This window comes from Streptomyces sp. F001, from assembly GCF_004187715.1.
Lineage (GTDB): Bacteria > Actinomycetota > Actinomycetes > Streptomycetales > Streptomycetaceae > Streptomyces > Streptomyces flavusporus.
In genome coordinates, this window is sequence record NZ_QZWF01000010.1 from 57,093 (window position 1) to 114,313 (window position 57,221).

Below are 57,221 nucleotides of genomic sequence, written 5' to 3' on the forward strand. Positions count from 1 at the left end.
CCGGTTCGCCGACGGCGCCCGCCGGGTCACCGAGATCGCGCTGCTCGACAGCCACGGCAGCGAGCCCTACCGGCTGGCCACCGTCGCCCGCTTCAACGCCCAGCCCATGGCCGCCGACGGCCGTATCTACGGATCCTTCGAGTACTTCCCCCTCACCCGCCGCACCGCCGACCGCCTCTACATGGCGAGCCAGCCCATACCCCAGGCCTTCGGCGTGGCCCAGTCCGCAGACCAGCTAGCCACCCGAGAAGCCAGGTAGGCAGGAACCGTCCCCATGGAACTCCAGACCGTCGTCACGCTCACCACCGGCATCACCCTGCTGACCTGCGTCCTCGCCGTGGCCGGACTGCACGCCTACGCCATGGGCAAGGCCCAGCGCCAGGCACTGGTCGACCGCCTGTCGTCCACCGGCCAGATCCCGGTGGCCGGCCGCCGGCGCCACTTCCCGACCCTGGACCGCCGGCTGCGCCGCACCAAGCTGGGCAGGAAGCTGGAGCTGCGGCTGGCGGCAACGGGCCTGGACATCACACCGGGCGAGTTCTTCGCGGCCATGCTCGCCACGGTCGCGGGTCTGTGGCTGATCGGCCAGGCCACCCTGGCCCCCTTCTTCGGCCCCATCGCCGGACTGCTGGGCGTCTGGGTGGCGCTGCAGTTCCTCAACTGGCAGCGTCAGAAACGCATCGAGAAGTTCATCAACCAACTCCCCGAACTGGCCCGCATCCTGGCCAACGCCACCCAGGCCGGCCTCGCCCTGCGCACCGCGATCGGTATGGCGGCGGAGGAGCTGGAGGCTCCCGCGGGCGAGGAACTGGCCAAGGTGGCCAACCAGTTGGCGGTGGGCGCGTCGATGGACGACGCGCTGGGGGAGCTGGCTGACCGGCTCCCCTCGCGTGAGCTGGTGGTGCTGGTCACCACGCTGGTGCTGTCCAACCGGGCGGGCGGTCAGGTGGTCAGCGCGCTCAGAAACCTGACCGAGACGCTGGAGGAGCGCAAGGAGACCCGACGGGAGATCCGCACCCAGCTCTCGCAGGTGAGCATGACGTCGTATGCGGTCCCGGTGATGGGCGTCGGCTCCCTCTTCCTGATGAACGGCGTCAAGGACGGAGCCCTGGACCGTATGACGGCCTCCCCGGTCGGCCAGGCATGCGTGATCATCGCGTTCGCGCTGTACGCCGTCGGCTTCGTCCTGATCCGCCGTATGTCCCGCATCGACGTCTGAGACGGAGGGGTACCTCATGGCACTTCTGCTCGCACTGCTTATGGGCCTCGGCGTCTGGGGCGTCTTCGCCGGCATCCGGATGTACCGGGCGGAGGCGAAACTGCCCGGCGACCTCGCGCTCGCCCTGGAGGTCGGCTCGACCCGCACGGGCGCGGTGGACTCGCTGGTCGACCGCCTGGGCATGCGGTACGCGCCCGCCGTACTGCGCATGATGGGCACCAAGCAGGTCGCCAAGTACCGCCGCAAGATCGACCTGGCGGGCAACCCCGGCGGCCTGACGATCGACCGTTATGCGGCGAGGCGGGCGGTCTACGGCTTCCTGGGCGGCCTCGGCGGCCTGGTGTTCCTGCTCCAGGGCAACGTGTTCATGGCGCTGCTCCTGTTCGCCTTCGGCGCGTTCTGGACCGAGGTCGGCATCTGGTCGGCGATCCGGCTCCGCAAGGACGTGATCGAACGAACGCTGCCCGACTTCCTCGACGTCCTCGCCGTCGTGGTGAGCGCCGGCCTCGGCTTCCGCCAGGCCCTCGACCGGGTCTCCTCCCGCTACGAGGGCCCCTGGGCCGACGAGATCCGCATCACCCTCCGCCAGATGGACCTCGGCATGAGCCGCCGCCAGGCCTTCGCCGAGCTCCGGCGCAGGAACGACTCCGAGCAGGTCGCGATGTTCGTCACGGCGTTGCAGCAGGGGGAGGAGCTGGGCGCGCCGATCGTCGACACGCTGGTGTCGTTGGCCAAGGACATGCGGCGTACGGACGCCCAGAACGCCCGTCGCAAGGCTGCCCGCGCCGTCCCCAAGGCCACGATGATGATCACGACGTTCATGGTGCCGGCGACGATGCTGCTGCTCGGCGCGGGCCTGTTGCTGGGCTCCGGTACGGACTTCGGCTCGATCACAGGTGAGTGACGACCATGACGACACCGCCGACGATGAAGGAGGGCGCGGGCCTTCTGCGCCGTCGCCCCAAACTCCCTGAGATCACGACGCCGCCCGCGGGGACGGTGTTGCCGGCGCATGTGCGGTCGGGGGCGCCGGACATCCCGGTGACTTCGGTTACGCCGGCGTTGCCGGTGGGGTGGGTGCGGGCGGACGGCGAGAGGGCGCCGGAGACGCCGGCGGAGCCGCCGGCGGTTGCCGGGCGCGGCGGGAAAGCCGCCGCTGGCGCTCAGCCCTCACAGGGGCCACCCGCACCTGACCACGATGGCCGCACGGGTGATGCGGGTGGGAACCCAAACCCGGCCGAAGGCCGGGTGCCCCCCAACGCACCCGCACCCGCAATGCCCATCCAGATCAACGCCCTGCAAGCAATGTGCCGGCAGGTCTTCGGCTTCCGCCTGGCCATGATCGCCCTGGCCGCCCCCGCCGCCCTCCTGAACGCCAACCCGGGCGTAGGCGCGTACCTGGTGGGCGCAGCCGTAGTGGTCACCTTCATGGTGTCCTACGTCCTCTTCAGAGACTGGGAACGCTTCGGCCCCTCCTCCTGCGCCACCCTCCCTCCTCGCCGTGGACACCCTCCTCGGCTCCCTCCCCCTGATCTCCGCCGGCCCCGACACCACCCTCGCCTACGTCAGCGTCTGCACCCCCTCCTCGCCGGCCTCGTCTACAGCTGGCGGGGCGCCGCAGTCTTCGCCTCCCTCCAGTCCCTGATCCTCGTCCTCGTCCACGCCACCCTCACGGACACCCCGAACGCCGGCCCCGCCGAAACCCTCCTCCTCCCCGGCCTCTGCGTCATCGCAGGCGCGGTCGGCTCGACCCTGCGCAACCTGATGCTCCGCTTCGGCGAGGCCACCCACGCCCTGACGACGGTCCAGGCCCGCCTCGCCGTCACGGAGGCGGTGGCCGCAGAACGCGCCCGCCTGGCCCGCGAACTCCACGACTCCGTCGCCAAGACCCTGCACGGCGTGGCCCTGGCGGCCGACGGCCTGGCAGGCTCGGCCGACAAGATGGACCCACGCCTGGTCAAACAACAGGCGGAACTGGTCGCCCGCTCCGCCCGCCGAGCCGCCGCCGAATCCCGCGAACTCCTCACCGATCTGCGCCGCGAGTCGGACCCCGACCACGGCACGGACGTACTCGTCGAACTCGCCGCACGTACCCGCGACTTCAGCACCCGCACCGGCCTCCCGGCCGCCTACCTCCCCACCGGCGAACACGCGGTACCCCCCGTCCCCCGGCCGTGGCCCGCCAGCTCCTCACGATCGCGTCGGAGGCGATGGAGAACGCCCACCGCCACGCGGCGCCCACCCGGGTCGACGTCACGGCAGGCGTACACGGCGACCTGCTCCGCATCACCGTCTACGACGACGGCCGTGGCCTGCCCCCCGGCACCACCCTCGAACAACTCCGCCGCGCAGGCCACTTCGGCCTGGTCGGCATGGTCGAACGCGCCGCCTCGGTGGGCGCCCGCATCCGCATCGGCCGCGGCACCCACCCCCGCGGCACGGAGGTCCGCCTGGACCTCCCGCTGGCAGCCCTGAACACACCCCCAGCCTGACCACCGCTCGTCCCCACGACCCGAGAGGAGGCCGAACGATGCCGGACACCCAGCCCCACCTGCCCCACCCGGCTCGCCGCCCCCGCCCCGCCTGCGCCGACGTCTTCGCCTCAGAACCCGTTCGCCGACTTTCCACCGCCCCCGCAAACGGCCCCCCTCCGCGTGGTCGTCGCCGACGACAACCCGGTGGTCCGCGCCGGCCTGACCGCCCTCCTCTCCGGCCGCGAGGACATCACGGTCGTGGCGGAGGCCGCCGACGGCCGCGAGGCCTACGACGCGGCCCAGGCCCACCACCCCGACGTGGTCCTCCTCGACGTCCGCATGCCCGGCGTGGACGGCATCTCGGCCCTCCCGTACCTCGTACGCCTGGCCCCGGTCGTCATGCTCACCTACAGCCGCGAGTCGGAAATCGTCCAGGAGGCCCTGCGCCGAGGAGCGGGCGGCTACCTGGTCCACGGCGAGTTCACGGCAGACCAACTGGTCGCGGCAGTACGGGACATCAAGCAGGGCAGGGCCCACTTCACCCCGACGGCGGCAGGCGCGCTCCTGGCACAACTCCGGCAGGGACAAGGCGCCCCCGGCGAACCGCCACCACTCCCCGACGGCCTGGGCGCGACGAATGCGACTGCAAACCCTGACGTCGCGGCGAGAACGAGAAGTTCCCCTCTCAGTCACGTACCTGCACCGCCTATTTCTCCAGAAAACCTTTCGCAGGTGCAACCGGATGTGGCACAGTCGACGTCGTACCGGGCAAGGTTCCAACTCAGCACGAGGGAGGCGGAGATCATGGACCTCATCGCATCCGGCATGAACAACCAGCAGATCGCCGCCACCTGCTTCATCAGCGAGAAGACGGTCAAGAACCACATCAACCGCATCTTCGCCAAGCTCCACAGCACAAGCCGCTCCGAAGCCGCCGCCAAGTGGCTGGGCACGGCCCCCGGTTCACAGCGGGGACTGGGGTGACCTGCGGTGACCAGTGGGGGGACGAACAGGCGCGGATGGGCCTTCGGTTGGGCCCGGGATTGGGTCCTGGGGCCCTCTGGCGGGAGGGGCGTTCCGCCGTACGTTTCCGGTATCGCAAGCGGCACCGAAGCCGATATCGGAGGGGAACACCATGAGCAACTGGATCAACACCACCGTCTCGTACTTCCAGGCTCGCGCCGCCCGCAACGACAAGGGGCAGACGGCGGTGGAGTACCTGGGGATTATTGCGGTGGTTGTGGCGATTGTGCTGGCGATCACGGGTACGGACATCGGTCAGTCCATCTTCGACGCGATCACCACGAAGATCGGCGAGGTCACCGGCGGGTGATGCATCCCCGTAGGTACGGCGACGCAGGGCAGGCCTTCCCCATCTACATCACGGTGGTGGCGGGCCTGCTCTTTCTCGCGTTCGCTTACCTTGCGGTCGGCCAGGCCGCGGCAACGAGGAACGAGGCCCAGACGGCGGCGGACGCGGCAGCGCTTGCAGCAGCCCAGGAAGCCCGGGACCAGCTCACGGGTCAGTGGCTGGAGAACGTGCTGGACCCGACCTCGTGGCAGGACATCTTCGACGGCAACGTGGGACTTGACGACCCGTGCTGGCGTGCAGAGCAACTGGCGGCACAGAACGATGCCCATCTGGTAGGAGAGGGTTGCGCTCCGACGGGACTCCTGAGCTACACGGTCGATGTCGAGACCGACGAGCCCGTGGGGGACACCATCGTTCCTGGCACGGAAAACAAGAGAGCAACAGCAGATGCGACTGCCGTCATTGAGCCGCGCTGCTCGTTCAAGCTCCCCAGCGAGGATGCGGGGGACGATGTGCTGCCGAGTCTCATCTGTAAGGACGACAGGAACTGGGACCTGAACCCGGAAGATCTCATTGAACTCCCGGGACCCGAGGACCTCTTCGACGTCCATCTGGCCGACTGACAAGCGAACGACGAGTGATGAAGGAAGCAGAGGCATGAGCATTCGGTTCACTACGAAGGCCCGTAGGGGGATGGTCGCGTTGGCCGCTGCGGCCGGACTGGCCCTCGGCGTGGCCGGCTGTAGCGGTGGTGGCGGCGAGGACGAGAAGCCGGACAGTTCGGCTTCTGCTTCCCAGGACAACGGATCCCAGCCGAGTGCTCAGGAGGGGCAGGAGGAAGAGCCTCTGGCCGAGTTGAAGGGCTCGAACGGACTGCTCCTCCAAGTCACCTCCGCCGAACGTGATTCCGGCGGCTTCGTCACAGTGAACGGCAATCTGAAGAACGACGGTGGCAACAGCGTCGCGGTCCCGGCCGCACTGAGCGGCAACGAGACCGAGATCATCAGGAACGGCAGGTCGCTGGGCGGCGCAACACTCGTGGACTCCAAGGGCAAGAAGCGCTACTACGTGCTGCGTGACACGGACGGTCGGCCATTGACGACCACTGGCCTGTCGACGATCAAGTCCGGCGAGAGCGTGGCTGTTTTCATGCAGTTCCCGTCGCCGCCGACTAGCACGACCGAGGTCAGCTTCCAACTGCCGACGTTCGCCAGCGGCACCATCACGATCTCCGGGTGAGGCCCACCATGACCCACACCCGCCTCACCCTGGCCCTGACCGCCGCCACCGTAATGTTCGCGACGAACCTCTACGGCGCCGCGACGGCCCACGCCGACGAGAGCCCCAGCGTCCCCCCGGGCACAGAGGCCACCGCCTCCGCACCCGTCGAGGTGGACGGGAACGACCCGGACCTGAAGATCCCGGAGGGCGCGACGCTCGCCGAGCCGAAAGTTCTGGACATCAAGCAGGTCGTCGAGGACCAGAGCGGAGACGAACGCCGCGAGGACACCAACGCGGACGTGAAGTTCGCCCTGCAGGCGGAGGTGCTGTTCGGCAAGGACAGCGCGAAGCTCAGCGGCGAGGCGAAGTCCCGTATCGCGGCGATCGCGGAGGAGATCAAGACGCAGAACGCGACGAAGGTCCGCGTCTTCGGCTTCACCGACAACCTCGGCTCGTCGGCCCACGGCGATGTCCTGTCCAGGCAGCGCGCCAACGCCGTACACGACGTCCTGGACGGGGAACTGAACGACCCGAACATCACGTTCGAGGTACGCGGCTACGGCGAGCAGTACCCGATCGCGGACAACTCCACGGAGGCCGGCCGCAAGAAGAACCGCCGGGTCGAGGTCTCCTTCCCACGCACGGAGAGCTGAGCGAGGCCCCGCCGGGGAGTGCCTCGGCGGGACCGATGCTTTCAAGTTGCCGTCGGGGCCGCCCGCTTCTTGGCCAGTGTCGTGCTTCCACGAGCCGAGTAAAGGGCGCTCCACTCCGCTGCGCTGCGTTCCGCGTCGGCTGCGCCGATCGGCCTGCGGCCGACCCTTGACTCGGCTCGCTCCAGCACGGGGGAGAAGCGAGCGGGCGGCCCGGAAAGGCGGGTGCCCCAGGTCGGCCGGCCATGCGGTGGGGTGGGGGGTTGGCCGGGGTGGGGGCGCGTCAGCGTCTCGCAGGCACGCCGGGTGGGGTTGGCGGCTTGCGGATGGTGGGTGGCTGGGGCGCGTCGGCAGGGGTGGGGGCACGCCGGGTGGGCTTGGCGGCAAGCGGCCCGGTGGGGGGGGCTGGGGCGACGCGGCAGTCCGTCCGGGCATGCCGGGTCGGCTCAGCGGCATCGGGCCGGTGGGTGGTGGGCGGGTGGCAGCGTCCGGGATCTGTGACTGGTAAGCCGCCTCGGGTTCCGACGCCAGGCGCTAACACTGACGCTGGCGCTGGACCAGCAATTGGCCGCTTTCGGCCACCCAGCAGGGGAGAAAGCCCAGGTGGGGCTGCCTGTCCGTGGCCCAAATCGGCCAATTACCTGCCGGGGTGCGATCTGTGAGGCTGGTGTGACAGCAGTGACCTGGCAGGGCGCCACCGGCGAGTCGCGTCCCGCCCGCGTCCCTGCCCCCGCCCGCGGGGCCTCCCGCCGGGCGGAGGCCGCAAGCCGACCCGGCCTGCCCACTCCTGCTGGCGCACCCAACCACCACCACCCGCAAGCCGCTGAACCGAGCCGGCGTCCCCCACCCCGCCGCCGCGACCCCACCACAAGCCCACCGCTCGCCGCCAAGCCCACCCGGCGTGCATGCGAGGCGCGACCGCGCCCGCCAACCCCGGCCCGCTCCGCAGCCGACGGCGGTGGCCGCCCGCCTCGGCCACCGCCTTTCCGGGCCGCTCGCTCGCTTCTCCCCCGTGCTGGAGCGAGCCGAGTCAAGGGTCGGCCGCAGGCCGATCGGCGCAGCCGACGCGCAGCGCCCTTTACTCGGCTCGTGGAAGCACGACACTGGCCAAGAAGCGGGCGGCCCCGACGGTCACGTTTACAGCAGGTGGTCGGCCTTGCCGGCCTTGATGTCCCGGATGAGGGTACGGAGGGCGTCGCGACTGTCGGTGAGGTAGTGGTCCTCCTGACCGGCGACGGCGATGTAGGCGTTGCCTTCGGCGTCGGTGCCTATGCGGAAGCAGTTGTTGCCCTCGCCGCAGTATGGGTCTTCCCAGTTGATGTCGGTCACGGTGGGCTCCTCAGAGTTCACGGGCGATGTTGTGGATGAGGTCGAGAGAGGCCGCCGAGGGCAGCGCCGCGTGGTCCATCCAGTCCAAGTGGGCACGGTACTTGGTGAGCTGGGCCTCGGCGCCGGTGAATTCCGGCCCGTGTGCGGAATCGAGCTGCACGGTGTCGAGTGCGGGTACGACCCCGTCCGCGTAGAGCAGTGCGTGGCCCGCGCCGGGGAAGCCACCCACGCTCGTGGGGATCACCCGTACGTCGATCGTGTCACGCTCGGACTGCCCGGCCAGGTGCTTCAGTTGCTGCCGGGTCACTTCGTCTCCGCCGTACGGCATGCGCAGCGCGGCCTCGTGGACGTAGGCGACGTACGGCAGCGGCTCGGGCCGGTCGAAGACCTGTCGGCGCTCCATGCGGTGGGCCACTCGCAGTTCGACCTCGAGTCGGCTGAGGGCAGGGAGTACGGCGGCGAATACGGCGCGGGCGTACTCCTCCGTCTGGAGCAGCCCGGGGACGTGCATGACCTGCGCGGTCCGCACGCGTGCGGCATGCCACTCCAACTCTGCGATGTCCAGCAGCCCGGCGGGCAGGGTGCCCCGGTACTGCTCCCACCACCCCCGTTCCTTGGTCGCGGTCATGGCGACCAGTGCCTCGACGTAACCCTCCTCGGAACAGGCGTAGTTGCAGGCAAGGGTGCGGACGCGCTCGCCGGAGAAGGGGCGGATGCCCGACTCCATGTTGGACAGCCGGGTCCGGTCGATGCCGAGCAGGCCGGCGGCGTACTCCGTCGTGGCCCCAGCCGCGAGCCGCATCTTGCGCAACTCCGCACCCAGCCGCTTCTGCCGCTCAGTTGGTGTACTCCGCGTGGCCATGCCGCCCCTTCTCGCGCTGTGGTGACCTCAGTCTGCCGGTGAGCGCCCGTCAGGTCCACCAGGGATAGGGGTAATTATCTCCGATTTGATGGGCACAGTGACCCGCGCGCCCCTACAGTCAGTGACAGGTTGACTACGGCCGCTCCGCCGAACCGGAAGCGCATCACGCGTGCCGCCCGCCGTCTCCTCCCCTGGGAGGGGTGGGCCCGCGTCAGGGAGACAGGCCACCGGGTGGAGATCAATCCGCATGCCACGTAAGGGAGTTGCCGTGCCCCTGATGACGTCCTGCCTGCCCCTGACCCCCGTCGAAGAACGCCACACCCACCCCCGAAACGCTCTCCTACAGCCTCACCCTCCCCGCCGCCGCGAGCCCTGCAATCGCGCGCACCGCGACCCGGGCCATCCTGCGAGCCCACGGCCTGGCGGACGTGACGGACGCGGCGGTGCAGGTCGTGGGTGAACTCGCGGCGTGTGCCTGCCGTTTCGCGCCGGCCGCCGAGGTGTACGTATCGCTGCGCTACCGGGACGGCGCCCTGCGCGTGGTCCTCTACGACGGCCATCCCCGCCACACCCATCCCCGCCTTGCCGCAGCCTGCGAGACCCGCCGCCGCGCAGCCCTGCGGGTCCTGGCCTGCGTGGTCCGCGCCTGCGAGGGCGACTGGGGCTTCGGTGACGCGCGTGAACCGGGCGGCGGGACACGGATGTGGGCGGTGCTGCCACGTGCGGGGGCGGGTGCCTACCCAGGTCGACCTGGTGGTTGGGCAAGTTCTGACCCGTATTTCCTTCCCCGTTCTTCTCGGTCGTCCCGGTCTTTGGGCGTCGATTTGGGTCCACGGACCCATCTCGGGTCGGTGCCCGGTTCCTACCTTCGGGCTATGAGGTGAGGGCGGTGCCCGAACGGGCCTTCCTCAGCTGTGAGTTGGAACGGGGGAGGCATGGCAGCTTGGACTTCGGAGAGTGGCAGTCGGCGCGGCATGCCCGGTCCGCTGTCGACCGCGCTGGTCCTTATCCACGTACTGTTCGCGTTCACGGTCGTAGGCGGCGTCGGTTTGCTGCTCACCGCCGCGTCGTACGACGTTCTCGACGGTGGCGTCCTGGCCCTGGCCGCCTACGCGGCAGCACCCGGCACCCTCGGCTGGTGGCTGGCCCGCCGCACTTGGGACGGCGGTACGTGGATCTGGCGCGGACTGGTCGCTGTGCAGGCCTGGCTGATCATCGGCGCCGCCCTCAACTTGGCCGCAGGGTCGCCTCGCGGTGTCCTCCAGCTCCTGCTCCCCACCCTCACTCTCTTCTTCCTCCTCCGCTCGGAAAGCAGGCAGTGGTACGACCTTCCCGATGTCGGACGTGCTGAACGCCGGCCCTTCTCCCTCGCCCGGATGCTTCGCTGGCGCCGGGACGAGGGTCAGACCTCCGTCGAGTACGCCGGCCTGGTCGCCCTCGTCGCCGCCCTCATCACCGCACTGCTGGTGAGCGGCCTCGGCACCCAGATCTACGGAGGCATCCGCGCGGCGGTGTGCGAGGTCACCGGCACGGCGTGCCCGGCTCCCGCCGGGGACGGCACGAACGCCAGGGACGTTACGGCCGGGGACGACAGCAGCCAGGAGAACAACGACGACGACGGCAACACAGCCACGGAGGCAGACAGCGGAGACAACACCGAAGGCAGTGGTGAAGACGGCACCGAAAACAACGCCGAAGACAGCGACGAGAACGATCGCGAGGATACCGACGGCGGCGAGGACGATGGCTGTCTCTCCGGCATCGGGGCCTTCCTCAGCTGCGCCGGAGACGGACTTGCGGACGCCGGTGAAGGCCTGATCGTCGACGGCGTCTGGGGCGACGTCACGGACATGTACAACATGGTCCGCCACCCGCAGGACACCCTGAACGGCATCGTCGACTACGGCGGACAACTCATCGACGACTGGCAGGAGAACGCCGAGGGCGCCTCCGAAATGTGGTCCAACGGCGATTACTGGGGTGCCCTCAGGGACTGGGGCGGCGCGACGCTGAACACCGGCGGCACCATCGCCTTCGACATGCTCATCGGGGACGAGGCGGCCGAACAGTGGAACAACGGCGACCGGACCCGTGCCGTGACAGGCATCCTCTGGAACGTCGGATCGAACTTCATCCCCTACTACAACGCCGCCAGAGTCGTCGAGAAGATCGGCGATCTCGGCAGCCTGGGTCGACTAGCGGACGAGGCGGCGGAGGCCGCGGACGACGCCAGGAGGGCGGCCGAGGCCGGGGACACGGAGGCTGCGAGGAGGGCCGCGCAGGAGGCCGACGAGGCGGCGGACGAGGCCGAAGAGAGGGCCCGCGAGTCGGGCTGCACGATAGCCGCCCCGAGCCGCCGCATCCCGTACGCGGGCGGCGACACCCCGTACGGCCTGACCGGCTCCGCCGGTACCGGCACCACGGTGCTGGCCGCCGACGCCTCCTCCCCGTACGTCGTCCTGGCCGAAGGCGGCGGGGGCGGCTGTGACGAGGAGGCCAGGGAGCAGGCAGAGGAGGCACGCGAGCAGGCCGACGCGGCCGACAGGGCCGCCGACGAGGCGGAGCAAGGGGAGTCGGGCAACGGGCGACCGGTCAACCAGTGGCAGGCAGGAGACGACGTACCCGGCCCCGCCAGTGGCTTGCTGCTGAGGTTTCCCCACAGTCGCCACACCGTGAGCGGGGCGGCCAGGGGCAATGTCAAGGAACACAACACCGTCATCCTCAGGGGAAACGAGGGCCTCGTCCGCGCCGACATCGAGGCGATAGCCGAAAACCGCGCCACCCTTTTGCCGGACGGAAACACCTACGAGATCAACGGGCGCACTTACGGGGTCGAGGCGAACGGAACCGTCTTCCCCAAGGGAGGCCCCGGCCTTGTCGAGATGGACCGTATCGAATACGCCGCGCTCCAGGAGATCGCCCGGCACCACGGTGACGCGAGTGCGTCACAGCAATTGCAACGAAACCCCAAATTCGTCAACAATCCCGAGAAGGTCGAGCTGGCCCAGCAGGTGTACGACGGGACATACAGGTGATCGGAAATCTCTTCACTGTCGCGGAGCTGGAGCCCGCTGCCCTGAGGGCGGCACTGGCGGACCTGCTGACGGTGCCGAACGACGCGGTCGACGTCGCCAACGCAGAGGAAGACCAGGACGGACGACGATGGGATGCGCCCGTGCTCTGCACCTGTCGCCGCCTGCCGCCGGGTGACCTCGCATGGGAACTCGACATCACGGTCGACGACGCGACGGTCGGCGGCGACTTCACGGAGGCCGGGATCGCACAGGGTCTCGCCGCGCGAACGAAGACGCCCGTCTTGTGGCCGTCAGCCCTGGAATTGCCGAGTGATTACTGGATCGCGGTACCGGACGGGCGCGTTGTGCGCTGCCGCCTGGACACCATCGAGAACGACCAGGACACGGCGTATCGAGTCGATGTGACAGAGGAGCCGGTTCCGGGACTTCCTCGCGCGAGGGTAGAAATCCTCCCGGAAATCCTCGACCGGGACCCCATCGAAACCCCCCTCTCCGACACCGCGCTGGCCGACTATCCCACGGGCCCGACAGCAACCGTGGAAGGCCGCATCCACTACGCCCTGCGCACCTGGGAACGCCTGGTCCACCGCCTGCAAACCGACTGGTCCCCTTCGGGCCACTACCGCGAGGACCTCTACCACCGCGACCTGGAGGCCCGCGACCTCCTGCACGACCTCCTCCCTGAAGTCCCTGAGGACCACGTGACACCTCTATGGCGTGCCGTAACCCAACTGGACCAAGTCTTCCGCGCCCACACCGAGCCAGCCACGGCCAAAGCGACGGAACACTGGTGGCGGTACCGCATCCCCCACCACATCCCGTGGTGACGGCCCGCATGCACCCCGGCCGCCAGCGCCACGCAGCCACGTCACGTTCGGGACGGGTCCCCGGGAGTCCCGTGGATGATGGGATGACAGTCACCGAGGTGGCACACGGAGATCCGCCGCGCGCACGCAACCGCAGCACACCGGGACGGGAGCACCATGGCATCGACGACTTCGGCTCGCACGGCACCCACGGCCCTTACCGCAGGCAGGGGCCGTACACCTCGACCGGGAGCCGGCATCGTTCTGGCGGCGCTGACCGCGCTGACTGTTCTGACCGCAGCCGGATGCGGCAGCTCGGGCGAGGACGAGCCGGACGGTGGGCGCAGAGAGCCGGCGGCGGAGTCCCACTCCCCGCAGCCGATGGGGAGCCCCTCCGCCGACCGCACTCCATCGGCGAAGCCCTCGGTGACGGCGGCGGACGGGGATGACGTCGGCGCCTGCGCGGACGGCAACTGCGAGATCGCCGTGTCCAAACCGGTGACGTTCCGCTTCGAGGGGCCGGCCGGCGCCGGTACGGCGACGCTGTCCGTGACAAAGGTCGGACCCAACGAGGTCGAGTACACCGTGAAGTCCGACAACGGCCAGGCCAAGAACGAGGCGAGCGGCCAGGGGCAGGTCTGCATCACCGTTCTCCGCAGCAACGGCAGCAGCAACTCGTGCGGCGGACTGGGGGACGCCGGCCGGCCGAGCGCCCAGCCCGACGCCGTGGTGATCCAGGTGGCGACGGGGGAGGACGGTACGGCAATCCTCCACGTCGTGTCGCAGTGAAAACGCCCTTCGGGGCCGCCGTGGCGCTCGGCGCCCGCCGCGTGCGTCCTGCTGCTGGCCCGCCGCAGGAACAGGCGAGCGTGGTGAGCGGACCGATCAGGAATCGAGAAGCGCCGGTCACCGTGCCGCACCTAGCGTGACTTTCATGTGCATCACCACCTATCACCAAGGGAGACAAGGCATGAAAGCGCATGCGAGCTCGATCCTCCTCGGCGTCCAGGACATGGACCGGTCGAAGCGGTTCTACACGGAGGGTCTTGGCTGGAAGGTTGAGCGGGACTACGGCGTCTCGGTGTTCTTCGGGTCGGACGGCGGCTCGCTCGTCGGGTTCTACGGCCGCGACGGCCTGGCCGCCAACGTGGGCACGAGCCCGGAGGGCAGCGGCTTCAGCGGGCTGGTGCTCACCTACGTGGTCCGCAGCGAGGCGCGGGTCGATGAGATCATGGCGGAAGCCGAGAACGCTGGCGCCACCATCCTCAAGCCCGCCGCCACCCTGGAGTGGGGCGGGTACGGCGGTTCGTTCGCGGACCCGGACGGCTACATCTGGAGCATTGGCTACAGCGCCCAGGGCGAGGACCAGCCCTACGCGGAGTAGCCGCGGCCGAGGAGAGCTTCAGTTTCGCCGGATCCCGGAGGAGCAGCGCCTGCGCATCCCACGGTGAGAGGAATGTCCGGTTCTGCTACAGCAGGTGGTCGGCCTTGCCGGCCTTGATGTCCCGAATGAGGGTGCGGAGGGCGTCGCGGGTGTCGGTGAGGTAGTGGTCCTCCTGACCGGCGACGGCGATGGGGGAACGGGGGGTGTGCACGGAACGGCCGTGGCCCTGCTGGAACTCGCGTACACGCGGGCGATCGCCGCCGGTACCGGCCGTTCACCGGATCTTCCGAGGATGCCCCGGCCTTCAGGCCGGGGATGCGCCGACGCTCGACGTGTGCCCGGAAACCGGCCTGGCCCGGCTTCACTGGCCAACGCTGTACCGGGTGACGCTGTCCTTCGGGGGCGGACCAGACGGTCCGCCCCCGGGCACTGTGCTACGGGCCTCAGCTCGCCCGCTGCTCCTTCACCAGCCGCTTCGCACGGTCACGACGGGACGGGGCCAGCACGTCCACCGTGACGCCGGCGCCCTCGCCGGGCGTGGCCTCGGCCCGACGCAGCCGGTCGGCGAGCCTTCGGACAGAGGTGTCGTCCGGGCCGCGATCGATGTAGAACAGCGACTCGTCGGCCGGGTCGTCGTCGCCGCCCCAGCGCACCACGCCCTCGCAGTCGGCGAGGATGTCGCGCACCGTCAGCACCTGGAGCGGGAAGAGGCTGCCGCTCGCGCCCGCGCCCGGGCGGATCCGCACCGCGGTGCCCGAGGCGAGGTTGGACTCCGGCTTGTCCTTCTTCAGGCCGTCGATCCGCTGCCAGCCCGCGAGGTCCACGCGGGGCAGCTGCTCGACCTCGTAGTGGAAGCGCCGGACGACATGAAGCAGGATCGCCTCCACATCGCCGATCCGGATGTCGATCTCCAGGCCGGTGCCCGGGACGGAGCGCGTCCAGACGGTGGAGACGTGGTTGGCCTCCTTCTCCAGGGGCCAGCCGTTGGCTGAGGTGGGTGCCTTCTTCGGTGCGTTCACGGGGGCGTTCGCGGGGGCGGCCGTCGCGGTGACGGGGGCGAGGGAGCCGGCCGCCGCGGCGGCCGTGATCACGCCGGCGGCCTTCACCAGGGTTCGTCTCGATATCCCGTTCACGCTGCCGCGCCTGTCGGTGTGCACGTCTTGGTTCCCTTCCTAGGGTGAGTAGATGATCAGCGCCGTGGTCGGCAGGAAAGTGGCCAGTGCGCTGAGCCACCAGTAGGTGCGAGGGGTGAGCGAACTCCGGCGGGCGAGGGAACGGTTCACGGACAGCCAGAGCATGGCGTAAGGGACGACGACGATGGCCGCGATGGGCAGCCAGAGCACCATGGGGTCGTTGTCCGTCGGCTCGGGGCCGCTCGCCCAGCTCGCTGCGAGGAACCACAGGATCCAGATCGGTACCACGCCAGGGATGCCGAGAAGGACATTCGCACCCAGGGCCGCCTGCCACCGTCTGGTCATCAGTCCAGCCTTCCTTCGTTCGCCGGTGTCACTAGGCGCGCGACAACGCGTTGTACTGCTCCAGGACGTGGTAAAGGCCCATCAGCTCCCGTCCGTACTGCTCGGCGTCCGGGCCGGTGCCGTTGTACTGGCCGAGGACCGCCTCCGTGACGTGGACGTCGCCGCTCAGGTCCGGCCGGTCGATACCGAGCAGCTCCGAGTTCCAGAGCAACACGTACGCGACGGTGCGGACGTTGTATTCCTCGTCGTTGTGGAGCTTGTCCCAGACGTTCCGGAGGTCGGTCTTGGAGTTGTAGTCCAGTCCCTCGCCGTTGATGATGCCCTCGCCGATGCAGTAGTTGCGGGCCTTGATGGCGGTCGCGGCGAAGATCTGTCCCCACCCGGTGCTGCAGTCGTCCATCTGACCTGCCTGGACCGCTGCGTCGGAGGCGAAGTCGAGAGGGTTGAGCTTACGCAGCTCCCACAGGACCGGAGCCTGGATGAGAGCCTTGCGCATCCGCAGCGTCCGAGCCAGTGAGGTGAAGAGCCAGTCCGCGTCCACCACCGCGTTGAACGCCTCCGTGTTGGAGATGCCCCCGAGGCTGGCCCAGTCCTTGTCGGTCCAGCCGTCGCCGCCGGTTTCGGGGACGCCGATCGACTCCAGGTAGGTCTTCACGTCCTGGAGCATCAGGCTGCGGTACGCGGCCTCGTCCAGTCGCTCGTCCAGTCCACCGAGGTCGGCGCCGGCGTCGAAGTCGCTCTGGCCGTAGTCGCGGCCGGAGACGATGTTGTTGTCGATCTCGATCAGGCCGGCGCCGGAGCCGACCTTGATGGTCGAGATCTGGTCGAACGCCCAGTTGGTCGGCAGCGGGTAGCCGAGGTTGCCGGAGAAGCCGCTGGACATGTCGGACACGAAGCTCGCCGCGGCGTACCCGGCGTCCGCGACGCGCTGGCAGACGTTGCGGGGGCCGTAGACGCCCACGCCGTAGCCGGAGTTCTCGCCGATCGTGCGCATGACACCCCGGAAGTGCGGGATGACGTAGTCCGTGACCTCGCCGTCCATGGCGTCGTAGTCGACGGCGAAGTAGATGATGGTGCCGGGCTTGAAGCCGTGGTACTTGGCCCACTCGATCGCGCGGAACGCGTCGGCGGCGCCCTGGCTCGGGCTGAAGTAGTCGGCGGACCGGCTCCACGTCTGGAAGATCGGGAAGCAGCTCAGCCCGTACTCCTTGATGGTGGCCAGCTCGCCGGGCTGGATCTGCTTCTCCGGCAGATCCGTGGAGGAGGGGTTGAACAGGTAGCGGCCGATGTACTTGTAGCCGGCGTCCTTCAGGGCCTGCGCCCGCGCGGGCGTGATCATGGTGACGCCGTCGCAGGCCGTGCCCTTGCGGGACTGGTCGCCGTAGGAGACGAGCAGCGAGGCCCAGGTCTGGAAGTCGCCCTTGCCGGTGACCGGGAGCTTGCTGAAGGACTGGAAGGTCTCCACGCCGGACTGCACCGTGGCGGTGAAGTCGCCGAAGGGGACGTTGCGCTTGTTGAGGATCATGGCCGCGGTGAAGAGCTGCGCCCAGACCCCGGTGCTGCCGGTCGAGACGGTGTGGCTCTTCAGGCCGGACTGGGTGCCCGGTCCGAACACGCCGTTGGCGACGCCGTCCGCCATGCCCAGCTCGTACTGGATCGCGAACAGCATCGACTTGGCGACGTCACGGGAGTGGTGGCCGTCGCAGGGAATGATGTAGAAGTCCTTGCGCAGGATGTACCTGCCGTTCAGCCACTGCTGGATGGAACGAATGGTGTCCGAGCCGTTGTTGACGGTGACATAGGCGTCCATGTTGAACAGGCCCTTGACCACCTTCGGCCACAGGGAGCTGCCCGGGTAGGTGCCGGAGACGCCCATGTTCTGGTTGAGCTTCACGACCGCGGCCTTGACCCGGTCGTTGTACTGGCCGTCGATCTCGCCGCCGTCGTAGCCCTTGCAGTACAGGGCGGACTGGATGATGCGGCAGAAGTTGGCCGACGGGATGGTCGTCTCGTCGAGCTTGCCGTACAGCTCGCCCAGCTTCCCGAGGGTGGTCGGGCCGAAGGAGTTGGAAAGGGCGGTGATGCCCATCTCGTACTGGAGCGCACGGGTCAGCGCGTACATCACGGGCCAGCCGGTCTGGCCGTTCTCGTCCAGCTTGGATATGCCCAGCGTGGCGCCGTTGTTGTAGGTCGTGTTGATGAATCTCTGGGCGCGCTGCACCATCTCGTCTGCCATGGGCTTCCTCCTGTCGTCCGGAAAGTGAGGCGGGGAGGAAAACGCTGTCATCGCGGCGCGTTTCATGGTCACGCCGACGTCTCCGCGCACGGAACGGCACCCCCTGGGGCCATGCCGAAGAAACCCCCCTCGTCGCTTACTGCGGGCGCATGGGTCACGGTGCGCGGAGCGACTTGATGTGATCTTCTGTCGTGCCGTAAGGGGGGTCAAGTCCTTTATGTGGAGAGGGTGTTGAACTGGTGGATCATCTACTCCGCTTTGTCGCGCATCCGTGATGCACACGGTATGGAAATCGTGCACAACCTTCGGATGGGTCCGGTAGTCGGAGCATCCGCTCTCGGGCCAGGCAGCACCGGCTACGGCGCCTCTCAGAGCACCTGCACGCCAAGGCCTACCAGCACCAACGGAGAGCCGCCGAGGGGTGCGTCGAGCCTCCGGAGGTGGTCGCGGAGCGTGAGCAGATCCGCTTGGCGTACGAACTGGGACAGCTTGTGTACGACCGGCGTACGGCCCTGGGGCTGACGCAGGCGGCGTTGGGCGAGCGGCTGGGAATGACTGACGAAGAGGTCGAGGCCATCGAGCTGGGCGGCATGCTCCCGATCACCGCGGACCTGTTGGTCAGGCTGGCGGCGGCGCTCGACGTCACGGTGGATCTGCACGTGGCATCCGGTGGGCACAACACAGTGGTGTTCGAGGAGCACGCGGCGTGAACCGAGGAATGGTTTGGGCGTGGATTTGGGCCCTCGGGCCCATGTCCGCAGGTGGCCCCCTCCCTAGCCTCTGGCGGTGAGGCAGGGGCCTGAACGTGCCCCTGCCCGGCCTGAGTTGAGGAGGCGGGGGCATGGCCTCGATCGGGGGAGTGCCGGAGTTCGGGGTGCGGGGCCGTCGGGGCGGGGTGGGCGGCGGGACATGCCCGGGCCGCTGTCGTCGGCTCTTGTGCTCGTTCACGTGCTGTTTGCCGTCACCGTCGTGGGCGGCCTCGGGCTCCTCCTCACGGCGGCCTCCGTGGACGCGGTCGATGGTGCTGCTGGCGCAAGTCGCGTACGCGGCCACGCCCGGGGTGCTCGGGTGGTGGCTGGCCCGGCGTACCTGGGTGGGCGGGGGGTGGGTCTGGGGCGGGCTGATTGCCGTACAGGCGTGGCTGGTTCTGGGCTCCTTGTCCAACCTCACCGACGGGTCGGCCCGGGGGTTCACCCAACTCCTGCTGCCTGTCCTGATTCTGTACTTGCTTACGCGGTCGGAGAGTCGCGACTGGTATCGCCGTTCCGTATCCGATCGGCCTGAACGCCGTCCGTTCTCCCTTGCCCGGATGATCCGCTGGCGCCGCGACGAGGGCCAGACGGCAGTGGAGTACGCGGGGCTGGTCGCGGTCGTCGTCGCGATTGTCACCGCGCTCGTCGTCAGCGGGCTCGGTACGCAGATCCTCACCGGGATTCAGGCTCAGGTGTGCCGGGTGACCGGTACGGCGTGTCCGGCTCCGGAAGGGGGTGGCGATGTCACTGCCGGTGACGGCAACGACGGCGGCACCAATGGCAACGGTGACGGCAACGACGGCAGCACCAATGGCAACGGCGACGGCAACAGCAACGACGGCAACGAGGGCCCGGGCGGCGGGGACGACACCCCGCCCACCGACGACCCCTCCGCCGAGGATCCCGCCCCCAACAGCCCCGACGACCCCTCCGTCATAGACCCCGTCTCCGACGAGGACGAGATCGACGAGCCGCCGTACGAAGACCCCACCACCGGCAGTGAGGACGGGGACGACGACGGCGACGAAGGGTGTTTCTCCGGGTTCGGCGCCTTCTTCGGCTGTGCCGGTGATCAGCTCCAGCAGGTCGGTGAGGGACTCTTCGTCGACGGTATCGGCGGCGACCTGGCCGGGATCTGGAACACGGTCACCAACCCGGTCGACACCTGGAACGGCCTGATGGACTACGGCCGTTCGCTGGGCGAGGAGTGGTGGGACAGCACCGCGGACGCCCGCGAGAAATGGGGCGACGGTGACTACTTCGGCGCGATCCTGGACTGGGGCGGCGCCTCGCTGGGGACCGGCGGCACGGTTCTGTTCGACATGTTCATCGGCGACGACGTCGTCGACCAGTGGAACAGCGGTAACGAGACCCGCGCCGTCACCACCGTCCTGTGGAACGTCGGCTCGCTGTTCATTCCCGGCTACAACGTCGCGAAGGTCGCCGAGAAGGCCGGCGCCCTCGGCAAACTGAGCCGACTCGCCGACAACGCGGCCGAGGCGGCGCAGGACGCGCGGCGGGCCGCCAGGGCGGGCGACCTCGACGCGTTGGAGGACGCGGCGAGGCGGGCCGACGAGGCGGCGGACGAGGCGGAGGAGGCGGCCCGGAGGACGGGCTGCACCATCTCCGCTCCGGTTCGGGACGTCCCGTACGGTACGGCCCCCGGCCTCAGCGGTGACGCCGGTTCCGGCACCACCGTCCTCGCCGCCGCCCCGGCCACCGCCCCCACGGTCTTCCGTGCGGAAGGCGGCTGTGACGAGGAGGCCAGGGAGCAGGCGCGCGAGGCCCGCGAGCAGGAGCGGCAGGCCTACCTGGAACGCAAGCGGGCCGAGGAGCCGGGGCGTGCCCAGCAGGCGCTGGAGAACCGGCGGCAGTGGCCCGAACCCGAGCACGGCGACACCAGCGACCCGCGCAACTACAACCCGCCGGACTGGGCCGACGACCTGAGCACCCGTACCTACGGAGACGCCGACGGCGGCGACGGTTTCTGGGCCAGTCGGGACCGGAACCCCGAGCCCAACTGGCGGAACGAGTCCTGGCTGCGCTACCAGGAGCAGGTCACCGGTACCCAGCGCGGATACGAGTACGTCGTCCCGCATCCCGACCCGGACGTCCCGGACGTCGAGTTCGACGGCTGGGACGCCTCCCGGGGGACGTATCTGGAGGCCAAGAACGGTTACGACAGTTTCCTGACCGCCGATCGGACGGAACTCACCCCGTCCGGCCGCGAACGGCTGCTCACCGAGGCCCGCCGGCAGTCCCAGGCGGCGCAGGGCCGGGGCATTGAGTGGCACTTCTCCAATCCGGAGGTGGCCGACGCGGCGAGGGACGCGTTCGAGGACGCGGGCCTGGACATCGAGGTCGTGCACACCGCGCCGGAGCCGGTCGCCGGCGACCGCAGGCCCGAGGCGTTCAACTGACAGGGCCCACAGGTACCGGCGCCATACAGTGGGGACAGCCGTACGAGGAGGCAGGAGCAGGGCATGCGACGAGTGGTGCGGGGCTTCTGGGGGCCCCGGCAGGAGTCGGTGGAGGAGCTCGCCGGACGCTGGAGCGCGACGTTGGACCGGTTCGCCCAGCTGCTCCCCGAGGCCGGCGCGGAGCGGACGTGGCGGACCGTTCCCGCCTCCGGGCCCTCCGTGGCCGTCCGGTCGGACGAGGCGTCCCTCGTGGGGGCGCTGCGTACGGCGCAGGCGGCCGACGACTGGTCGGCGGCGAACGGCACCTCTCTGCGGCTGCTCGCCGACAGCGCCCCGGGCTGGAAGGTGGAGGTCGCCGGACTGGCGGGCGGCACCCCGGAGTTCCTGCTCCAGTCGCTGGTGGTCACGCTCGTATCTCCCGACGACGCCCAACTCCCCGACGCCGGACTGCTCACGGCGGTCGCCGAGGCGTGGCAGCCGGACTTCGGCGACGTCGGTGACCGGGCCGTGACGGCTGCCCTGAAGAGCCAGGCCGGCTTCAAGATCGGGACACCGTCGGTGGGATGGGTCGGCTTCCTGTCCCCGGGGCGAGCAGCACGGGTTCCCGACGGGTTCGTGGCCGTCCGGAAGGAACTCCCGGACGCCGGTGTGCTGCTGGACATTGCCGCCCCTGGTGACATCGAAGGGGTGGTCGCGGCGTACCAGGCGTTGAAGGAGGCCGGAGCCCTGGAGCCGCTGCCCCGCCCGATGGACAGGGCCGTGCTGTGACCGCCCGCTTCGGGGAGGCCTTCGACACCGCGCAGGCCGTGTCCGCGATCGAGGCGCTCCTGGCCCGCCCCGTACCGGCGGCCGGACCGGTGGTCGGCGAGGACGAGCCGGTCACAGGCGAGTGGGCTCTCACCAGAGGTGAGGGTTTCCTGATCGCCCCGCTCTGGGAGAGCGGCGATTTCACGGGGCTGTACGCGCCCGAGTGGAACGAGGCCGCGGATGCCGCAGAGGCGCATCTGTCATCCCTCGTACGGCAGCTGGACCGCAGGTGGGGGCCTCATCGGAAGGTGAGCATGCGGGTGCCGCTCTTCCGGAAGGTGGCCGGCGAGGCCATGCCACCGCTGTTTCACACGCTGAGCCACAAGGACCTCTTGGGCGATCTGGCGGTGTGGGGAGCGGTGACCGCCGGCCCGGACGCCGATCCGCGCTGGGTCGCGGTCTCGCTCAACCAGTCCGACGGCGACGCCCCTATGATCATGATCGCGGTGGTCGCCGACCGGTCCATCACCGAACTGGAGGAGTAGGCGCGCGACGAACGCCGCGTCGCCTACCCGGCCTCCACCGAAACCCGCGCCCCCACCTGCACCCCCCACTCCGCCATCACCCCGCCTCCGCCTCCAGCACATGCCGGGAGCGGAGCCGCGGCAGACCCAGGCGCCACGGTTTCATCGTGTGGACGGCGATGACGGTGAGGTCGCGGTCGAGGTAGGCGACGTCGATGGGGATGCGCATGCGGAACGTGTGGACGCTGTTGGCGGGGGAGAGGAGGATCGCGCCGTCCAGGGAGTCGCGGCCCAACAGCCCTTTGGTGCGGGCCCGGTAGGACGTCGCGATCTCCAGGGGGACCGCGGTGGGTGTTCCGTCCCCGTGCACGATGAGTTTGCCGCGTCCGTCCCGCCAACGTCCCATGCTCAAGGCCACCTCCGTCGTCCGCACTCCGGGTGTGCGGACCGACCGTATCCGCCGGAGGACGATCCCCACCGGCGGATCGACGATGTCAGCGGCGCAGCGCCCACCGTTGCACCGACTCCAGCGGGCCCTGGGAGAAGCGGCGCAGCCACAGGGTGGAGGCGGTGACGAGGAGCGCGCAGACGGCCGCCCACAGGGTCATCACCCACCACGGCCCCTCGTCCGCGAGCCGCTCGGCCAGGCCGAGGCCGAGGCCGTAGCAGGCCAGCATGCACAGCAGGTTCTGCAGGACGTAGCAGGACAGGGCGGTGCGGCCGACCGACGACAGGCCGTTGGTCAGGGGAGTGGGGAGCCAGCCGCGGTCCAGCACGACACCGATCAGGCCGATGTAGCCGAGGGCGACCACCGGGGCGGCCACATAGCGGCCGAGGAAGAAGAAGTCCTCGCCGCCCAGGGTGAGGGCCGCGTTGAACGGGATGCCCAGGCCCAGACCCCAGACCGCCATCCGGGAACGCAGCCGACGGCCCCGCTCGGTCGTGGTGAGGGCACCGGCGCGGTGGAGGTGGACGCCGAGCAGGAAGAGGAAGACCAGCAGGCCGAAGGAGATGACCGGCTCCATGCGCAGGGAGATGGCGTTCTCCAGGCGGAAGGCGATCTGGTCGAGCCAGCTGCCGTGGGCGTAGAGGTCCACGGTGTCGGCGGAGACCGATGACTCCTCTGAGTCGGAGTCGGAGGCCAGCAGGGCGAGGGTGATCAGCGACATCACGGCCACGTGCAGGCTCACCGACGTCCACAGCACCGCGCGCCGCACCCGCTCGGAGCGGGTCAGCAGCCGGGCGACGAGCAGGGCCGTGACGGCGTACCCCATCAGCACGTCGAAGCCGAAGACGAGGACGAAGTGGAGCGTGCCCTCGGCGAGGAGGAAGAGGGCGCGGGGCCGGTAGCCGCGCGGCCAGGGGGTGCCGCGGCGGGCGGCGGAGCCGTACTGGATGGCCAGGCCCACGCCGAAGAGGATCGTCAGCAGCGCCAGGAACTTCCCGTCGGCGAGAAACCGGAAGAGCGCCTCCGCAGGCTCGCCTAACGGGTCCGCCGTGGCCGCACCCTGCAGGAACGCCCACTCGGAGCCCGGGGTGGCGAAGATCCACACATTCGTCATGAGCGTGCCGAGGATCGCGGCCCCGCGCAGGACGTCCAGCAGCGGCAGCCGGGCCGGCGACGGGGAGGTGCGGGGGGAGGCGGCGTCCACTGACGCGCGCAGGCTGTTCGACATGACACCAGGCTCGCGGAGCGTCGCTGCACAATCTTCGTGCCGCCGGACGAAACCGTCGTACATCCTTCGATGCAGCGCTCGGGGCGTGGATCGGACAACGGTGGGGTGAGCAGTGCGCGGCGCGTGGGGGTGTTGGGGCGGGTGCCGGCTGGATAGGAAGAAGGCATGACCGAACTCGGCGCAGTGTTCCGTCCGCAGCTCCCTCCTGAGCGGCTGCGTGCCCTTGCCCGTCTCGCCGACGAGACGGGGCTCGACGAGCTGTGGCTGTGGGAGGACTGTTTCCGTGAGGGCGGCATCTCCACGGCCGCGGCCGCTCTCGCCTGGACCGAACGGGTACGGGTGGGTGTCGGCCTGCTGCCCGTGCCGCTGCGGAACGTCGCCATCACCGCGATGGAGGCCGCCTCGCTGCACCGAATGTTCCCGGGCCGCGCGATCCTCGGCGTCGGACACGGGGTGCAGGACTGGATGGGGCAGGTCGGGGCACGCGTGGAGTCACCGGTGACGTTGCTGCGCGAGCATCTCCTCGCGCTGCGGGCCCTGTTGAGCGGGGAGCGGCTCACCACCGAGGGCCGGTACGTCATGCTCGACGACGTCGCCCTCGACTGGCCGCCTGAGGCCCCGGTCGAGGTGCTCGCCGGCGCCACCGGCCCGCGTACGCTACGGCTCTCCGGCGAGGCGGCGGACGGCACGATCCTCACCGCGGCCACACCGCCCGAGGGCGTACGCCGGGCGCGCCAACTCGTCGACGAGGGCCGCAAGTCGGCCGACCGCACCGACCCGCACCGCATCGTCGTCTACCTCCTCACCGCCACCGGCCCCGACGCCACCGCCCGGCTGCGCGCCGAACTCACCGCCGAAGGTCTCGCCTCCGTGCCCGACCTCGGTGTCGCCGGTGACGCGGCCACCGTTGCCGATGCTGTCCGACGCCTCGGTGCGGCCGGCGCCGACTCGGTGATCCTCCAGCCGACGGCCGACGAACCCGACCCCGAGGGCTTCCTGCGCTTCACTGCGCGGGAGGTGCGGCCTCTGGTCCCGTAGGGTCGCGGCGCGGGCACGGGCGTGGCAGGCGAGGATCTGCTGCCGGGAAAATCAGCAGCAGCCACTGACAACGCTCTGCCACGATCAGTGCATGGATCCCGACCGGCGCACCTTCGAGGAACTCGTCGCCGAAGGGGCCTTTGTCCCCACCGAGGGCTGGGACTTCTCCTGGTTCGAGGGCCGGGCCACGGAGGAGCGGCCCGTGTGGCGGTACGCGGAGTCGATGACCGGGCGCCTGGGCCGTGCGAGGGCCGCTCTCGACCTCCAGACCGGCGGAGGCGAGGTCCTCGACTTCGCCCTCGGCGTGGCCCCGCACCAGCCCCGCCTCACGGTCGCGACGGAGGGCTGGCCGCCGAACGTCGCCAAGGCCACCGCCCTGCTCCGCCCCCGCGGCGTCGCGGTCGTCGCGGCACCCGAGGACGCGCCGCTGCCCTTCGCGGACGCCACCTTCGACCTCGTCGTCAGCCGCCACCCCGTACGGCCGCACTGGGCCGAGATCGCCCGCGTCCTGGAGCCCGGCGGCACGTACTTCGCCCAGCACGTCGGCCCGAGCAGCTGCTACGAACTCGTCGAGTACTTCCTCGGACCCCAGCCGGAGGCCAACCGCAACGCCCGCCACCCCGACCACGAACGCGCCGGCGCCGAGGCCGCCGGCCTGGAGATCGCCGATCTGCGCGCGCAGCGGCTGCGGATGGAGTTCCACGACATCGCCGCCGTCGTCCACTTCCTGCGGAAGGTGATCTGGATGGTCCCGGACTTCACCGTGGAGGCCTACGAGGACAAGCTCCGCGCCCTGCACGAACGCATCCGCACCGAGGGCCCCTTCGTCGCCCACAGCACCCGCCACCTCTTCGACGCCCGCAAGACGGTCACGCAGGGGACGCCAGGCAGGCACTAGGCCGGATCCGGCCCTCCCCTGCAGGTCACAGGGTTTTCACATCGTTATCGTCAGCCCCTGGATTCACACCGACATCTTCACGTAAGTTCAGACCAAGGTAATTCGCGTGAGCAAAGCCGCGCGGGTCGCACCGCGCAGTGGAGGGGGCTGCGCGGTGCCCTGTACGTCAAGCCTCCATAGGGCCGTTCGCCCATCAGGGGGATGCCCGGGATTCGGCCATGAGTCGGCTGTGAACCCCCTGTGAGCCGCACATTCCGCGGCTACCGGCGCGTTGCCGGGCGATTTCGGAGAGTAGTTATTGCGCGCCGATGCACGCAGCATCCCTTACGAAGGGTTATGGTGGAAACCCCCCCTCGGGCCGGTCCGTCTCCCCCCCCCACGGACCGGCCCGTTTTTTCTCCGCATGAGGGTTGCCCCACAAGCGCGGCGCACCCTCAAACCCTGCCGAAGCCCCACAGGGGTAGGCTTCGCCCGCGGGGACCGCCACCGTACGGAGGGGCTGACAATCACGTGAACCTGCGCGACAAGCTGCGCGGCCTGCTGGTCAGGCTGTACGCACGCCGGGTGGAAGGCCACCTGGACCACGCTCAGGTGCCCAAGCACATCGGCGTCATCATGGACGGCAACCGGCGCTGGGCGAAGGCCGCGGGCTCCACCACTGTTCACGGTCACCGGGCCGGCGCGGAGAAGATCGAGGAGTTCCTCGGCTGGTGCTCCGAGACGGACGTCGAGGTCGTCACCCTCTGGCTGCTGTCGACGGACAACTTCGACCGCCCCCAGGAGGAGCTCGTCCCGCTGCTCGGGATCATCGAGGACGTCGTGCGCACTCTCGCCGCCGACGGCCGCTGGCGCGTCCACCACGTGGGCACCCTCGATCTGCTGCCGCAGCAGATGCAGACCACGCTCAAGGAGGCCGAGGAGGCCACGGCGCACGTCGACGGGATACTCGTCAACGTCGCCATCGGCTACGGCGGCCGCCAGGAGATCGCCGACGCCGTCCGTTCGATGCTGCTGGACGCCGCCGACAAGGGCAGGTCCATCGAGGACGTCGCCGAGGCCGTCGACGTCGACATGATCGGACGGCACCTCTACACGGGTGCCCAGCCCGACCCCGATCTGGTGATCCGCACCAGCGGTGAGCAGCGGCTGTCCGGATTCATGCTCTGGCAGACGGCCCACTCGGAGTACTACTTCTGTGAGGTCTTCTGGCCGGCCTTCCGCAAGGTCGACTTCCTGCGCGCCCTGCGTGACTACGCGGCCCGCCACCGCCGTTACGGCGGCTGACGGACGAACCCCCGCAGCAGCGGACGTACCCCGCTTCACGAGGAGTTCACCGGGACGCCGTCATATGCCGTGGCATGGCAGCGCATGTTCGAGGGCATAAGGCAATCAGGTCGACACCCGAACCACGGGTGTCGGATCTCAGCGGGCGGCACGGGGCCGTCCGCCCGGGAGGCCCCTTGCACCAGCCCGATCGTGCGGTCACAGCACGGACGAAGCAACGTGAGGGCCGGTTCTCGGCCCGTGCATCGGAGCCGTCGACCGGTCCAGATCGTCTCCGTCGCTCCCCGACCTCATCCGAGGGGGTACGTCCTTCCGTGGTGACCAGCACAAAGCGCCACAAGCCAGACCGGCGCACCTATGTTCTCGACACCAGCGTCCTGCTGGCCGACCCGAACGCCCTGAACCGCTTCGACGAGCACGAGGTCGTGCTCCCCGTCGTCGTGGTCACGGAGCTGGAGGCCAAGCGGCACCATCCCGAACTCGGGTACTTCGCCCGGCAGGCACTGCGCCTGCTCGACGACTTCCGGGTGCGGTACGGCCGTCTCGACGCCCCCATCCCGATCGGGGACCTCGGCGGCACCCTGCGTGTCGAGCTCAACCACTCGGACCCCAGCGTGCTGCCCACCGGCTACCGCCTGGGGGACAACGACTCCCGCATCCTCGCGGTCGCCCGCAACCTGCAGGCCGAGGGGTTCGACGTCACCGTCGTGTCGAAGGACCTCCCGCTCAGGATCAAGGCGTCGTCGGTCGGCCTCCTCGCCGAGGAGTACCGCGCGGAGCTGGCCATCACGGACGCCTCCGGCTGGACCGGAATGTCCGAACTGACCCTGCCCGGCGAGCAGGTGGACATCCTCTTCGAGGAAGGCCACGTCTACGTCCCCGAGGCCGCCGACCTGCCCGTCCACACCGGTCTGACCATCCAGTCCGAGCGCGGCAAGGCACTCGGCCGGGTGACCCCGGAGGGCAACGTCCGGGTGGTGCGCGGCGACCGGGAGGCGTTCGGGATCAAGGGGCGCAGTGCCGAGCAGCGCATCGCGCTGGATCTGCTGCTCGACCCGGACATCGGGATCGTGTCGATGGGCGGCCGGGCCGGCACCGGCAAGTCGGCGCTGGCACTGTGCGCGGGTCTGGAGGCGGTCCTGGAGCGCCGTCAGCACGAGAAGATCATGGTCTTCCGCCCGCTGTACGCGGTGGGCGGGCAGGAGCTCGGTTATCTGCCCGGCAGCGAGGCCGAGAAGATGAGCCCCTGGGCGCAGGCGGTCTTCGACACGCTGTCCGCGGTCACCAGCCGCGAGGTCATCGAAGAGGTCACGGCGCGCGGGATGCTGGAGGTGCTGCCGCTCACGCACATCCGCGGACGGTCGCTGCACGACGCGTTCGTGATCGTGGACGAGGCGCAGTCGCTGGAACGGAACGTACTGCTGACCGTTCTGTCCCGAATCGGTGCTAATTCACGGGTCGTTCTGACCCATGACGTGGCACAGCGGGACAATCTGCGCGTGGGGCGGTACGACGGTGTCGTCGCCGTCGTCGAGAAACTGAAGGGGCATCCGCTCTTCGCGCATGTCACGCTGACGCGGTCCGAGAGGTCCCAGATCGCGGCGCTTGTGACCGAAATGCTGGAAGACGGGCAGATCTGACCCTCGCGCCCCATCTCGGGGCGGTTACGCGGTAGTTGGCGCCGTCCGGCAAAGGCTGAGAGCCTAGTCGGGCGGCGCCTTCGTGCGTCACGGTTTCTCAAAAATCCCAGGGCCAAACGGGATGTGAGCTTTCACACGCAACTCAGAATTGCCACCCGCCGTCCGGTTACGGCAGAGTCTCACTCCTGTCAGGCCCCGCATACGACACACCTGTACCCCCAGCGGTACGGCACAACAGAAGCAACACCGCTAACTCCATAGCTCCGTCGTATGCCGCCCGAGCACCATGCGGCGCTCCCCTGCGGGGAGTTGCCCACCGGGCCCGCGCCTCCCGTGACCCGCAGTTGGGGAGGCCAGTGCCAGGGGCACGATTGCGTCCGCCAGGGTCACCGAAGCGGGCGATGCTGGAAGGAAACCGTGTGAGCCGGATTTCGGTCCGGGGATTCGCAGTGGCCTCCGCCACCGCGGTCACCGCAGTCGGAAGCGTCGTCGGCGTTGCCTCGGGCAGCACCGCGCAGAACAACGACGCCGAGGCGGCGGCAACCGACCTGACGCTCCTCGCGGACATACCCGCGGGCCAGCAGGCCCAGGTGCAGACCGCGTCCCTGACGCAGCAGGCCGACGTGCAGGCCATCGCCGCCGACGCGAGCGCCAAGAAGGACGCCGAGGAGGCGGCCCGCAAGGCGGCCGCCGAGACCGCGATCGCGAAGAAGGAAGCCGCCGAGAAGGCAGAGAAGGCGGCCCAGGAAGCCAAGGAGCGCGAGGAGGCGGAGCAGGCGGCCAGCCGCGACGCCGCCCGGGACGCGTCCGACTTCGCCGTCCAGAGCTCGTACACCATCGCCGAGATCCAGTCGATGGCGGCCTCGATGGTGCCGAGCGGGCAGTTCCAGTGCTTCAGCAACATCGTGGACCACGAGTCCGACTGGAACTACCGGGCGGTCAACCCCTCTTCCGGTGCCTACGGCCTCTTCCAGGCGCTGCCCGGTTCCAAGATGTCCTCCGTCGGTTCCGACTGGCAGACCAACCCGGCCACCCAGATCAAGTGGGGCCTCAACTACATGAACGAGCGCTACGGCAGTCCCTGCGACGCCTGGGCGTTCTGGCAGGCCAACAACTGGTACTGAGCCGACCCCCGCTCAACTTTTCCGAGCCCCTCACCGTCCTTCGGTGAGGGGCTTCGGCCATGTACGGTCTGAAGGGACGACTCCAGGGGGGAGCGGTGGGGACAGACGGGGAAAAGGGACGGATCATGTCGCGAGTGCCACAGTGGCTGAGCCGGCTCGGAACCCGGCTGGCAGACATGGGCCAGCGGTGGGAGGAACGCCGGGCCGAGGCGGAGAAGAAGCACGCCGAGCCCGAGCCCGAGCCGGCGGCCGCCGCGCAGGCGTCCGTACCCGCCGAGGGCGCCGCCGCGCCGACGGTCGTCCGGCCCGATCCGGCGCAGGCCGTGCCGTGGGGTGTGCGGGTCGCCGCGGAGGCCGGGTGGCGGCTGCTGGTGCTGGCGGGCACGCTGTGGGTGCTGATGCGGGTCATCAGTGCCGTACAGCTGCTGGTGCTGGCCTTTGTCGCGGCGCTGTTCATCACTGCTCTGCTGCAGCCGACGGTGGCGCGGTTGCGGCGGTACGGGGTGCCGCGCGGGCCGGCCACGGTGCTCACCGCGATCCTCGGCTTCGTCGTCATGGGGCTCATCGGCTGGTTCGTGACCTGGCAGGTCATGGAGAACATCGACAACCTCTCCGACCAGATCCAGGACGGCATCGACGACTTGCGCCGGTGGCTGCTCGCCAGCCCCTTCCACGTCACCGACAAGCAGATCAACGACATCGCCGAGAACCTGCGGGAGGCGGTCGGGGCGAACACCGAACAGATCACGTCCGCAGGGCTGGAGGGCGTGACGGTCGTCGTCGAGGCGTTGACCGGGATCCTGCTCGCGGTCTTCTCGACGCTGTTCCTCCTCTACGACGGGCCGCGCATCTGGCAGTGGACGCTGAAGCTGGTGCCGGCGGCAGCGCGGTCGGGAGTCGCCGGGGCGGGACCTCGGGCTTGGCGGACCTTGACGGCGTATGTGCGCGGCACGGTGGTGGTGGCGCTGATCGACGCGATCTTCATCGGCCTGGGGATCTACTTCCTGGACGTCCCGATGGCCGTGCCGCTCGCCGTGTTGATCTTCCTCGGCGCCTTCGTCCCGCTGGTGGGTGCGGTGGTGTCCGGGGCGCTGGCGGTCGTGGTCGCGCTGGTGACGCAGGGCGTCTTCACGGGCGTGATGACGCTGGCCGTCGTCCTCGCGGTCCAGCAGATCGAGGGGCACATCCTGCAGCCGTTCATTCTGGGGCGGGCGGTGCGGGTGCATCCGCTGGCCGTGGTGCTGTCCGTCACGGCCGGGGGCTTGGTGGCCGGGATCGGCGGCGCGGTGGTGGCGGTGCCGTTGGTGGCGGTGACCAACACGGTGGTCGGCTATCTGCGGTCGTACTCCCAGGAGGCGCTACGGAACTCCCCTCAGCCGCACGGCGCGACGGCGACGTCCATCGCTCCCTCGCCGCCCAATCCCCCGTCGGACGCGCACTGACCGTCTCCGCAAGGCTCCCGCGGCAACGGACAGGGCCCCGCCCACCACAAAGGTGAACGGGGCCCGCACGCGGGGAGTCTGGTCCGGCTACTCGGCCAGGACCGCCTCGGCGTCCAGCGTGACGCCGACCGCCTGGACGACGGAGGCGATCTTGAAGGCCTCCTGGATGACCTCGCGGTCGATGCCGGCCTTGCGCAGGACCTGCTCGTGCGAGTCGAGGCACATGCCGCAGCCGTTGATGGCGGAGACGGCGAAGGACCACAGCTCGAAGTCGACCTTGTCGACACCGGGGTTGCCGATGACGTTCATCCGGAGGCCGGCGCGCAGGGTGCCGTACTCGTGGTCGGACAGCAGGTGGCGCGTGCGGTAGAAGACGTTGTTCATCGCCATGACCGCGGCCGCCGCCTTCGCCGCCGTGTACGCCTCGGGCGACAGGTTCGCCTTGGCCTCCGGCTCCAGCTCGCGCAGGACGATGGGGGAGCGGGAGGCGATGGCGGTCGCCAGCACCGTGCCCCACAGCTGCTGCGCCGGCAGCTCGGAGTTGCCGATGACCGAGCCCAGGTTGAGCTTCAGGTCCTTGGCGTAGTCCGGAATCGAGGACTTCAGGGAGTCGAGGGACATGTCAGTCACTCACCGGCCAGCAGCTTGACCGGGTCCAGGGTCTCGTCGCCCTTGCTCCAGTTGCACGGGCACAGCTCGTCCGTCTGGAGGGCGTCGAGGACCCGCAGGACCTCCTTGGGGTTACGGCCGACCGAGCCGGCGGTCACCATCGAGAACTGGATCTCGTTGTTCTGGTCGACGATGAAGACGGCCCGCTTGGCGAAGCCCTCCTCGTCCTCGATGCCGAGGTCGCGCATCAGCTCGTGCTTGGAGTCGGCCATCATCGGGAACGGCAGGTCACGCAGGTCGTCGTGGTCCTTGCGCCAGGCGTGGTGCACGAACTCGGAGTCACCGGAGAAGCCGAGGACCTGGGCGTCGCGGTCGGCGAACTCCTCGTTCAGCTTGCCGAAGGCCGCGATCTCGGTCGGGCACACGAAGGTGAAGTCCTTGGGCCACGCGAAGATCACCTTCCACTTGCCCTCGTAGGTCTTGTGGTTGATCTTCTCGAACTCCCGGCCCTGCTCCAGCGAGACGCAGGCAGTCAGTTCGAACTGGGGGAACTTGTCACCGACAGTGAGCACTAGCTCTCCTTGCAGCGAAGAAACACCCATTGTGTGGGCGTTTCCCATGGGGTTGGACGTTGGTGATCGTGGCACAACGCGCATTGATTACGGAAATAGCTACACTCGGTCGGGTTGATCGGAGGGAGCTATCAGTGACTGTCGGTAACGTGAGTAAGAGGCGACAGCCCAGTCTTGCCCAGCTGCGTGCCTTCGCCGCCGTGGCCGAGCATCTGCACTTCCGTGACGCCGCCGCCGCGATCGGCATGAGCCAGCCCGCCCTCTCCGGCGCCGTCTCCGCCCTGGAGGAGGTCCTCGGTGTCACCCTCCTCGAGCGTACGACCCGCAAGGTGCTGCTCTCGCCCGCCGGCGAGCGGCTGGCCGTACGGGCGAAGGCGGTGCTGAGTGAGGTGGGGGCCCTGATGGAGGAGGCCGAGGCGGTGCGGGCGCCCTTCACCGGGGCCCTGCGGCTGGGCGTCATTCCGACCGTCGCGCCCTATCTCCTGCCGACCGTGCTGAGGCTGGTGCACGACCGCTATCCCGACCTCGACCTCCAGGTGCACGAGGAGCAGACCGCCAATCTCCTCGAGGGACTCACCTCGGGCCGGCTGGACCTGCTGCTGCTCGCCGTGCCCCTCGGGGTGCCGGGAGTGTCGGAACTGCCCCTGTTCGACGAGGACTTCGTGCTCGTCACGCCGCTGGACCACTGGCTCGGCGGGCGGGAGGGGATTCCGCGCGAGGCGCTCAGAGAGCTCAATCTGCTGCTGCTCGACGAGGGGCACTGCCTGCGCGACCAGGCCCTCGACATCTGCCGGGAGGCGGGGCGTGAGGATGCGCCCGTCACCACCACGGCCGCCGGGCTGTCCACCCTCGTCCAGCTCGTCGCCGGTGGGCTCGGGTGCACCCTGCTGCCGCGTACCGCCGTCAAGGTCGAGACGAGCCGCAGCAACCAGCTCCTCACCGGCTACTTCGCCGACCCCGCGCCGACCCGGCGCATCGCCCTGGCCATGCGCACCGGTGCGGCGCGCGGCGGTGAGTACGAGGAGCTGGCGGCCGCACTGCGCAAGGCGTTGCGGCCGCTGCCCGTACGGGTGGTGGAGGGGGGCGACTGACTCGGTTGGTGCGGGCCCCCGGGTGTCAGGTGCAGCGCGCGAGGCGGATGCGAGAGTTTGGCGGCCGCACTGCGTCAGGCACTGCGGCCGCTGCCCGTACAGGTGGGGGACGGCGCCCACTGAGTCACTCGGTGCGCAGGCCCTCCGGGCGCATCAGCCGCAGCAGCGGCGGCAGGCTGAGCAGCGTCACCAGCAGGACCACGCCCGCGCCGATGCCGGTCATGGCCAGCACGCTCGCCCAGTCGATGCTCACCGGGGTGGCCGTCATCTTCAGCAGTACCGCGCCCAGGGTGAGGCCCACCACGGAGGCCAGGGTCAGGCCGAGCACGATCGGGATCGCCGTCTGCCACAGCACCGACAGGCTCAGCGTGCGGCGCCGGGTGCCGAAGGCGACCAGGGCGGACAGCAGCTTCCTGCGCTCGCGGAGCTGTTCCAACTGGGAGACCAGCAGACTCGCGCCGATGAGGGCCAGGACGCAGGTGGCGCCGACGAGCAGGCCGGTGCGGATGCTCTCGTAGCGGTCGGAGCGCTGGCTGGACACCCACAGCATGGGCTCGGCGAACGGATCGACGGCCGCCGCCGTGTTGCGTACCAGGTCGCGTACGTCCGGCACGGACTCGTCGAGGCGGAGATAGACCTGGCCGGTCAGGCTCTCCAGGGCCGCCGCGGGCAGCGCCTTCGGGGTGACGAGGAGGCCGCCGCGCTCGCCCCCGGTCATGTCCAGGGCCGCCTTCGCCCGCTTCACGGCCGGCAGGGTCCAGGCGGTCTCCGCGCCCTTCGGGCTGTCCTCGTACGTGGGGTCGAAGTACACCGTCCGGCCGGGCTTGGCCATGGTGTCCGTGTCGGTGTCGTATTCCGCGCCCGACACGGCGAACACGTCACCGTCACGGCAGGACGGCAGCTTCGCCACCTCCCGCAGCGAGGCGCAGTCGCCCACGGTCACCATGGTGCTGAGCTCGGGATCCGAGCGCCGCTCGCCCAGATAGCCCTCCGAGTACGCGTACACCCTGCGCACCCCCTCGGTCCGCCGGAACTCCTCCGCGGCCTCGGTGAGCGGCATGCCCTCCGGTACGGACACCTGCATCTGGATCCGCGAGACGTCCTGGTCGGACTCGACGGTGAAGTCGTCCTCCACACCGGCGAACAGCATCTGCAGCGCGATCGCGCCGGCCACGGCCACCGCGATGCCGTTGACCGTGCGGGCCGCCGTACCGCTGCTCAACTGGAGCCTGCGGACGGCCAGTTGCCAGGACACCGAGCCCGCGCCGAGCCGGGCGACGACCGCCTCGACGATCCAGGGCAGCAGCGCGGTGACGCCGATGAGCAGCAGCATCACACCGCCGACGACCAGGTACTGGTTGAAATCGCCGCCGTCGCCGCCCTGGCCGATCATCGGGGCCAGCATCGCGAGGCCGGCCAGCGGCAGCAGCAGCCGCCACCACAGCCGGCGGCGGCGCTGCTTCGCCGTGCGGACCACGCCGAGCGGCTCGATCACCACACCGCGCAGGGCGAACAGGGTGACCAGGACGGCCGCCGCCGGGACCGCGAGAGCGACCAGTGCGGCAAGCGCGGGAGAGGGGTTGAGGTAGCTGGGGAACACGCTGACCTCGAACACCTCGGCCGAGCCCGCGATCTCACGGCCGATCAGGAAGAAACCGGTACCGAAGACCAGGCCCAGCACGGACCCGGCGAGTGCCTCGCCCGCCGCGACCCGGCGGGTCATATGACGGTCGGAGCCCACCAGCCGCAGCGCCGCGAGCCGCCGGTCGCGCCCCTCCCCGCCGAACCGTACGGCCGCGGCGACGAAGACACCCACCGGCATCAGCAGCACCACGAAGACGACCAGGATCAGCAGGAGCAGGACGGGGTCCCAGGGCTCGGACGTGCCCGGAATCTCCTCCCCGAACCGTTCGATCCGCGCGACCCGGCCGCCGTCGAGCTTCGACGCGAGCCCCTCGCCGCCCCGGTAGAAGGCGAGTTCGTGAGAGCCGACCAGACCGGGCTCGGCGATGGTGCCGACGATCCGGTCGGGCAGCCGCTCGCGCAGCAGCGCCCCGTCCGCCGACGTCAGCAGGTCCTTCAGCGCGGGGGACACGACCATCTCGCCCGCCGCCGGGAACTGAGCCACCCCCGGCGGCAGCGGAGCCTTCGCACCCTCCGGCTCCAGTTCGCGGCCGCGGATGTCGTCGTCGCGGTACGTCGTGCCGACGTTGGCGATGAGCAGGGTGGCGTCCGTCTTCGGCGGCGTCGTGTCGCTGAACGTGAAGTCGGTGCGCGCCTGTTCGCGCTGGTCCCGGGCGGTCAGCGCGCTCGGCAGCGCGGTGGTGAGCAGCAGCAGCGCCACGCCGAGCCCGACGCCGACCGCCGTGAGCACCGCCCGCACCCAGCCGCCCCGCCCGGTGAACGCGAACCCGACGCCCATGGCCAGATCCCTGGACCACTGACGGAGCCTCATACGACGCGCTCCATGTCCCGGGACTTCCCGTCCCGTACGACGATCTCGCGGTCGGAGTAGGCGGCGACCCGCGCCTCGTGCGTGACCAGGACGACGGCCGCGTTGGTGGAGCGGGCCGCATCCGTCAGCAGCTCCATCACGCGCTCGCCGTTGAGGGAGTCCAGCGCGCCGGTCGGCTCGTCGGCGAACAGCACCCGCGGACCGGTGGCCAGCGCCCGCGCCACGGCGACCCGCTGCCCCTGACCGCCGGAGACCTCACCGGGCCGTTTCTTGCCTATGCCGTCGACCTCCAGGCGCTCCATCCAGGACAGCGCCGTACGCTCGGCGGCCTTGCGGGACGTGCCGTTCAGCCGCAGCGGCAGGGCCACGTTCTCGACACAGGTGAGTTCGGGCACGAGCTGGCCGAACTGGAAGACGAACCCGAACTCCGAGCGCCGCAGCGCGCTGCGCTCGGCGTCGCTCATCGTGGCCATCTCCCGGCCGTCGTAGCGGATCGAGCCCTCGTCGGGCGTGACGATCCCGGCGAGGCAGTGCAGCAGCGTCGACTTGCCGGAGCCGGAGGGGCCCATCACGGCGACGACCTCGCCGGGGTGGATGGAGAACTCGGCGCCGTCGAGAGCGGTCGTGGGACCGTACGTCTTGCGCAGCCCTTCGGCCACGAGCAGGGAACCGTAGGGAGCGGTCACTTGGCCACCGCCTCCGCGAGCTTGTCGAGGCGCGCGGCGGTCAGTTCCAGCCAGCGCAGGTCGGCCTCGAGGTGGAACAGGGCGTGGTCGCAGATCAGCTGGTCGGCGAGGTCGCCCTTGCGCTTGCGGTCGGTGAGGATCCGCATCATCCGCAGGTGCTCGGAGCGCTGGGTGTCGAGGATCTCGGCGGCGTCGCGCCGGGTGAGCAGCGCGAGGACGACCTTGGTGTAGAGGGTCGACTGAAGGTACGGCTCGGGCTTCTCCGGCGTCGCGAGCCACCGTTCGACGTCGGTGATCCCGGCGTCGGTGATGGCGTACCGCTTCCGCTCGGGCCCGCCGCCCGGTTCGATTCCGTCGACTTCGACGAGCCCGTGCTTCAGCAGGCGGGACATCGTCGAGTAGACCTGGCCGTAATGCAGCGGCCGGTCCTGACCGAACTTCTCGTCGAAGGCCCGCTTGAGGTCGTAGCCGTGGCGGGGGCCCGACTCCAGGAGCCCTAGGAGGGTGTGACCGATGGACATGCCAAGGACTCTACACGGGGTGTATACGTCGCATGTATACGCCGGGTGTGCAGGTCATGGCGGGGTGTACGGCCGTGCAGGTCGGAGCTTGTTGTCACGGTTCTGCTACAGCCGACCGGCGCGTGAGGACGAGGCCGTTCAGGTCGACGGAGGTCTGGGGGCGGAGCCCCCGGGCGGACGACCCCGGCGAGGCATCGGACCGGTGTCGCCCGGCAGCCGGCCTGCCTCCGCGAGAGCGCGCCGCAACAGGAACTCGATCTGCGCATTGGCCGACCGCAGCTCGTCGGACGCCCACCGCGCGAGCGCCTCGTACACCGACGGGTCCAGCCGCAGCAGCACCTGCTTGCGCTGCTGCGGCCGACGCTGAGGGGCTGAACCCCCGGAGGGAGCCGTCACTGGTAGAGCGTCCCGGTGTTGAGGACCGGCTGCGCGGAGCGGTCCCCGCACAGCACCACCATCAGGTTGGAGACCATTGCCGCCTTCCGCTCGGAGTCCAGCTCCACGATGTCCTGCTCGGTGATCCGGGCGAGCGCCGCCTCGACCATGCCGACCGCCCCGTCCACGATCTGCCGCCGGGCCGCGACGACCGCCCCGGCCTGCTGCCGCTGGAGCATCGCCGAGGCGATCTCGGGTGCGTAGGCGAGGTGGGTGAAGCGGGACTCGATGATCTGCACGCCGGCCGCCTCCACGCGCGCGTGCAGCTCGACGGCGAGCTTCTCGGTGATCTCCTCGGCGTTGCCGCGCAGCGAGAGGCCGTCCTCGTCATGGGCGTCGTACGGGTACTCGATGGCGATGTGCCGGACCGCCGCCTCGGTCTGTGTGGAGACGAACTCGATGTAGTCGTCCACCTCGAAGGTGGCCTGCGCGGTGTCCTCGACCTTCCACACCACGACCGCGGCGAGCTCGATCGGGTTGCCGTAGGCGTCGTTGACCTTCAGGACCGCGGTCTCGTGGTTGCGGACACGGGTGGAGATCTTCGTGCGGGAGGTGAGCGGGTTCACCCAGCGCAGGCCGTCCTGCCGGATCGTGCCCCGGTAGCGCCCGAAGAGCTGGACGACCCGGGCCTCGCCCGGCGCGACCATGTTCAGCCCGCACATGGCGACGAAGGAGGAGATGCCGACGAGGACGCCGACGATGATCAGTGCGGCCTTCGCGCCGCCCCCCGAGACCGCCGAGGCGGACACGGCCATACCGATGCCGGCCAGCAGCCCTATAAGGCCCAGGAGCAGGGCGAGTCCGCCGCCGATGCTGTGCGCGGTGAACTCGCGGACCCGCGGTTCGGGCATCTCGGGGACGTCGGGTGCGGAGTCGTGCGTGGTCATGGGTGGTTCCCCCCGTTCTCGGTGGAGCTGATTCCCGTCTAGCTCAGTTCTAGCTAAGTGATATCACATTACCCTCCCACGGCAACCTCAACCCCCACTCGAACGTCGGTTCCGTTGGGATGGGTGCTGATTGTCACGCCCGTAAAAGACCGAATCAGTCGGACTTGGTCATAGAAAGCGGTGTTAGCTTTCTGAGCCGACTTGCACCGGGCACCGCAGTGACAGCCGACAACGAAGCGGAGCAGACGGACTCATGGGACGAGCGGAAGAGAGACGAGCGCGACAGCGCGGTGGCCACCGCGCGGCACCGACGCGCCGCCGTTCGTCGCGGGCGGCGAGCGCGGGCACAACCGGGAAGAGCGGCATACGCCGGCTGTTCACCTGGAAGAAAGTCCTCGGCACGTTCCTCGGCCTCTGCCTGCTCGGCATCGGCGGCTTCATCGTGCTGTACCTGGTGATCGACATCCCCAAGGGGAACGCGCTCGCGCAGGAGCAGAGCAACGTCTACAAGTACGGCGACGGCACGACCCTCACCCGCGACGGCAAGGTCAACCGCGAGGTCGTCGACCTCGCCCAGGTCCCCAAGGAGGTCCAGCGGACCTTCGTCGCCGCCGAGAACAAGACCTTCTACAACGACTCCGGCGTCGACCTCAGGGGAACGGCCCGAGGCCTGCTCAACACCCTCTCCGGCAAGGGCAAGCAGGGCGGCTCGACGATCACCCAGCAGTACGTCAAGAACTACTACCTCACCCAGGAACAGACGGTCACCCGCAAGCTCAAGGAGCTGGTGATCTCCCTGAAGGTGGACCGCGAGAAGTCCAAGGACGACATCCTCGCGGGCTACATCAACACCAGCTTCTACGGCCGTGGCGCCTACGGCATCCAGGCCGCCGCGCAGGCCTACTACCAGGTGGACGCGAGCGACCTCTCCGTCGCGCAGGGGGCGTACCTCGCCGCACTGCTCCAGGCACCGAGCTCGTACGACTGGGCGGTCGCCTCCGAGACGGGCAAGCAGCTGGTCGAGGAGCGCTGGAACTACGTCCTGGACAACATGGTCGAGCAGGGCTGGCTGGACTCCGGCGAGCGCCAGGGCATGAAGTTCCCGGTGCCGAAGGAGCCCAAGGCCGCGCCCGGCATGGAGGGCCAGAACGGCTACATCGTGAAGGCGGCCAACCAGGAACTGGCCAGGCAACTGGTCGACCAGGGCTCGGCGTCCGACCTGGAGGAAGCCCTGACGAAGATCGACCGGGGCGGCTGGACCATCACGGTCAACATCGACAAGAAGAAGCAGACCCAGCTCGAGAAGGCGGCCAAGGAACAGCTCACCAGCAAGCTCGACCCGGACGAGCGGGAGGTCGACGCGGACGTCCAGGCCGGCGCCGCCTCCGTCGACCCGAAGACCGGCAAGGTCCTCGCGATGTACGGCGGCGTCGACTACGTCAAGCACTTCACGAACAACGCGACGCGCACCGACTACCAGCCCGCCTCCACCTTCAAGCCGCTGATCCTGGCCGCGGCGGTCGACGAGGGCGCCGAGACCCAGGACGGCACCCCGATCACCGCCGACACGATCTACGACGGCGACAGCAAGCGCCCGGTCGTGGACGACGGAAAGAAGGTCGGCTTCGCGCCGCCGAACGAGGACGACGTCGACTACGACGACGTCACCGTGCAGACGGCGATGAACAAGTCCATCAACTCCGTCTTCGCGCAGATGGGCGTCGACGTCGGCATGGACAAGGTCATGGAGGTCGCCGAGAAGCTCGGCATGGACGCCAAGGACCTCCAGTCGGTGCCGGCCCAGACCCTGGGCACCATGGGCGCGAGCCCGCTGGAGATGGCCGGCGTCTACGCCACCCTCGACAACCACGGCAAGAAGGTCACCCCGGCGATCGTGGCCTCGGCCAAGCACAAGGACACCCCCGTCGAGATGCCCGACCCGATCGGCGAGCAGGTCATCAGCCCCGAGGCCGCCGACACGGTCACCTCGGTGCTCACGGGCGTGGTCGACGACGGTACGGCCCGGCGCTCCGTGCGCGACAACCCGGCCCGCGACGGCCAGCAGGTCGCCGGCAAGACCGGTACGTCCGACGAGAACAGGTCGGCCTGGTTCACCGGCTACACGCCCGAACTGGTCACCTCGGTCGGCGTCTTCGGTGAGGACGCCAAGACGTACGCGCAGTCCTCGCTCTACGGCGCGGGCGGCGAGGAACGCGTCAACGGCGGTGACTTCCCCGCCATGATCTGGGCGCAGTACACCTTCGGCGCGATGGGCGAGGTCACCCGATTCGACCTGGACACCGACCAGGGCGCGGCCGTCCAGCCGACCCGCACCCCGAGCCGGACGCCCACCCAGACCCCACGCAGGAGCCGACGACCCAGGCCCCGACATCCGAAGCCCCGACCGAGACGCCGACGCAGACCCCGACCCAGACCCCCACCGAGACACCGACGCAGACCCCGACCCAGACCCCGACGCAGACGCCGACGACGAGGCCTCCGGACGGGGACATCACGCTGGATCCGGTGGAGCCGGGCGAGGAGGAGTGAACGAGGGGCGCCCGGCGTTTCGCCGGGCGCCCCTCTCGCTGTCGGGGGATCAGGCGCCATTGACGTTGTGGGCGATCCGGTCCCCGATCTCCTTGTCGATGTTCCGCCAGTACTGCAGGGCCCGGTCGACCACCGGCCGGGTCACACCGTTCTTCAGGTGGCCGCTGACGTTGGACACGAGCCGGTCCCGGGCCGCGTCGTCCAGCACATGCCGCACCATCGTGCCGGGCTGCCCGAAGTCGTCGTCCTCGGAATGCAGCTTGTACGCCTCACGCACCATCTCACCGGCGGTCTGCCACCCGGCGATGTCCCCGAACCGCTCGACGTCCGCGGCAGGCCCGCCGTACGAGTTCGGCGCGTACGGCGCACCGGTGTTCGCGGGCTCGTAGCGCATCGGTCCGTCCTTGGCGTAGGAGTTCACCTGCGAGCGAGGCCGGTTCGGCGGCAGCTGGGCGTAGTTGGGGCCGATCCGGTAGCGGTGCGTGTCCGGGTACGAGAACAGCCGGCCGAGCAGCATCTTGTCCGGCGACGGCCCGACGCCCGGCACCATGTTGGACGGCTCGAACGCGGCCTGCTCGATATGGACGAAGTAGTCGTCCGGATTCTGGTTCAGGGTCATCCGGCCGACCTCGATCAGCGGATAGTCGCCGTGCGGCCACACCTTGGTCAGGTCGAACGGGTTGAACCGGTAGTCCGGGGCGTCCTCGAACGGCATCACCTGTACGTGCATGGTCCAGGACGGGTGGTCGCCCCGCTCGATGGCCTGGAAGAGATCCCGGCGGTGACAGTCGGCGTCCTCGCCGGCCATGCGGTCCGCGTCCTCCTGGGTGAGGAAGTCGATGCCCTGGTCGGTCTTGATGTGGTACTTGACCCAGAACTTCTCGCCGCCACGGTTGACCCACATGTAGGTGTGGGAGGAGTACCCGTTCATGTTGCGGTACGTCTTCGGAACGCCCCGGTCGCCCATCAGCCACGTCACCATGTGCGCGGACTCGGGGGAGAGGGTCCAGAAGTCCCACTGCATGTTGTTGTCGCGCAGCCCGTTGTCCGGCCGGCGCTTCTGGGAGCGGATGAAGTCCTGGAACTTCTGCGGATCACGGACGAAGAAGACCGGCGTGTTGTTGCCGACGAGGTCGTAGTTGCCGTGCTCCGTGTAGAACTTCAGGGCGAAGCCACGTGGGTCGCGCCAGGTGTCGGGGGAACCGAGCTCACCGGCGACGGTGGAGAAACGCGCCAGCATCTCCGTGCGCTTCCCCGGCTGGAAGAGGTCGGCCTTGGTGAACTGGCTGACATCGTTGGTTACTTCGAAGACTCCGTATGCGCCACTGCCCTTGGCGTGCACCACCCGCTCCGGGACCCGCTCCCGGTTGAACTGGGCCATCTTCTCGATGAGGTAGTGGTCCTGGAGCAGAATCGGGCCGTTGGAGCCCACGGTCAGCGAGTGCTCGTCGCTCTCGACCGGGATGCCGTGGTTGTTCGTGGTGTACGGAACCTGCTGGGGTGCCTGCGTCACTTGTCCTCCCCGGGGAAGACCGGTTACTCGGATCGGTGAATCGTTGCCAAGGCGGACGCCCGTCCCCGCCACGGTCGCTGAGGTCGGGGACACCGGGCTGGTTCCAACCCGGCTGGTGTTGATCGTGTAAGCCTCGGCCACTCGCAGAGCGACCGAGCGGCGTGAGCCAGGAATCCCTCTGCCGAGTCAGAGGGAGGGTTCAAGAGCATCCTCCCGCCGGACGTCGGGCCGGGTGACCCGGTCACCCGGCCAGTCAACCCCGCCGACAGGAAGTCGGCAACATTTGGACGGGGTCTAATTCCGGTGTAATTCCGAGAGTGTTCGGTGGGTCACCCTCGGTTCAGCTCGAACCAGACCACCTTCCCGGTGCTGAGCCGTGTCGCCCCCCATCGCCGGGCCAGCCGGTTCACCAGGAACAGCCCGCGTCCGTCCTCGTCGGTGTGGCGCGCCTGCCGCAGCCGGGGCAGCTGCGGCACATCGTCGCCGACCTCACAGCGCAGCACGTCGGTACGCAGCAACCGCAGCGTGACCGGCCGTGACGCATAGCGCACAGCGTTGGTGACGACCTCGCTGACCAGCAGCTCCACCGGGTCGGTGAGCTCCTCCAGATCCCAACGGGCGAGTGCGCTGCGGGCCAGCCGCCGGGCCTTGCCAGGGGCCATCTCCTCCGGCTCCAGGGACCAGTACGCCACATCGCTCGGCGCGATCCCGTCGAAGCGGGCGGCGAGCAGCGCGATGTCGTCGTCCCGGTCGCCGGGGCCGAGCATGTCCAGCACCTCTTCGCACAGGGCCTCGAGGGGCGGCGGATGGTCGGGGCCGGTGAGCTGCGCGGTCGCGGCGAGCTTCTCGCGCAGTTGCTCTATGCCGGTCCACACGTCGCGCAGGCGGGACTCGACCAGTCCGTCGGTGTAGAGGAGCAGGGTCGCTCCGGCCGGGGCGTCCAGCTCCACGGCCTCGAAGTCGACGCCGCCGACACCGATCGGGGCGCCCGCCGGCACCCGCAGCACCTCGGCCCGGCCGCCCAGGTGCAGCAGGACCGGCGGAGGATGGCCGGCGTTGGCGATGGTGATGCGGTGCGTGACCGGGTCGTAGACGGCGTACAGACAGGTCGCCATGCGGTCGGTGCCGAGCCGCTGGGCCTGCTCGTCGAGGTGGTGCAGCACCTCCTGCGGCGGCAGGTCGAGGCCGGCCAGCGTCTGCGCGGTGGTGCGCAGCTGGCCCATGATCGCGGCGGACGTCATGGAGTGGCCCATCACGTCACCGACGACGAGGGCGACCCGGCTGCCGGGCAGCGGGATGGCGTCGTACCAGTCGCCGCCGACCCGCGCGGTCTCGGCGGCCGGCAGGTAGCGCGAGGCCAGCCGCACGCCGGTCGGCTGCGGCAGGGTCTCGGGGAGCATGGTGCGCTGCAGCTCGTCGGCGATGTATGCCTCCCGCCCGTACAGCACGGCCTTGTCGATGCCGAGCGCGCTGTGCGTGGCCAGCTGGGCGGCCACCAGCAGATCGTCGGCCTCGAACGGGATCCGCTCCGGGCGGCGCAGGAAGACCGCGGCGCCGATGACCCGGCGACGGCCGCGCAGCGGGGCGAGGATGGCCCGCTGGCCGCCCGGGATCACCGACTCGCCGTCCTCTCCGAGGAGTTCGGGCAGCGCGGCACGGGCGGCGGGCGCGTCGGCGAACACCGGCCGCACCCCGCGCAGCACCTCGGAGAGTGCGCCGCCGGGGAGCACCTCGCACAGTTCGGCGGTCAGCGCCGACAGCTCCGACGGCTCCGGCTGGAGCACGGGCTGGAACCCGCCCTCGGTGTCCCGCTCCTCCGGAATGCGGTCGGTGCGGCGCAGCCGCAGCACGACCGGGCCCGTGGGCCGCTCGTCGCCGACCGGCAGCGGGTCGCGCAGATAGACGAGGATCGCGTCGGAGAAGGTCGGCACGGTCGCCCGGCACAGCCCCATCACGATCTCGTCGAGGTCGATACCGCGGGCGATCCGCCGGGTCGCGGCACCCACGAACCGCAGCCGGTCCCCGTCCCGCCGCATCGGAGTGGGCCGGCCGGGCGGCGTCACCTGCCCGGTGCGCCGCTCCTTGCCGCCGGGGCCGGAACGCTCCGGCTCGAGACCGGGCTGCGCCGGGATGGCCTCCGACGTGGGGCGCGGGCGGTGGGTGTCGGTCTCGGCGGCGGCCGGCTGGGAGTGCTCGGGGCCGGCGCCGTCGCTCGGCGTCACCGACGTGCCCGAGGGCGTCTCGCCGGTGCTGCGGGCCTGCGCGGGTAAGGCGGTGGCACCGGCGTGCGGTGCGGGCGCCTGGGAACGCAGGAACGCCCCGCGAGGATCCGCGGGGTCGACGCCCGGCTGGGGGCGCTCGAAGGAGGTCGGCTGCTCCGTCACGCGTGTCGCATCCATCCGTCCGGGGCGTGCAGTTCGTCCCGCAGGAATCCCGATACCCGGAATACGTGCCCCAGGAACGGGTTTCCCGCGTGGTCAGAGGTTGTTCCTGTGCCGCCGGCGGACCGATCGTGGCCCGCACGGGTGTTGCCCTGGTACCCCTCGCTCACGTCCTGCCGCCCCTCGGTGACATGTGGTCAAGCACAGTGCGAACTCCAGGAGTTGTCGCCGCGTTCCCGCCCGCCACCCGGCCACCACCCCTCAACGACGTTGCTGCGCACCGACCATGCTTGATGCGGTTGCGGAGGACGATCCTACGTTTCTTGCCCCGGGGCGCATCAAGGGTCTCATGAGGACACATGCACGGGCGTACGATCCCAGTCGTCCGGCAACGGGGGGACGGACCAGGACGGATCGGGGCGCCAGTGCTCCCAGCCGTCCGAGAACGGCGGCCCCCAGGCGCGGATCACCTCCACCGCGGACCGCCCCGCCGCCCTGACCCGCGCGGCCGACGGGGCGTCCATCAGCCCGTCCTGCTGGGCCTGCGCGAACTCGTCCTCGTCCCGCCAGTGCCAACTGCCGTCGGAGTGCACGGAGATGTCGAGAAAGTGATCCTCGGAGTCCACCCCGCCGTCCCACCGCACCAACGGCTCCTCGAGATTGATGTACCAGTTCTTGAACCGCCAGCCCGGCTCCCAGAACAGCCACACCGACCAGGGCTCACCCGGCCGCGCCAGCTTCAGCACACCCGTACCGAACCACCGGTCGCGCTGCACCGTCCGCGGCTTGGTGTAGCGCGACTTCAGCGGCTCCTGATGCACCGGCGTACCGTCCGCGAGCACCGGCCTGACGCACTCCGTGCCGGGCGCCATCCAGACGGCGAGCAGCTCGGCATCGTCCTGTACGACGGTGACGGGGCGCGCTATGTGGAAGCGGTCGCCGCCGTTCTCCCGGTACCGCCACAGGATCCGGCTCCCGGGCGCCCAGAAGGCCGCTGCTCCGCCCGCTTCCACGCGTCTCACCGCTCCGTCGTCCGCCATGCACAGATATTAGGTGTCACTGACATACGACGCTGCGGCGCGCGTCACGGTTCACGCGCCGGTCACGTGCCGGAACACCTCGTTACGGATGCGTCATCCGCAGGACGTCCAGAGCCTCGTCGAGCTGTTCGACGGTGAGGTCGCCGCGTTCCACGTAGCCGCTCTCCAGGACGACCTGGCGGATCGTCTTCCGCTCGGCCAGCGCCTTCTTGGCGACCTTGGCGGCCTGCTCGTACCCGATGTACTTGTTGAGGGGGGTGACCACGGACGGTGACGATTCGGCGTACTCCCGGGCCCGCTCCCGGTCGGCGGTGATGCCGTCGACGGTGCGGTCGGCGAGCAGACGGGTGGCGGTGGACAGCAGCCGGATGGACTCGAGGACGTTCTTCGCGATCACCGGGAGCATGACGTTCAGCTCGAAGTTGCCGGCCGCACCCGCCCAGGCGACGGTGGCGTCGTTCCCGGTGACCTGGGCGGCGACCATCAGGACGGCCTCGGGGACGACCGGGTTGACCTTGCCCGGCATGATCGACGAGCCGGGCTGGAGGTCGGGCAGCGCGATCTCGGCGAGCCCGGTGCGCGGCCCGGAGGACATCCACCGCAGATCGTTGGCGATCTTCGTCAGTCCCACGGCGATGGTCCGCAGCTGGCCGCTGGTCTCCACGATCCCGTCCCGGGCGCCCTGCGCCTCGAAGTGGTCGCGGGCCTCGGTGAGCGGCAGCCCGGTGGCGCGGGCCACCTCCTCGATGACGGCGGCGGAGAAACCGGGCGGTGTGTTGATGCCGGTGCCGACGGCGGTGCCGCCGAGGGGGAGTTCGGCGAGGCGGGGGAGGGAGGCGTGGAGCCGCTCGATGCCGTAGCGGATCTGCGCGGCGTAACCGCCGAACTCCTGGCCGAGGGTCACCGGCGTGGCGTCCATCAGATGCGTCCGCCCCGACTTCACGACGTCGGCGAACTCCTCCGACTTGCGGGTGAGGGAGGCGGCGAGGTGTTCGAGGGCGGGGACGAGGTCGCGGGTGACGGCGGCGGTGGCGGCGATGTGGATGGAGGAGGGGAAGACGTCGTTGGACGACTGCGAGGCGTTGACGTGGTCGTTGGGGTGGACGTCCCGGCCGAGCCGCTCGGTCGCGAGGGTGGCGATGACCTCGTTGGTGTTCATGTTGGACGAGGTACCGGAACCTGTCTGAAACACGTCGATGGGGAAGTGCTCGTCCCACCGCCCCTCGGCGACCTCGGCGGCCGCCTCCTGGATCGCCTCGGCGATGTCCTTGTCGAGCACCCCGAGTTGGGCGTTGACCTTGGCGGCGGCGCCCTTGATCCGCGCCAGGGCCTCGATGTGGGCCCGCTCGATCCGCTGCCCAGAGATCGGAAAGTTCTCGACGGCCCGCTGGGTCTGCGCCCGCCACTTGGCGTCGACGGGGACCCGGACCTCGCCCATGGAGTCGTGCTCGATGCGGTATTCGCTCATACCGGGTATAGCGATCCGGGGGGCGGCGATGTTCCGGGACGGGGCCACTTGGGCGGGCGGGCCGAGATGGCTTGGTTGCGGTGTGTGAGTGATCTACGACACGGGGGTTTCACCGGACGCTGTCGAGTTTCACGACCCGGGAGGACCTGAGGACCTTCCCGGTCGCGTCCAGGGCCCTGACCTGGAAGTACGGTCCCGGGGCGTTCGTGGCGACGGCGGTCTCGAATCCGGACCGCCTGGCGTGTCTGACGACGACCGACAGGGAGTGGGCGTTCGGTCCGGCGAGCACCTGCCACGCTTTCGTCTGCGTCGAGCCGTTCCAGGAGGCGTGGACGATGTTGTGCCCGCCGCTGCTCCGTGCCGCCGCGCTCGGCGGGTAGTACGGCTTGCCGACCCATTCGTTCCGATACACCCGGTACGAGATGTTGGAGCCGGGCATCTTTGCGTCGTAGAGCAGGTTGTGCGAGCCGTTGCCCTCGGTGTTCCCCGCTCCCCCGTACTCCGAGTAGTACGGGCTCTGACCCCATCCGATGAATTCGTTGCCGTTGGGGAGGGCCTGGGTGTTTCCCTGGGTCGGCGAGTACAACGGCGGCTCGTGGTAGTAGGTCTTGACCGCGGTCGTCCTGCGGTTGCGGAAGTCCAGGCTGAGGACCAGGCCGTGTGACTGCTGTTCGGGCGCGCCGTCCGGCAGGTCGCAGCAGCCGTCGTCGAACATGCTGATCCGGTTTCCCGGCCGGAACCGGGCATCGTGCTGCCAGTAGAAGTCCGCGTTCGGGCCGAAGGTGAAGTCGCTTTTCTTCCCCCCGAGTTGCCAGCGCACCTTCCCGGATCTCTTGGCTACGTTGTAGACCGCCCACATGTTCCGGGCCGAGATCAGCAACTGGCCGTCGGGTCCCTCGTCGACCGAGTTGATGTGAAAGGCGTCCCACACTCCGCCGGATGACGACGCACTGGAGACCGACTCCTCGGAATCGGCGGGGTCGATGTGGTCCAGCGCGCTCCACGAATAGAGGAGTCTCCCCGTGGCGAGGTCGACCTCCTGGATCTCGCTGTTCAGGATGGATCCGTTCTGCGGGCCGCCATAGGGTGTGAGGTCCATGGGCACCGGTTTGGATGCGATGAACAGCGCCGTCCCCCTACGGGTCAGGGTGAATTCGTGTTCGTCCGGGTAGTAGCCGTGATGGGCGAAGACCGTTGTGAGCAGGCGGTAGCGGGTGTCGTAGATGTAGTAGCACCCGCCTGGTTCCGGCGCACCCGCCGGCAGGTTCGTGTACCACGGCGGCAGGGCGAGGGTTCCCTGCCACCAGGTGAGCACCGGCTGTGTTTTGTGCGTGCGAGCGTTGTAATAGGTCTGAACCCTGAAGTCGGCGTTCTGGAGGTTCGCGGAGGGCAAGGGGCGGAACCAGACCGGATCGCCGGAGTCGTCGTTGATCAGTGCGCCGGTCTGGCCGACCATCCTGTCAGCGCTGAACGGAGCGACAAAGATGTCGCCAGGAGCCGCCCCCGGCTTGTTCGCGGTCACAGTCACTCGCATCGGGCGAAGTTCCGGCTCGGAGACGAAACTCCACACATCGCTGCCCGACAGGATCGGGGGGGGGGCTTTCGGACGGGGGACGGGCTCCGTCGCGCACAAGCGAGACGAGTCCCCTCGCGGATTCGCCGCGGCCGAGGGCACGGAGCTGGCGATGACGCACCCCGCGACAAGCACGCAGGCCCCTACCGTGCGGTGGGTTCTTCTTCGCGCCCGGCGAGCCCACTGCTGTCGCGTCACCATTGCCGACCTCCTTTGGCGCGCCCGGCGCCCCTGTCCGATGGCAGTGCCTGCGAGTCTTCGGCTTTCTGTGCCTGGTCATCTCGTCGGCCGAGAATGATCGTGGCCGGGAAGCCGCGCTCACGGGTGACGGTAGGCAGTGCGGTCGGCCGGCGCCTGCCGAAGGCCGGTTGGGTGGGCCGTTCGAGCCTGCAGCCCGGATTGCCACTCATGCGTGCTCCGCAGTTTCGTGTGAGGGTTCCGACACGGCTGCTGGGGTGGTGTTGTGCCGCCGAACGGGGGATGAGGTGCCTTTTCGGCTTTCATCGGCTTCTTGTTTGGTCAATGCCGTGATGGCACCTGTCTCACAAAAGGTGGTAGATCATGGCACGACGGCAGGACGAGAAGACTGACAGTCCGGGCTGGATACCGCAGCCTCCGCAAGGAGGCTCATGGAAGCCGAACGGCCGCGGAGGGCGGGGAACCGGACGGGGGCGCCAGTTCTGGCGAAAGCTTTCCTGTCTCGGGCTCAGTGTCGTGGTCGTGACCGCGGTACCGGGGGCGGCCGGTGGGGCGGCGCATGCGGATGTCCGGCGGTCGGACTTCTACCGGTATCCGAGCAGTCAGGAGCTGGACGAGACAGCGGGTGGAGATGTCTTTGCCACCGAGCCGATGAAGGTCACCGAGCCGCTGCGGAAAGCGAGTTCTCGGGCGATGCGGATCATGTACCGCTCAGACGGAGTCCACGGGAAGCCTGTCGCGGTGACTGGTTTTCTGATGATCCCGAAGGGCAGGGCTCCCAGCGGTGGGTGGCCAGTAGTCGCATGGGGCCACGGCACTTCGGGTGTCGGGCCGGACTGCGCTCCCTCGCGGTACCCGAATCTCTATCCGTCTGCGTCCGATGAATATGGGGACATGGTCGCCCGCCTTCTGCGGGATGGGTACGCGGTCGTCGGCACCGACTACCCGGGGCTGGGCTTTCCCGGACAGCTGCACAACTACATGCAGCTGTACACCCTGGCCCGATCAGTGATCGACAGCGTCAAGGCGGCGCGAAAGGTGTCGCCGCAGCTGGGACGGCAATGGTTCGCGGTGGGCCACTCGGAAGGCGGGCAAGCCGTTCTCGGAGTGGACGAACTGGCCGCCCGCAGGGCGCCGGACCTGGAGTTCCTCGGCACCGTCCCGCTCGCACCCAGCAGTTACCAGGCGGAGTTCGCGGACGACATGTCTTCGCCGCCGCCCCCCGACGGGCCGGCCACCGCGGGCGCGGTCGGGTACTTGGCCTACATGGCGGTGGGAGCGAAGAAGTACGCACCGAAGAGCATCCGATACACGGATCTGGTGTCGCCAGAGGTCATGGCGCAGATGCCGACCGCGGAACGGCTCTGCTACCCCCAGCTCGTCTACCATCTGGCAACCCTCACCCAGCGCCTGCAGCACCTCGGCAATCCGGAGTGGGCGCGCAACCACACGCTGTACCAGTGGTTCAAGGACATTCATCCGGCGCGTCAACGTTCTGCCGCGCCGATCCTGCTGCTGCAGGGCGGTGCGGACACCGACGTGACACCGGGGGCAACCAATCGCCTCGACGGAGATCTCTGCGCCCTCGGCGACGTCGTGGAGTACCACACCTATCCCAAGGCCGACCACAACACTCTGCTCGACGCCGCCTATCCCGACATCGCGGCGTGGCTGGACACGCGGCTGAAAGGCCGTCCGGCCACACAGACCTGTCAGCCCGTCACCGGCACTGAGCCGGATGGTTCAGGACAGAGCGCACCACGAAAGTGACCATGCTCCAAGCCGACCTGACGTGCCCACGCTGCGCTCCCGGCGTCCGCCGGACGCGAGCAGGGGAGTCGACGGCAGAGAGCCCCTGACCGACGGCGGCGGATTTCAGGGGCTTTCTGCTGCGGCTGCGGGTACCGTTCGCGGGTCAGCCGAGGCCAGGACCCCGGACCGGGATGCTGGTGAACGTCGGCTGAGGCGCCGGATCCTGGAAGAAGTCGTTGCCCTTGTCGTCCACGACGATGAACGCCGGGAAGTCCTCGACCTCGATCTTCCAGACCGCCTCCATGCCGAGCTCCTCGTACTCGACGACCTCGACCTTCTTGATGCAGTCCTGGGCGAGCCGGGCGGCCGGGCCGCCGATGGAGCCGAGGTAGAAGCCGCCGTGCGACGCGCATGCGTCGGTGACCTGCTTGCTGCGGTTGCCCTTGGCGAGCATCACCTTGGAGCCGCCCGCCGCCTGGAACTGCTCGACGTAGGAGTCCATACGCCCGGCGGTCGTGGGTCCGAAGGAGCCGGACGCGTAACCCTCGGGGGTCTTCGCGGGGCCCGCGTAGTACACCGGGTGGTCCTTCAGGTACTGCGGCATCTCCTCGCCCGCGTCCAGCCGTTCCTTGATCTTGGCGTGGGCGATGTCGCGGGCCACGACCAGGGGGCCGGTGAGGGAGAGGCGGGTCTTGACCGGGTACCTGGTCAGCTCGGCGAGGATGTCGTCCATCGGCTGGTTGAGGTCGATGCGTACGACGTCACCGTCCTGCTCCAGGTGCTCGTCCGTCGTCTCCGGCAGGAAGCGCGCCGGGTCCGTCTCCAGCTGCTCCAGGAAGACGCCCTCGGCGGTGATCTTCGCGACCGCCTGGCGGTCGGCCGAGCAGGAGACCGCGATCGCGACCGGGCAGGACGCGCCGTGCCGCGGCAGCCGGACCACACGCACGTCGTGGCAGAAGTACTTGCCGCCGAACTGCGCACCGATACCGATCTTCTGCGTCAGCTCGAAGACCTTCTCCTCCAGCTCCTTGTCCCGGAAGCCGTGGCCGAGCGGCGATCCCTCGGCGGGGATCTCGTCCAGGTAGTGCGCGGAGGCGTACTTCGCGGTCTTCAGCGCGTACTCCGCGCTCGTACCGCCGACGACGATCGCCAGGTGGTACGGCGGGCAGGCGGCCGTACCCAGCGAACGGATCTTCTCCTCCAGGAACTTCATCATGGAGGCCTCGTTCAGGACGGCCTTCGTCTCCTGGTAGAGGAAGGACTTGTTGGCGGAGCCGCCGCCCTTGGCCATGAACAGGAACTTGTAGGCGCCGCCGTCGGTGGCGTACAGCTCGATCTGCGCGGGGAGGTTGGAGCCGGTGTTCTTCTCCTCCCACATGGTGAGCGGAGCCATCTGCGAGTAGCGCAGGTTCAGATTGAGGTACGCGTCGTAGATGCCGCGGCTCAGCGCCTCCTCGTCGCCGCCCTCGGTCAGGACGTTCTGGCCGCGCTTGCCCATGACGATCGCGGTGCCGGTGTCCTGGCACATGGGGAGCACGCCCGCCGCCGCGATGTTCGCGTTCTTCAGCAGGTCCAGCGCGACGAACTTGTCGTTCGCGCTCGCCTCCGGGTCGTCGATGATGCGGCGCAGCTGCGCGAGGTGGGCCGGGCGCAGGTAGTGCTGGATGTCGTGGATGGCCTCCTCGGCCAGCTTGCGCAGCGCCTCCGGCTCGACCTTGAGGAACGTCCGCCCGTCGGCCTCGAAGGTGGAGACACCCTCGGAGGTCACCAGCCGGTACGGGGTGGTGTCCTCTCCCATGGGGAGCAGATCGGTGTACGCGAACTCAGGCATGCGCCCATTCCTCACTCGACAGGCTGTCTTTTCAGGCTCGGTTCGCCTCCGGGGCGCCAAAGCCTGTGTCGAGACCGCGACCGTGCTCAGCCCTTCGGGCCTCCGCGCGTTCGCGGTCTCGACACAGGCGCGCCCCTTCGGCTCACTCGCCGGCGGCTGGCCTCCATTGGCAGCGTCCACCAGCGTAGGACCTGGCACCGACGGCGAGCTTGTGAGGTAAGGCTCAGTTCGATGCCCCCAGGGGTGTCGCGATCTATCGTGTTTGGGTACGCTGCTCCCGTGGACCTTCAGAAGCAGACCGCTCCTGCGGCCGCCTCCGCGCCCGCCCCCTCCGAGCTCCGCGCGTCCGACGCCGACCGCGACCGCGTGGCCGACATCCTGCGCGACGCCCTCGCCGAGGGGCGCCTCACCGCCGAGGAGCACGCCGAGCGGGTGGAGGACGTCTTCCGCGCCAAGACGGTGGGCGAACTCGAGCCTCTCGTACGGGACCTGCCGGGCGCGCATCAACACCGCACACCTCCGGCCTACGCCGCCGTCCCGGGCCGCCCCACGGCCGGTGCGATACCCGCCGACCCGGACGAGAACGTGATCGCGGTGTTCAGCAGCGCCGTCCGCAAGGGCCGCTGGCGGGCGGGCCGCCGTATCCACGCGTACTCGATCTTCGGCAGCGTCGAGATCGATCTGAGCGAGGCGATCTTCGAGTACCAGCAGGTCGTGATCAAGGCGTTCTCGCTCTTCGGGAACGTCGAGGTCCGCGTCCCGGAGAACGTCTCGCTGCGCGGCACCGGCGGCGGCGTCCTCGGCAACTTCGAGGTGGACACGCTGGACGCGCCGGACGCCGAGGCACCGGTGGTCTTCGTGGACGGCTGGGCCGTCCTGGGCAACATCGAGGCGCGGCCCAAGCGCGGCAAGCTCGTCGCGGACATTCTCGACCGGGTGCAGCGCAAGGTCGACAAGAGTGTGCGCAAGCACCTCTAGCGTTCCCGGCGCCGCACAAGAACGCACGAACTCCAGCGGTTGGGGACTCCCTGCATAGGCGCGCGTACAGCGGGTAGACCTTGCTGCATCGTCTCTCGCTCGCGAAGCCGTCGTCAGGAGTAGACCGTGCTGCAACCGCCGCATTCGTCCCTGCAGGTAGCTGCCGTTCCGGCCCAGCGGGTGCCAGCGCGAGACAGGGACCAAGACGCACCCTGGCACACGGAGGCCGTGTGCCGGCGCGACGAGGCCGGCCTGTTCTTCGCACCCTCCAAGGAACCCACCGCCGCGCGGCTGTCCCGCGAGGAGGCGGCGAAGCGGGTCTGCGCCCGCTGCCCGGTGATGGTCGAATGCCGCGAACACGCCCTGCTCCAGCCCGAGCCGTACGGAGTCTGGGGCGGCCTCACCGCCGCCGAACGCCGAGTGGTCCTGGCGAGGCGCCGCCGCCGCGAACTGGAACTGAAGAAGGCAGCCCGCACGACGAACCACATAGCGGCGGCCGGCTAGCCGTACGTACGAGAAGGGCGCCCCCACCGCACCGGGGGCGCCCTTTAAGACACCGGCGAGCGGCCCGGCCGAAAGGGGCGCGGGGAACTGCGCGACCAGCCACGGACAACCCGCAACTTGCCCACGGCCCGCAGTCCCCGGCACTACCGGCGGAGCTACTTCGCCCGGTCGAAGTCGATCGCGCTGTAAGCCCGCAGCTTGCTCAGCCGGTGCTCGGAGTCGATCCGCCGCACCGTACCCGACCGCGACCGCATCACGATCGAGTCGGTCGTAGCAGTCTCGGACCGGTACCGAACCCCCCGCAGCAGCTCACCATCGGTGATGCCGGTTGCGACGAAGAACACGTTCTCCCCGGTGACCAGATCCTCCGTGGTCAGCACGCGATCCAGATCGTGCCCCGCGTCAACCGCACGCTGCCGCTCCTCGTCGTCCTTCGGCCACAGCTTGCCCTGGATGGTGCCCCCCAGGCACTTCACGGCGCAGGCCGAGATGATGCCCTCGGGCGTACCGCCGACCCCCAGCAGCAGGTCGACCCCCGTGCCCTCGCGCAGCGCCAGGATCGAGCCGGCGACATCGCCGTCGGAGATCAGCTTGATGCGTGCGCCGGTCTCCCGGATCTCGTTGATGATGCCCTCGTGCCGCGGCCGGTCGAGGATGACGACGGTGACGTCCTCGGGCTGGCGCGCCTTCGCCTTGGCGACCCGGCGGATGTTCACGGACACGGGTGCGTCGATGTCGACGAAGTCGGCCGCCTCGGGCCCGGTGACCAGCTTGTCCATGTAGAAGACGGCGGACGGGTCGAACATCGATCCGCGCTCGGCGGCGGCCAGCACCGCGATCGCGTTCGGCATGCCCTTCGCGGTCAGGGTCGTGCCGTCGATCGGGTCGACGGCGATGTCGCACTCGGGCCCGGTGCCGTCCCCGACGCGTTCCCCGTTGAAGAGCATCGGCGCCTCGTCCTTCTCGCCCTCCCCGATGACGACGACGCCGTTCATGGAGACGGTGGAGACGAGGGAGCGCATGGCGCGTACCGCGGCACCGTCGGCGCCGTTCTTGTCACCGCGGCCCACCCAGCGGCCGGCGGCCATCGCCGCGGCTTCGGTCACGCGGACCAGTTCCAGGGCGAGGTTGCGGTCGGGGGCCTCGGAGGGGACATCGAGTTCGGACGGCAGATGATGCTCGGTCATCGGAACGCACCTTTCTGATACGACGACGGCCGGATGAGGGTTTCGCTGATGACTCTATCGTCAGACGGCAGAATGAGCAGATACCCCCACGGATGAGCAGCGTGAGCACCTGCGACGATAGGACGCGTGGCAGGTACGAACGGTAAGCAGAAAACGGTCCGGGACATGGTGCTCTCCCTGGGCCTGATCGTGCTGGCGGCATGGGTCATCTACCTCTTCATCCCGCACGACGACAAGGAACCCGACCTCCCGCGGGTCGACTACCGGGTCGAGCTGCTCACGGCACGCCGTGCTGCCGCGTATCCGGTCGCCGCGCCGGAGGGCCTGTCGCAGAGCTGGAAGCCGACGTCCGTCCGCTTCGACGGCACCGAGCACGACGTCTGGCACCTGGGCTTCCACGCCCCCGACGGGGAGTACGTGGCGGTGAAGCAGTCGACCGAGAAGCGCATCCCGTTCATCGAGGACGCGAGTCAGGGCGCGCAGGAGACCGAGGTCACCGAGGAGATCGGCGGCCGTACGTGGGTGCGGTACACCGGCGGGCGGTACGACGCGCTGGTGCTGGCCGAGGACGAGGACGCCAAGGGTGCGACGACGGTGGTCGCCGGCACGGGATCGTTCGGGCAGCTGGCGGAGGTGGCCGGGGCGCTGAAGACGTCCTGAGCCCCTGTGCACCACAGCGAAGGCCCCCGGCACGGCAGCCGGGGGCCTTCGCTGTGGCGTACGCGTATCAGACGGTGGTGACGACCCGCTCGTAGTCCAGGCGCGGCGAGCGCGGGAACCAGGCGTCCGGGCCCGGCTTGCCCATGTTGACGACCATCAGCGGCGTGTGGTCGTCGTCCAGGAACTCCTTGCGCAGCCCCTCGGCGTCGAAGCCGTTCATGGGGCCGGCGGCCAGCCCGGCGGCGCGGACGCCGATGATGAAGTACGCGGCCTGGAGGGCGGCGTTCAGCGCGGCGGAGTTCTCGCGCACCGGGCGCTCCGAGAAGAAGAGGTCCTTCGCCTGCGGGAAGTGCGGGAAGAGCTCCGGCAGCTCCTGGTGGAACTCGTTGTCCGCGGAGAGGATCGCGACCAGCGGGGCGGCAGCCGTCTTGGCCTGGTTGCCCTCGGCCAGGTGCTGGACCAGGCGCTCACGGGCCTCGGGGGAGCGGACCAGGGTGACGCGCAGCGGGGACTGGTTGAAGGCGGTCGGGCCGTACTTGACCAGGTCGTAGATCGCCTGCACCTGCTCGTCGGTGACGGGCTCGTCGGTGAAGGTGTTCGCGGTACGGGCCTCGCGGAACAGCAGGTCCTGGGCGGCGGGGTCAAGAACGAAAGACATGGTGAACCTTCTGGGTGCATGAGTCGGATCCGGCGGGCCGGATCGGCTGACAGGCATGACCGTACGCGAACTGAAGTTCAACGTTCAACCAAAAGCGGGGTGCGGTGACCCGCTTCACAGG

Annotated in this window: 49 protein-coding genes and 3 pseudogenes (1 of these 52 only partly in view); 29 read left to right on the forward strand and 23 right to left on the reverse strand. The window is 69.4% G+C overall.

The window, feature by feature from the left end; genetic code table 11:
• The 9 genes and pseudogenes from StrepF001_RS29330 to StrepF001_RS29370 form a co-directional block, all read left to right on the forward strand.
• Positions 1 to 259, forward strand: partial view of a CpaF family protein gene (locus StrepF001_RS29330; protein WP_129801219.1) — the 3' end only. Its footprint begins 1,079 nt before the window's first position; 259 of the gene's 1,338 nt are visible here — the last part of the coding sequence; its start codon lies off the left edge, out of view; it ends in the stop codon at positions 257 to 259.
• Between the two features lie 15 nt (positions 260 to 274).
• On the forward strand, positions 275 to 1,219 hold the full coding sequence (locus StrepF001_RS29335) for a type II secretion system F family protein (protein WP_129801220.1): 945 nt from the start codon (positions 275 to 277) through the stop codon (positions 1,217 to 1,219).
• 16 nt (positions 1,220 to 1,235) lie between these two features.
• Positions 1,236 to 2,123 (forward strand): DUF5936 domain-containing protein, encoded by an 888-nt coding sequence (locus StrepF001_RS29340; RefSeq protein WP_129801221.1) that lies wholly within the window; start codon positions 1,236 to 1,238, stop codon positions 2,121 to 2,123.
• Between the two features lie 371 nt (positions 2,124 to 2,494).
• Positions 2,495 to 3,711, forward strand: a pseudogene (locus StrepF001_RS29345) (histidine kinase).
• Between the two features lie 162 nt (positions 3,712 to 3,873).
• Positions 3,874 to 4,677: a response regulator transcription factor gene (locus StrepF001_RS29350; RefSeq protein ID WP_129801222.1), complete on the forward strand. Its 804-nt coding sequence runs from the start codon at positions 3,874 to 3,876 to the stop codon at positions 4,675 to 4,677.
• Positions 4,678 to 4,828: 151 nt separating this feature from the next.
• Complete coding sequence (locus StrepF001_RS29355; protein ID WP_129801223.1) at positions 4,829 to 5,026, forward strand: hypothetical protein; 198 nt, start codon at positions 4,829 to 4,831, stop codon at positions 5,024 to 5,026.
• Positions 5,026 to 5,628, forward strand: coding sequence for a pilus assembly protein TadG-related protein (locus tag StrepF001_RS29360; RefSeq protein WP_129801363.1), 603 nt, complete (start codon positions 5,026 to 5,028; stop codon positions 5,626 to 5,628). The genes StrepF001_RS29355 and StrepF001_RS29360 overlap by 1 nt, the downstream gene beginning before the upstream one ends.
• 34 nt (positions 5,629 to 5,662) lie before the next feature.
• Positions 5,663 to 6,244, forward strand: a complete 582-nt coding sequence (locus tag StrepF001_RS29365) for a hypothetical protein (protein WP_129801224.1) — start codon at positions 5,663 to 5,665, stop codon at positions 6,242 to 6,244.
• Between the two features lie 8 nt (positions 6,245 to 6,252).
• On the forward strand, positions 6,253 to 6,879 hold the full coding sequence (locus StrepF001_RS29370; protein WP_129801225.1) for an OmpA family protein: 627 nt from the start codon (positions 6,253 to 6,255) through the stop codon (positions 6,877 to 6,879).
• Between the two features lie 1,134 nt (positions 6,880 to 8,013).
• On the opposite strand, the gene StrepF001_RS29375 is transcribed toward StrepF001_RS29370, so the two are convergent.
• Both StrepF001_RS29375 and StrepF001_RS29380 read right to left on the reverse strand, forming a co-directional pair.
• On the reverse strand, positions 8,014 to 8,205 hold the full coding sequence (locus tag StrepF001_RS29375; RefSeq protein WP_129801226.1) for a hypothetical protein: 192 nt from the start codon (positions 8,203 to 8,205) through the stop codon (positions 8,014 to 8,016).
• A gap of 10 nt (positions 8,206 to 8,215) precedes the next feature.
• The gene (locus tag StrepF001_RS29380) at positions 8,216 to 9,067 is read right to left on the reverse strand and encodes a helix-turn-helix transcriptional regulator (protein WP_129801227.1); all 852 of its coding nucleotides are present in this window, start codon (positions 9,065 to 9,067) and stop codon (positions 8,216 to 8,218) included.
• A 935-nt stretch (positions 9,068 to 10,002) separates the two neighbouring features.
• Between StrepF001_RS29380 and StrepF001_RS29390 the strand changes: the two genes are divergently transcribed.
• The 4 genes from StrepF001_RS29390 to StrepF001_RS29405 all read left to right on the forward strand — a co-directional run bounded on the left by StrepF001_RS29390 (position 10,003) and on the right by StrepF001_RS29405 (position 14,292).
• Positions 10,003 to 12,102 carry a hypothetical protein gene (locus StrepF001_RS29390; protein WP_129801228.1) on the forward strand — a complete coding sequence of 700 codons (2,100 nt, stop codon included), beginning with the start codon at positions 10,003 to 10,005 and terminating at the stop codon, positions 12,100 to 12,102.
• Positions 12,099 to 12,929 (forward strand): hypothetical protein, encoded by an 831-nt coding sequence (locus tag StrepF001_RS29395; protein WP_129801229.1) that lies wholly within the window; start codon positions 12,099 to 12,101, stop codon positions 12,927 to 12,929. The genes StrepF001_RS29390 and StrepF001_RS29395 overlap by 4 nt, the downstream gene beginning before the upstream one ends.
• A gap of 156 nt (positions 12,930 to 13,085) precedes the next feature.
• Positions 13,086 to 13,697, forward strand: a complete 612-nt coding sequence (locus StrepF001_RS29400; RefSeq protein WP_240797731.1) for a hypothetical protein — start codon at positions 13,086 to 13,088, stop codon at positions 13,695 to 13,697.
• 181 nt (positions 13,698 to 13,878) lie between these two features.
• Positions 13,879 to 14,292: a VOC family protein gene (locus StrepF001_RS29405; RefSeq protein ID WP_129801230.1), complete on the forward strand. Its 414-nt coding sequence runs from the start codon at positions 13,879 to 13,881 to the stop codon at positions 14,290 to 14,292.
• Between the two features lie 85 nt (positions 14,293 to 14,377).
• Here the strand turns inward: StrepF001_RS29405 and StrepF001_RS49640 are convergent, their stop codons facing one another.
• From StrepF001_RS49640 to StrepF001_RS29420, 4 genes are all read right to left on the reverse strand, one after another.
• Positions 14,378 to 14,503, reverse strand: coding sequence for a hypothetical protein (locus tag StrepF001_RS49640; RefSeq protein WP_276322852.1), 126 nt, complete (start codon positions 14,501 to 14,503; stop codon positions 14,378 to 14,380).
• A gap of 232 nt (positions 14,504 to 14,735) precedes the next feature.
• Positions 14,736 to 15,449, reverse strand: a complete 714-nt coding sequence (locus StrepF001_RS29410; RefSeq protein ID WP_240797732.1) for a hypothetical protein — start codon at positions 15,447 to 15,449, stop codon at positions 14,736 to 14,738.
• 15 nt (positions 15,450 to 15,464) lie between these two features.
• Positions 15,465 to 15,770, reverse strand: coding sequence for a hypothetical protein (locus StrepF001_RS29415; protein WP_129801231.1), 306 nt, complete (start codon positions 15,768 to 15,770; stop codon positions 15,465 to 15,467).
• Positions 15,771 to 15,801: 31 nt separating this feature from the next.
• On the reverse strand, positions 15,802 to 18,006 hold the full coding sequence (locus StrepF001_RS29420; RefSeq protein WP_129801232.1) for a glycoside hydrolase domain-containing protein: 2,205 nt from the start codon (positions 18,004 to 18,006) through the stop codon (positions 15,802 to 15,804).
• A gap of 440 nt (positions 18,007 to 18,446) precedes the next feature.
• Between StrepF001_RS29420 and StrepF001_RS29425 the strand changes: the two genes are divergently transcribed.
• The 4 genes from StrepF001_RS29425 to StrepF001_RS29440 all read left to right on the forward strand — a co-directional run bounded on the left by StrepF001_RS29425 (position 18,447) and on the right by StrepF001_RS29440 (position 22,470).
• Positions 18,447 to 18,716: a helix-turn-helix transcriptional regulator gene (locus StrepF001_RS29425; RefSeq protein WP_240797733.1), complete on the forward strand. Its 270-nt coding sequence runs from the start codon at positions 18,447 to 18,449 to the stop codon at positions 18,714 to 18,716.
• 599 nt (positions 18,717 to 19,315) lie between these two features.
• Positions 19,316 to 21,178, forward strand: coding sequence for a Tox-REase-5 domain-containing protein (locus tag StrepF001_RS29430; RefSeq protein ID WP_240797734.1), 1,863 nt, complete (start codon positions 19,316 to 19,318; stop codon positions 21,176 to 21,178).
• 63 nt (positions 21,179 to 21,241) lie between these two features.
• A complete protein-coding gene (locus StrepF001_RS29435; protein WP_129801234.1) occupies positions 21,242 to 21,946 on the forward strand; it encodes a hypothetical protein in 705 nt (234 codons plus the stop codon).
• Positions 21,943 to 22,470, forward strand: a complete 528-nt coding sequence (locus StrepF001_RS29440) for a hypothetical protein (RefSeq protein WP_129801235.1) — start codon at positions 21,943 to 21,945, stop codon at positions 22,468 to 22,470. The genes StrepF001_RS29435 and StrepF001_RS29440 overlap by 4 nt, the downstream gene beginning before the upstream one ends.
• A 23-nt stretch (positions 22,471 to 22,493) precedes the next feature.
• Here the strand turns inward: StrepF001_RS29440 and StrepF001_RS29445 are convergent.
• Positions 22,494 to 22,855, reverse strand: a pseudogene (locus StrepF001_RS29445) (DUF192 domain-containing protein).
• 88 nt (positions 22,856 to 22,943) lie between these two features.
• The gene (locus StrepF001_RS29450; RefSeq protein WP_129801236.1) at positions 22,944 to 24,125 is read right to left on the reverse strand and encodes a DUF418 domain-containing protein; all 1,182 of its coding nucleotides are present in this window, start codon (positions 24,123 to 24,125) and stop codon (positions 22,944 to 22,946) included.
• A 165-nt stretch (positions 24,126 to 24,290) separates the two neighbouring features.
• On the opposite strand from StrepF001_RS29450, the gene StrepF001_RS29455 reads away from it, so the two are divergent.
• The 6 genes from StrepF001_RS29455 to StrepF001_RS29480 all read left to right on the forward strand — a co-directional run bounded on the left by StrepF001_RS29455 (position 24,291) and on the right by StrepF001_RS29480 (position 31,551).
• Positions 24,291 to 25,163, forward strand: coding sequence for an LLM class flavin-dependent oxidoreductase (locus StrepF001_RS29455; RefSeq protein ID WP_129801237.1), 873 nt, complete (start codon positions 24,291 to 24,293; stop codon positions 25,161 to 25,163).
• Positions 25,164 to 25,254: 91 nt separating this feature from the next.
• Entirely contained in the window at positions 25,255 to 26,061 is an 807-nt protein-coding gene (locus StrepF001_RS29460; RefSeq protein WP_129801238.1) for a class I SAM-dependent methyltransferase, read from the forward strand.
• A gap of 510 nt (positions 26,062 to 26,571) precedes the next feature.
• The gene (locus StrepF001_RS29465; protein WP_129801239.1) at positions 26,572 to 27,345 is read left to right on the forward strand and encodes an isoprenyl transferase; all 774 of its coding nucleotides are present in this window, start codon (positions 26,572 to 26,574) and stop codon (positions 27,343 to 27,345) included.
• 314 nt (positions 27,346 to 27,659) lie between these two features.
• Positions 27,660 to 28,985, forward strand: a complete 1,326-nt coding sequence (locus tag StrepF001_RS29470; protein ID WP_129801240.1) for a PhoH family protein — start codon at positions 27,660 to 27,662, stop codon at positions 28,983 to 28,985.
• A 419-nt stretch (positions 28,986 to 29,404) separates the two neighbouring features.
• The gene (locus StrepF001_RS29475) at positions 29,405 to 30,109 is read left to right on the forward strand and encodes a transglycosylase SLT domain-containing protein (protein WP_129801241.1); all 705 of its coding nucleotides are present in this window, start codon (positions 29,405 to 29,407) and stop codon (positions 30,107 to 30,109) included.
• A gap of 125 nt (positions 30,110 to 30,234) precedes the next feature.
• On the forward strand, positions 30,235 to 31,551 hold the full coding sequence (locus tag StrepF001_RS29480) for an AI-2E family transporter (protein ID WP_129801242.1): 1,317 nt from the start codon (positions 30,235 to 30,237) through the stop codon (positions 31,549 to 31,551).
• Between the two features lie 87 nt (positions 31,552 to 31,638).
• Here StrepF001_RS29480 and StrepF001_RS29485 read toward each other — a convergent pair whose 3' ends face one another.
• Both StrepF001_RS29485 and StrepF001_RS29490 read right to left on the reverse strand, forming a co-directional pair.
• Positions 31,639 to 32,172, reverse strand: a complete 534-nt coding sequence (locus StrepF001_RS29485; RefSeq protein ID WP_129801243.1) for an alkyl hydroperoxide reductase — start codon at positions 32,170 to 32,172, stop codon at positions 31,639 to 31,641.
• 5 nt (positions 32,173 to 32,177) lie between these two features.
• Positions 32,178 to 32,732, reverse strand: coding sequence for a peroxiredoxin (locus StrepF001_RS29490; RefSeq protein WP_129801244.1), 555 nt, complete (start codon positions 32,730 to 32,732; stop codon positions 32,178 to 32,180).
• A gap of 134 nt (positions 32,733 to 32,866) precedes the next feature.
• Here StrepF001_RS29490 and StrepF001_RS29495 point away from each other — a divergent pair, with 134 nt between their 5' ends.
• Complete coding sequence (locus StrepF001_RS29495; RefSeq protein ID WP_129801245.1) at positions 32,867 to 33,823, forward strand: LysR substrate-binding domain-containing protein; 957 nt, start codon at positions 32,867 to 32,869, stop codon at positions 33,821 to 33,823.
• A gap of 124 nt (positions 33,824 to 33,947) precedes the next feature.
• On the opposite strand, the gene StrepF001_RS29500 is transcribed toward StrepF001_RS29495, so the two are convergent.
• From StrepF001_RS29500 to StrepF001_RS29520, 5 genes are all read right to left on the reverse strand, one after another.
• Positions 33,948 to 36,278, reverse strand: coding sequence for an FtsX-like permease family protein (locus StrepF001_RS29500; RefSeq protein WP_129801246.1), 2,331 nt, complete (start codon positions 36,276 to 36,278; stop codon positions 33,948 to 33,950).
• Positions 36,275 to 36,964 (reverse strand): ABC transporter ATP-binding protein, encoded by a 690-nt coding sequence (locus StrepF001_RS29505; RefSeq protein WP_129801247.1) that lies wholly within the window; start codon positions 36,962 to 36,964, stop codon positions 36,275 to 36,277. Before StrepF001_RS29505 ends, StrepF001_RS29500 begins: the two co-directional genes overlap by 4 nt.
• Positions 36,961 to 37,485 (reverse strand): PadR family transcriptional regulator, encoded by a 525-nt coding sequence (locus tag StrepF001_RS29510; protein WP_129801248.1) that lies wholly within the window; start codon positions 37,483 to 37,485, stop codon positions 36,961 to 36,963. The genes StrepF001_RS29505 and StrepF001_RS29510 overlap by 4 nt, the downstream gene beginning before the upstream one ends.
• Before the next feature lie 138 nt (positions 37,486 to 37,623).
• The gene (locus StrepF001_RS29515) at positions 37,624 to 37,881 is read right to left on the reverse strand and encodes a hypothetical protein (RefSeq protein ID WP_240797735.1); all 258 of its coding nucleotides are present in this window, start codon (positions 37,879 to 37,881) and stop codon (positions 37,624 to 37,626) included.
• Positions 37,878 to 38,807, reverse strand: coding sequence for an SPFH domain-containing protein (locus tag StrepF001_RS29520; protein WP_129801250.1), 930 nt, complete (start codon positions 38,805 to 38,807; stop codon positions 37,878 to 37,880). The genes StrepF001_RS29515 and StrepF001_RS29520 overlap by 4 nt, the downstream gene beginning before the upstream one ends.
• Positions 38,808 to 39,060: 253 nt before the next feature.
• On the opposite strand from StrepF001_RS29520, the pseudogene StrepF001_RS29525 reads away from it, so the two are divergent.
• Positions 39,061 to 41,357: pseudogene (locus StrepF001_RS29525) on the forward strand (transglycosylase domain-containing protein).
• A 49-nt stretch (positions 41,358 to 41,406) separates the two neighbouring features.
• Here StrepF001_RS29525 and StrepF001_RS29530 read toward each other — a convergent pair.
• The 5 genes from StrepF001_RS29530 to StrepF001_RS29550 all read right to left on the reverse strand — a co-directional run bounded on the left by StrepF001_RS29530 (position 41,407) and on the right by StrepF001_RS29550 (position 49,215).
• Positions 41,407 to 42,870 carry a catalase gene (locus StrepF001_RS29530; protein ID WP_129801251.1) on the reverse strand — a complete coding sequence of 488 codons (1,464 nt, stop codon included), beginning with the start codon at positions 42,868 to 42,870 and terminating at the stop codon, positions 41,407 to 41,409.
• 329 nt (positions 42,871 to 43,199) lie between these two features.
• The gene (locus StrepF001_RS29535) at positions 43,200 to 45,269 is read right to left on the reverse strand and encodes an ATP-binding SpoIIE family protein phosphatase (RefSeq protein ID WP_206306979.1); all 2,070 of its coding nucleotides are present in this window, start codon (positions 45,267 to 45,269) and stop codon (positions 43,200 to 43,202) included.
• Positions 45,270 to 45,598: 329 nt separating this feature from the next.
• Positions 45,599 to 46,291, reverse strand: coding sequence for a DUF402 domain-containing protein (locus tag StrepF001_RS29540; protein WP_129801253.1), 693 nt, complete (start codon positions 46,289 to 46,291; stop codon positions 45,599 to 45,601).
• Positions 46,292 to 46,373: 82 nt separating this feature from the next.
• Positions 46,374 to 47,759, reverse strand: coding sequence for a class II fumarate hydratase (locus StrepF001_RS29545; RefSeq protein ID WP_129801254.1), 1,386 nt, complete (start codon positions 47,757 to 47,759; stop codon positions 46,374 to 46,376).
• Positions 47,760 to 47,868: 109 nt separating this feature from the next.
• Positions 47,869 to 49,215: an arylsulfotransferase family protein gene (locus tag StrepF001_RS29550; RefSeq protein ID WP_240797736.1), complete on the reverse strand. Its 1,347-nt coding sequence runs from the start codon at positions 49,213 to 49,215 to the stop codon at positions 47,869 to 47,871.
• A 1,071-nt stretch (positions 49,216 to 50,286) separates the two neighbouring features.
• Here StrepF001_RS29550 and StrepF001_RS45785 point away from each other — a divergent pair.
• Entirely contained in the window at positions 50,287 to 51,300 is a 1,014-nt protein-coding gene (locus StrepF001_RS45785; protein ID WP_276322850.1) for an alpha/beta fold hydrolase, read from the forward strand.
• A gap of 145 nt (positions 51,301 to 51,445) precedes the next feature.
• Here the strand turns inward: StrepF001_RS45785 and StrepF001_RS29560 are convergent, their stop codons facing one another.
• Positions 51,446 to 53,113 carry a fumarate hydratase gene (locus StrepF001_RS29560; protein ID WP_129801257.1) on the reverse strand — a complete coding sequence of 556 codons (1,668 nt, stop codon included), beginning with the start codon at positions 53,111 to 53,113 and terminating at the stop codon, positions 51,446 to 51,448.
• A 279-nt stretch (positions 53,114 to 53,392) separates the two neighbouring features.
• Here StrepF001_RS29560 and StrepF001_RS29570 point away from each other — a divergent pair, with 279 nt between their 5' ends.
• On the forward strand, positions 53,393 to 54,091 hold the full coding sequence (locus StrepF001_RS29570; RefSeq protein WP_129801259.1) for a DUF1707 domain-containing protein: 699 nt from the start codon (positions 53,393 to 53,395) through the stop codon (positions 54,089 to 54,091).
• Between the two features lie 126 nt (positions 54,092 to 54,217).
• A complete protein-coding gene (locus StrepF001_RS29575; protein WP_129801260.1) occupies positions 54,218 to 54,595 on the forward strand; it encodes a WhiB family transcriptional regulator in 378 nt (125 codons plus the stop codon).
• 155 nt (positions 54,596 to 54,750) lie between these two features.
• On the opposite strand, the gene glpX is transcribed toward StrepF001_RS29575, so the two are convergent.
• Positions 54,751 to 55,782, reverse strand: coding sequence for a class II fructose-bisphosphatase (gene glpX / locus StrepF001_RS29580; protein WP_129801261.1), 1,032 nt, complete (start codon positions 55,780 to 55,782; stop codon positions 54,751 to 54,753).
• Between the two features lie 126 nt (positions 55,783 to 55,908).
• On the opposite strand from glpX, the gene StrepF001_RS29585 reads away from it, so the two are divergent.
• The gene (locus StrepF001_RS29585; RefSeq protein ID WP_129801262.1) at positions 55,909 to 56,442 is read left to right on the forward strand and encodes a DUF4245 domain-containing protein; all 534 of its coding nucleotides are present in this window, start codon (positions 55,909 to 55,911) and stop codon (positions 56,440 to 56,442) included.
• Between the two features lie 67 nt (positions 56,443 to 56,509).
• Here StrepF001_RS29585 and StrepF001_RS29590 read toward each other — a convergent pair whose 3' ends face one another.
• The gene (locus StrepF001_RS29590; RefSeq protein WP_129801263.1) at positions 56,510 to 57,100 is read right to left on the reverse strand and encodes a malonic semialdehyde reductase; all 591 of its coding nucleotides are present in this window, start codon (positions 57,098 to 57,100) and stop codon (positions 56,510 to 56,512) included.
• Positions 57,101 to 57,221: the final 121 nt, after the last annotated feature.

Excerpts from the sequence above, each read along its gene's own strand:
- StrepF001_RS29335 (WP_129801220.1), top strand. The coding sequence starts at position 275 with ATGGAACTCCAGACCGTCGTCACGCTCACCACCGGCATCACCCTGCTG.
- StrepF001_RS29340 (WP_129801221.1), top strand. The coding sequence starts at position 1,236 with ATGGCACTTCTGCTCGCACTGCTTATGGGCCTCGGCGTCTGGGGCGTC.
- StrepF001_RS29355 (WP_129801223.1), top strand. The coding sequence starts at position 4,829 with ATGAGCAACTGGATCAACACCACCGTCTCGTACTTCCAGGCTCGCGCC.
- StrepF001_RS29360 (WP_129801363.1), top strand. The coding sequence starts at position 5,026 with ATGCATCCCCGTAGGTACGGCGACGCAGGGCAGGCCTTCCCCATCTAC.
- StrepF001_RS29365 (WP_129801224.1), top strand. The coding sequence starts at position 5,663 with ATGAGCATTCGGTTCACTACGAAGGCCCGTAGGGGGATGGTCGCGTTG.
- StrepF001_RS29370 (WP_129801225.1), top strand. The coding sequence starts at position 6,253 with ATGACCCACACCCGCCTCACCCTGGCCCTGACCGCCGCCACCGTAATG.
- StrepF001_RS29380 (WP_129801227.1), bottom strand. The coding sequence starts at position 9,067 with ATGGCCACGCGGAGTACACCAACTGAGCGGCAGAAGCGGCTGGGTGCG.
- StrepF001_RS29390 (WP_129801228.1), top strand. The coding sequence starts at position 10,003 with ATGGCAGCTTGGACTTCGGAGAGTGGCAGTCGGCGCGGCATGCCCGGT.
- StrepF001_RS29400 (WP_240797731.1), top strand. The coding sequence starts at position 13,086 with ATGGCATCGACGACTTCGGCTCGCACGGCACCCACGGCCCTTACCGCA.
- StrepF001_RS29405 (WP_129801230.1), top strand. The coding sequence starts at position 13,879 with ATGAAAGCGCATGCGAGCTCGATCCTCCTCGGCGTCCAGGACATGGAC.
- StrepF001_RS29415 (WP_129801231.1), bottom strand. The coding sequence starts at position 15,770 with ATGACCAGACGGTGGCAGGCGGCCCTGGGTGCGAATGTCCTTCTCGGC.
- StrepF001_RS29420 (WP_129801232.1), bottom strand. The coding sequence starts at position 18,006 with ATGGCAGACGAGATGGTGCAGCGCGCCCAGAGATTCATCAACACGACC.
- StrepF001_RS29430 (WP_240797734.1), top strand. The coding sequence starts at position 19,316 with ATGATCCGCTGGCGCCGCGACGAGGGCCAGACGGCAGTGGAGTACGCG.
- StrepF001_RS29435 (WP_129801234.1), top strand. The coding sequence starts at position 21,242 with ATGCGACGAGTGGTGCGGGGCTTCTGGGGGCCCCGGCAGGAGTCGGTG.
- StrepF001_RS29450 (WP_129801236.1), bottom strand. The coding sequence starts at position 24,125 with ATGTCGAACAGCCTGCGCGCGTCAGTGGACGCCGCCTCCCCCCGCACC.
- StrepF001_RS29455 (WP_129801237.1), top strand. The coding sequence starts at position 24,291 with ATGACCGAACTCGGCGCAGTGTTCCGTCCGCAGCTCCCTCCTGAGCGG.
- StrepF001_RS29460 (WP_129801238.1), top strand. The coding sequence starts at position 25,255 with ATGGATCCCGACCGGCGCACCTTCGAGGAACTCGTCGCCGAAGGGGCC.
- StrepF001_RS29480 (WP_129801242.1), top strand. The coding sequence starts at position 30,235 with ATGTCGCGAGTGCCACAGTGGCTGAGCCGGCTCGGAACCCGGCTGGCA.
- StrepF001_RS29485 (WP_129801243.1), bottom strand. The coding sequence starts at position 32,172 with ATGTCCCTCGACTCCCTGAAGTCCTCGATTCCGGACTACGCCAAGGAC.
- StrepF001_RS29500 (WP_129801246.1), bottom strand. The coding sequence starts at position 36,278 with ATGAGGCTCCGTCAGTGGTCCAGGGATCTGGCCATGGGCGTCGGGTTC.
- StrepF001_RS29510 (WP_129801248.1), bottom strand. The coding sequence starts at position 37,485 with ATGTCCATCGGTCACACCCTCCTAGGGCTCCTGGAGTCGGGCCCCCGC.
- StrepF001_RS29520 (WP_129801250.1), bottom strand. The coding sequence starts at position 38,807 with ATGACCACGCACGACTCCGCACCCGACGTCCCCGAGATGCCCGAACCG.
- StrepF001_RS29535 (WP_206306979.1), bottom strand. The coding sequence starts at position 45,269 with ATGGATGCGACACGCGTGACGGAGCAGCCGACCTCCTTCGAGCGCCCC.
- StrepF001_RS29540 (WP_129801253.1), bottom strand. The coding sequence starts at position 46,291 with ATGGCGGACGACGGAGCGGTGAGACGCGTGGAAGCGGGCGGAGCAGCG.
- StrepF001_RS29545 (WP_129801254.1), bottom strand. The coding sequence starts at position 47,759 with ATGAGCGAATACCGCATCGAGCACGACTCCATGGGCGAGGTCCGGGTC.
- StrepF001_RS29550 (WP_240797736.1), bottom strand. The coding sequence starts at position 49,215 with ATGGTCGGCCAGACCGGCGCACTGATCAACGACGACTCCGGCGATCCG.
- StrepF001_RS45785 (WP_276322850.1), top strand. The coding sequence starts at position 50,287 with ATGATCCCGAAGGGCAGGGCTCCCAGCGGTGGGTGGCCAGTAGTCGCA.
- StrepF001_RS29560 (WP_129801257.1), bottom strand. The coding sequence starts at position 53,113 with ATGCCTGAGTTCGCGTACACCGATCTGCTCCCCATGGGAGAGGACACC.
- glpX (WP_129801261.1), bottom strand. The coding sequence starts at position 55,782 with ATGACCGAGCATCATCTGCCGTCCGAACTCGATGTCCCCTCCGAGGCC.
- StrepF001_RS29590 (WP_129801263.1), bottom strand. The coding sequence starts at position 57,100 with ATGTCTTTCGTTCTTGACCCCGCCGCCCAGGACCTGCTGTTCCGCGAG.